Annotated in this window: 56 protein-coding genes; 8 read left to right on the top strand and 48 right to left on the bottom strand. The window is 42.2% G+C overall.

Annotation, left to right across the window (positions count from 1 at the left end; translation table 11 throughout):
• Window positions 1–60: 60 nt before the first annotated feature.
• The 7 genes from A5886_RS06370 to ykzS all read right to left on the bottom strand — a co-directional run bounded on the left by A5886_RS06370 (window position 61) and on the right by ykzS (window position 5,725).
• Window positions 61–453: a type II toxin-antitoxin system death-on-curing family toxin gene (locus A5886_RS06370; RefSeq protein WP_086276007.1), complete on the bottom strand. Its 393-nt coding sequence runs from the start codon at window positions 451–453 to the stop codon at window positions 61–63.
• Window positions 454–477: 24 nt separating this feature from the next.
• Entirely contained in the window at window positions 478–753 is a 276-nt protein-coding gene (locus A5886_RS06365; RefSeq protein ID WP_086274174.1) for an AbrB/MazE/SpoVT family DNA-binding domain-containing protein, read from the bottom strand.
• Between the two features lie 123 nt (window positions 754–876).
• The gene (locus A5886_RS06360) at window positions 877–2,109 is read right to left on the bottom strand and encodes a glycosyltransferase family 4 protein (protein ID WP_086274173.1); all 1,233 of its coding nucleotides are present in this window, start codon (window positions 2,107–2,109) and stop codon (window positions 877–879) included.
• Window positions 2,110–2,137: 28 nt separating this feature from the next.
• Window positions 2,138–3,148, bottom strand: coding sequence for an LTA glycolipid anchor biosynthesis glycosyltransferase, IagA/BgsA family (locus A5886_RS06355; protein WP_086274172.1), 1,011 nt, complete (start codon window positions 3,146–3,148; stop codon window positions 2,138–2,140).
• Window positions 3,149–3,379: 231 nt separating this feature from the next.
• Window positions 3,380–5,107, bottom strand: coding sequence for a phosphoenolpyruvate--protein phosphotransferase (gene ptsP, locus A5886_RS06350; protein ID WP_086274171.1), 1,728 nt, complete (start codon window positions 5,105–5,107; stop codon window positions 3,380–3,382).
• On the bottom strand, window positions 5,107–5,373 hold the full coding sequence (locus A5886_RS06345; RefSeq protein ID WP_003126335.1) for a phosphocarrier protein HPr: 267 nt from the start codon (window positions 5,371–5,373) through the stop codon (window positions 5,107–5,109). The genes ptsP and A5886_RS06345 overlap by 1 nt, the downstream gene beginning before the upstream one ends.
• 160 nt (window positions 5,374–5,533) lie before the next feature.
• On the bottom strand, window positions 5,534–5,725 hold the full coding sequence (gene ykzS / locus A5886_RS06340) for a protein YkzS (RefSeq protein WP_086274170.1): 192 nt from the start codon (window positions 5,723–5,725) through the stop codon (window positions 5,534–5,536).
• A 246-nt stretch (window positions 5,726–5,971) separates the two neighbouring features.
• Here ykzS and A5886_RS06335 point away from each other — a divergent pair, with 246 nt between their 5' ends.
• Entirely contained in the window at window positions 5,972–8,212 is a 2,241-nt protein-coding gene (locus A5886_RS06335) for an ATP-dependent Clp protease ATP-binding subunit (protein ID WP_086274169.1), read from the top strand.
• A gap of 156 nt (window positions 8,213–8,368) precedes the next feature.
• Window positions 8,369–8,680 (top strand): DUF1827 family protein, encoded by a 312-nt coding sequence (locus A5886_RS06330; RefSeq protein WP_086274168.1) that lies wholly within the window; start codon window positions 8,369–8,371, stop codon window positions 8,678–8,680.
• 88 nt (window positions 8,681–8,768) lie between these two features.
• On the opposite strand, the gene A5886_RS06325 is transcribed toward A5886_RS06330, so the two are convergent.
• The 7 genes from A5886_RS06325 to A5886_RS06295 form a co-directional block, all read right to left on the bottom strand.
• On the bottom strand, window positions 8,769–10,349 hold the full coding sequence (locus A5886_RS06325) for a peptide chain release factor 3 (RefSeq protein ID WP_086274167.1): 1,581 nt from the start codon (window positions 10,347–10,349) through the stop codon (window positions 8,769–8,771).
• Between the two features lie 172 nt (window positions 10,350–10,521).
• Complete coding sequence (locus A5886_RS06320) at window positions 10,522–11,334, bottom strand: MetQ/NlpA family ABC transporter substrate-binding protein (protein WP_086274166.1); 813 nt, start codon at window positions 11,332–11,334, stop codon at window positions 10,522–10,524.
• 13 nt (window positions 11,335–11,347) lie between these two features.
• A complete protein-coding gene (emtB, locus tag A5886_RS06315) occupies window positions 11,348–12,010 on the bottom strand; it encodes a metal ABC transporter permease EmtB (RefSeq protein ID WP_086274165.1) in 663 nt (220 codons plus the stop codon).
• On the bottom strand, window positions 11,997–12,722 hold the full coding sequence (locus tag A5886_RS06310) for a methionine ABC transporter ATP-binding protein (protein ID WP_086274164.1): 726 nt from the start codon (window positions 12,720–12,722) through the stop codon (window positions 11,997–11,999). The genes emtB and A5886_RS06310 overlap by 14 nt, the downstream gene beginning before the upstream one ends.
• A 10-nt stretch (window positions 12,723–12,732) precedes the next feature.
• Window positions 12,733–13,749: a lipoate--protein ligase gene (gene lplA / locus A5886_RS06305; protein WP_086274163.1), complete on the bottom strand. Its 1,017-nt coding sequence runs from the start codon at window positions 13,747–13,749 to the stop codon at window positions 12,733–12,735.
• A gap of 223 nt (window positions 13,750–13,972) precedes the next feature.
• The gene (locus tag A5886_RS06300) at window positions 13,973–15,349 is read right to left on the bottom strand and encodes a hemolysin family protein (protein WP_086274162.1); all 1,377 of its coding nucleotides are present in this window, start codon (window positions 15,347–15,349) and stop codon (window positions 13,973–13,975) included.
• Between the two features lie 106 nt (window positions 15,350–15,455).
• The gene (locus A5886_RS06295; protein ID WP_086274161.1) at window positions 15,456–16,577 is read right to left on the bottom strand and encodes an AI-2E family transporter; all 1,122 of its coding nucleotides are present in this window, start codon (window positions 16,575–16,577) and stop codon (window positions 15,456–15,458) included.
• Between the two features lie 138 nt (window positions 16,578–16,715).
• Here A5886_RS06295 and A5886_RS06290 point away from each other — a divergent pair, with 138 nt between their 5' ends.
• The gene (locus A5886_RS06290) at window positions 16,716–17,150 is read left to right on the top strand and encodes a GNAT family N-acetyltransferase (protein WP_086274160.1); all 435 of its coding nucleotides are present in this window, start codon (window positions 16,716–16,718) and stop codon (window positions 17,148–17,150) included.
• A 49-nt stretch (window positions 17,151–17,199) separates the two neighbouring features.
• On the opposite strand, the gene A5886_RS06285 is transcribed toward A5886_RS06290, so the two are convergent.
• The 4 genes from A5886_RS06285 to recX all read right to left on the bottom strand — a co-directional run bounded on the left by A5886_RS06285 (window position 17,200) and on the right by recX (window position 20,903).
• Window positions 17,200–18,183, bottom strand: a complete 984-nt coding sequence (locus A5886_RS06285) for an N-acetylmuramoyl-L-alanine amidase family protein (RefSeq protein WP_256926161.1) — start codon at window positions 18,181–18,183, stop codon at window positions 17,200–17,202.
• A 151-nt stretch (window positions 18,184–18,334) separates the two neighbouring features.
• Window positions 18,335–18,868: a nucleoside tri-diphosphate phosphatase gene (ntdP, locus tag A5886_RS06280; RefSeq protein WP_086274159.1), complete on the bottom strand. Its 534-nt coding sequence runs from the start codon at window positions 18,866–18,868 to the stop codon at window positions 18,335–18,337.
• 93 nt (window positions 18,869–18,961) lie between these two features.
• Complete coding sequence (mutY, locus tag A5886_RS06275) at window positions 18,962–20,116, bottom strand: A/G-specific adenine glycosylase (protein WP_086274158.1); 1,155 nt, start codon at window positions 20,114–20,116, stop codon at window positions 18,962–18,964.
• Window positions 20,109–20,903, bottom strand: coding sequence for a recombination regulator RecX (gene recX / locus A5886_RS06270; RefSeq protein ID WP_086274157.1), 795 nt, complete (start codon window positions 20,901–20,903; stop codon window positions 20,109–20,111). The genes mutY and recX overlap by 8 nt, the downstream gene beginning before the upstream one ends.
• Before the next feature lie 113 nt (window positions 20,904–21,016).
• Between recX and rlmD the strand changes: the two genes are divergently transcribed.
• On the top strand, window positions 21,017–22,393 hold the full coding sequence (gene rlmD / locus A5886_RS06265; protein WP_086274156.1) for a 23S rRNA (uracil(1939)-C(5))-methyltransferase RlmD: 1,377 nt from the start codon (window positions 21,017–21,019) through the stop codon (window positions 22,391–22,393).
• A 76-nt stretch (window positions 22,394–22,469) separates the two neighbouring features.
• On the opposite strand, the gene hisIE is transcribed toward rlmD, so the two are convergent.
• From hisIE to A5886_RS06200, 13 genes are all read right to left on the bottom strand, one after another.
• Window positions 22,470–23,108, bottom strand: coding sequence for a bifunctional phosphoribosyl-AMP cyclohydrolase/phosphoribosyl-ATP diphosphatase HisIE (hisIE, locus tag A5886_RS06260; protein WP_086274155.1), 639 nt, complete (start codon window positions 23,106–23,108; stop codon window positions 22,470–22,472).
• Window positions 23,109–23,130: 22 nt separating this feature from the next.
• Window positions 23,131–23,886 carry an imidazole glycerol phosphate synthase subunit HisF gene (gene hisF / locus A5886_RS06255; RefSeq protein ID WP_086274154.1) on the bottom strand — a complete coding sequence of 252 codons (756 nt, stop codon included), beginning with the start codon at window positions 23,884–23,886 and terminating at the stop codon, window positions 23,131–23,133.
• A complete protein-coding gene (gene hisA / locus A5886_RS06250) occupies window positions 23,883–24,620 on the bottom strand; it encodes a 1-(5-phosphoribosyl)-5-[(5-phosphoribosylamino)methylideneamino]imidazole-4-carboxamide isomerase (protein ID WP_086274153.1) in 738 nt (245 codons plus the stop codon). The genes hisF and hisA overlap by 4 nt, the downstream gene beginning before the upstream one ends.
• Complete coding sequence (gene hisH / locus A5886_RS06245) at window positions 24,617–25,243, bottom strand: imidazole glycerol phosphate synthase subunit HisH (RefSeq protein ID WP_086274152.1); 627 nt, start codon at window positions 25,241–25,243, stop codon at window positions 24,617–24,619. Before hisH ends, hisA begins: the two co-directional genes overlap by 4 nt.
• Window positions 25,244–25,267: 24 nt before the next feature.
• Window positions 25,268–25,858 carry an imidazoleglycerol-phosphate dehydratase HisB gene (gene hisB / locus A5886_RS06240; protein ID WP_086274151.1) on the bottom strand — a complete coding sequence of 197 codons (591 nt, stop codon included), beginning with the start codon at window positions 25,856–25,858 and terminating at the stop codon, window positions 25,268–25,270.
• Window positions 25,855–26,913, bottom strand: a complete 1,059-nt coding sequence (gene hisC / locus A5886_RS06235) for a histidinol-phosphate transaminase (RefSeq protein WP_086274150.1) — start codon at window positions 26,911–26,913, stop codon at window positions 25,855–25,857. Before hisC ends, hisB begins: the two co-directional genes overlap by 4 nt.
• On the bottom strand, window positions 26,910–28,190 hold the full coding sequence (gene hisD / locus A5886_RS06230; protein WP_086274149.1) for a histidinol dehydrogenase: 1,281 nt from the start codon (window positions 28,188–28,190) through the stop codon (window positions 26,910–26,912). The genes hisC and hisD overlap by 4 nt, the downstream gene beginning before the upstream one ends.
• Window positions 28,187–29,755 carry an ATP phosphoribosyltransferase gene (gene hisG, locus A5886_RS06225; RefSeq protein WP_086274148.1) on the bottom strand — a complete coding sequence of 523 codons (1,569 nt, stop codon included), beginning with the start codon at window positions 29,753–29,755 and terminating at the stop codon, window positions 28,187–28,189. The genes hisD and hisG overlap by 4 nt, the downstream gene beginning before the upstream one ends.
• A gap of 210 nt (window positions 29,756–29,965) precedes the next feature.
• Window positions 29,966–32,035 (bottom strand): glycine--tRNA ligase subunit beta, encoded by a 2,070-nt coding sequence (glyS, locus tag A5886_RS06220; protein ID WP_086274147.1) that lies wholly within the window; start codon window positions 32,033–32,035, stop codon window positions 29,966–29,968.
• 1 nt (window position 32,036) lies between these two features.
• Window positions 32,037–32,951, bottom strand: coding sequence for a glycine--tRNA ligase subunit alpha (glyQ, locus tag A5886_RS06215; protein ID WP_179190076.1), 915 nt, complete (start codon window positions 32,949–32,951; stop codon window positions 32,037–32,039).
• A gap of 14 nt (window positions 32,952–32,965) precedes the next feature.
• Window positions 32,966–33,205 (bottom strand): hypothetical protein, encoded by a 240-nt coding sequence (locus tag A5886_RS06210; RefSeq protein WP_086274145.1) that lies wholly within the window; start codon window positions 33,203–33,205, stop codon window positions 32,966–32,968.
• 313 nt (window positions 33,206–33,518) lie between these two features.
• Window positions 33,519–35,285, bottom strand: a complete 1,767-nt coding sequence (locus A5886_RS06205) for a glycoside hydrolase family 35 protein (protein WP_086274144.1) — start codon at window positions 35,283–35,285, stop codon at window positions 33,519–33,521.
• A complete protein-coding gene (locus tag A5886_RS06200) occupies window positions 35,282–37,294 on the bottom strand; it encodes a beta-galactosidase (RefSeq protein WP_086274143.1) in 2,013 nt (670 codons plus the stop codon). The genes A5886_RS06205 and A5886_RS06200 overlap by 4 nt, the downstream gene beginning before the upstream one ends.
• A 115-nt stretch (window positions 37,295–37,409) precedes the next feature.
• Between A5886_RS06200 and A5886_RS06195 the strand changes: the two genes are divergently transcribed.
• A complete protein-coding gene (locus tag A5886_RS06195) occupies window positions 37,410–38,219 on the top strand; it encodes an AraC family transcriptional regulator (RefSeq protein ID WP_086274142.1) in 810 nt (269 codons plus the stop codon).
• Here A5886_RS06195 and recO read toward each other — a convergent pair.
• The 10 genes from recO to A5886_RS06145 form a co-directional block, all read right to left on the bottom strand.
• Window positions 38,213–38,986, bottom strand: coding sequence for a DNA repair protein RecO (gene recO / locus A5886_RS06190; protein WP_086274141.1), 774 nt, complete (start codon window positions 38,984–38,986; stop codon window positions 38,213–38,215). The genes A5886_RS06195 and recO overlap by 7 nt on opposite strands.
• 99 nt (window positions 38,987–39,085) lie before the next feature.
• Entirely contained in the window at window positions 39,086–39,313 is a 228-nt protein-coding gene (locus A5886_RS06185) for a type II toxin-antitoxin system RelB/DinJ family antitoxin (protein WP_086274140.1), read from the bottom strand.
• 172 nt (window positions 39,314–39,485) lie between these two features.
• Window positions 39,486–40,391 (bottom strand): GTPase Era, encoded by a 906-nt coding sequence (gene era / locus A5886_RS06180; protein ID WP_086274139.1) that lies wholly within the window; start codon window positions 40,389–40,391, stop codon window positions 39,486–39,488.
• Between the two features lie 21 nt (window positions 40,392–40,412).
• Entirely contained in the window at window positions 40,413–40,832 is a 420-nt protein-coding gene (locus A5886_RS06175) for a diacylglycerol kinase family protein (protein WP_086274138.1), read from the bottom strand.
• Window positions 40,810–41,283 (bottom strand): rRNA maturation RNase YbeY, encoded by a 474-nt coding sequence (gene ybeY / locus A5886_RS06170; protein WP_086274137.1) that lies wholly within the window; start codon window positions 41,281–41,283, stop codon window positions 40,810–40,812. The genes A5886_RS06175 and ybeY overlap by 23 nt, the downstream gene beginning before the upstream one ends.
• Window positions 41,283–43,484, bottom strand: a complete 2,202-nt coding sequence (locus A5886_RS06165; RefSeq protein ID WP_086274136.1) for an HD family phosphohydrolase — start codon at window positions 43,482–43,484, stop codon at window positions 41,283–41,285. The genes ybeY and A5886_RS06165 overlap by 1 nt, the downstream gene beginning before the upstream one ends.
• A gap of 24 nt (window positions 43,485–43,508) precedes the next feature.
• Window positions 43,509–44,483 carry a PhoH family protein gene (locus A5886_RS06160; RefSeq protein ID WP_086274135.1) on the bottom strand — a complete coding sequence of 325 codons (975 nt, stop codon included), beginning with the start codon at window positions 44,481–44,483 and terminating at the stop codon, window positions 43,509–43,511.
• A gap of 181 nt (window positions 44,484–44,664) precedes the next feature.
• On the bottom strand, window positions 44,665–45,114 hold the full coding sequence (locus tag A5886_RS06155; RefSeq protein ID WP_086274134.1) for a GatB/YqeY domain-containing protein: 450 nt from the start codon (window positions 45,112–45,114) through the stop codon (window positions 44,665–44,667).
• A gap of 33 nt (window positions 45,115–45,147) precedes the next feature.
• Window positions 45,148–45,324 carry a 30S ribosomal protein S21 gene (gene rpsU / locus A5886_RS06150; RefSeq protein ID WP_002356740.1) on the bottom strand — a complete coding sequence of 59 codons (177 nt, stop codon included), beginning with the start codon at window positions 45,322–45,324 and terminating at the stop codon, window positions 45,148–45,150.
• 160 nt (window positions 45,325–45,484) lie between these two features.
• Window positions 45,485–45,916 carry a Fur family transcriptional regulator gene (locus tag A5886_RS06145; protein WP_086274133.1) on the bottom strand — a complete coding sequence of 144 codons (432 nt, stop codon included), beginning with the start codon at window positions 45,914–45,916 and terminating at the stop codon, window positions 45,485–45,487.
• A 136-nt stretch (window positions 45,917–46,052) separates the two neighbouring features.
• Between A5886_RS06145 and A5886_RS06140 the strand changes: the two genes are divergently transcribed.
• Window positions 46,053–46,901 carry a pyruvate, water dikinase regulatory protein gene (locus tag A5886_RS06140; RefSeq protein ID WP_086276005.1) on the top strand — a complete coding sequence of 283 codons (849 nt, stop codon included), beginning with the start codon at window positions 46,053–46,055 and terminating at the stop codon, window positions 46,899–46,901.
• 98 nt (window positions 46,902–46,999) lie between these two features.
• Here the strand turns inward: A5886_RS06140 and thrB are convergent, their stop codons facing one another.
• From thrB to trxB, 6 genes are all read right to left on the bottom strand, one after another.
• Complete coding sequence (gene thrB, locus A5886_RS06135; protein ID WP_086274132.1) at window positions 47,000–47,869, bottom strand: homoserine kinase; 870 nt, start codon at window positions 47,867–47,869, stop codon at window positions 47,000–47,002.
• Window positions 47,866–48,924 carry a threonine synthase gene (gene thrC / locus A5886_RS06130; RefSeq protein WP_086274131.1) on the bottom strand — a complete coding sequence of 353 codons (1,059 nt, stop codon included), beginning with the start codon at window positions 48,922–48,924 and terminating at the stop codon, window positions 47,866–47,868. Before thrC ends, thrB begins: the two co-directional genes overlap by 4 nt.
• Window positions 48,924–50,168 carry a homoserine dehydrogenase gene (locus A5886_RS06125; RefSeq protein WP_086274130.1) on the bottom strand — a complete coding sequence of 415 codons (1,245 nt, stop codon included), beginning with the start codon at window positions 50,166–50,168 and terminating at the stop codon, window positions 48,924–48,926. The genes thrC and A5886_RS06125 overlap by 1 nt, the downstream gene beginning before the upstream one ends.
• A 116-nt stretch (window positions 50,169–50,284) precedes the next feature.
• Complete coding sequence (locus tag A5886_RS06120) at window positions 50,285–50,578, bottom strand: ArsR/SmtB family transcription factor (RefSeq protein WP_086274129.1); 294 nt, start codon at window positions 50,576–50,578, stop codon at window positions 50,285–50,287.
• 102 nt (window positions 50,579–50,680) lie between these two features.
• Window positions 50,681–52,408 (bottom strand): phospho-sugar mutase, encoded by a 1,728-nt coding sequence (locus A5886_RS06115; RefSeq protein WP_086274128.1) that lies wholly within the window; start codon window positions 52,406–52,408, stop codon window positions 50,681–50,683.
• Between the two features lie 144 nt (window positions 52,409–52,552).
• Window positions 52,553–53,485, bottom strand: coding sequence for a thioredoxin-disulfide reductase (gene trxB, locus A5886_RS06110; RefSeq protein WP_086274127.1), 933 nt, complete (start codon window positions 53,483–53,485; stop codon window positions 52,553–52,555).
• 186 nt (window positions 53,486–53,671) lie between these two features.
• Between trxB and A5886_RS06105 the strand changes: the two genes are divergently transcribed.
• Both A5886_RS06105 and A5886_RS06100 read left to right on the top strand, forming a co-directional pair.
• Window positions 53,672–55,057 (top strand): MATE family efflux transporter, encoded by a 1,386-nt coding sequence (locus A5886_RS06105; protein ID WP_179189984.1) that lies wholly within the window; start codon window positions 53,672–53,674, stop codon window positions 55,055–55,057.
• A 147-nt stretch (window positions 55,058–55,204) separates the two neighbouring features.
• A complete protein-coding gene (locus A5886_RS06100) occupies window positions 55,205–55,675 on the top strand; it encodes a glutathione peroxidase (protein ID WP_086274126.1) in 471 nt (156 codons plus the stop codon).
• 1,060 nt (window positions 55,676–56,735) lie between these two features.
• Here the strand turns inward: A5886_RS06100 and A5886_RS06090 are convergent.
• Entirely contained in the window at window positions 56,736–57,161 is a 426-nt protein-coding gene (locus A5886_RS06090; protein WP_086274125.1) for a thioredoxin family protein, read from the bottom strand.
• Between the last annotated feature and the right edge of the window lie 510 nt (window positions 57,162–57,671).

The raw sequence follows: 57,671 nt of genomic DNA, 5'->3' as shown, positions 1-57,671 counted from the left end.
AGCTGTATTTTACTTCTATTGAAGGTATTCTAACGCTCCTGATCTATCCATACCAATCCATTACTTCATATTTTTAGCATCGATTTTCGTTGAATGATTTTTTAATCTATCAGCTGTTATCTCTTTTAAATCATTAAAATCACCCAGATATGTAGCAATGTTAACCACAAATTCTACAACTTCCTGATTTTCCATTCTTAGAAAGTAGCCGTTTAGCTTAAGAAAAACATATACAGCTAGAAATGCTGTACGTTTATTCGCATTATGAAATGGATGCTTTTTAATCAAATTGATCAATAGAACAGCTGCTTTACTGAAATGATCAGGATAAAGATCTTTTCCAAAAATATGCTTTTTAGGTTGATTTACAGCCATGCTCAAAACGTTTTTATCAATAATACCAATTGTTTCCTTTGGTGAATAATTTTTTATTTGAATCACATTTAATTTCATTATATCTTTTTTCACTTAAATAGATCATCTATCAACTAATTCCTTCAATGCTGTATCATATTCAGATAACGCTTGATTTATGTACATATCAATTTCAAGATCTACATTGCTTTCTTCTTTCACAATTGCATCCATCATTTTGTCTTCATCAATAAAAATAGTGTCGCCTGGTTTCAATCCTTTTTTCAATAAACTCTCTTTTGATAAAGTAACTACTATTGAATTTTCTACTTCTCTAGTTTTTCTTTTTTTATATTCACAAAAATCATCTTCTACAGCAAGTTTACACCGTATATCCATAGTGGACAATATATCTTATTTTCAATATACCATTGCTTTATGCAAAATAAAACAAGACAAAAAATAGCATCATTTCTGATAATACTTTTTGTCTTGTTTAATTGTAGGCGAGAAAAGTTTTCCTTACTCACTTGTACGACGGAAAGCTTTCAATTTCACTTTGAATTTTTCCAACGTTTGCTCCGTTTCTTTTTCCAATTCAGTCGTTTCGTAATAAGCGACCATATCATGATAAAAAGAAAGCATTGTTTCGCCAAACCGCAGCGCAGAGATTTCATACATCTTGCGTCTCAAGACTTCAGGGTCTGCTGGAATTTGCTTTTGGACATAATCAATAAACGTACGGGCAAAGTCTTGGTCTGTTTGATAGGTCACTCCTAGGGAAGGATCATCAATCAATGTATTCAAGTAATCATTGCCTTCCACCACTAAAGGTGTGCCAGCAGCCATGGCCTCCGTATAAGTCAACCCTTGGGTTTCCGAGGTGGATGCACTGACGAAATAATCCGCAGCATGATAATAAATGGCCACTTCATCATTGGGTACTTCACCGACAAAATAAATATGATCAGATAATTGCATATCGGCTACTTTTTCTTCGAGTTTTTCTTTATGGGGACCTTTACCAACGATCACTAGTTTCGCCTCTGGGATCGAAGCGAGGATTTCCGGCATGCCATCTATAATTGCTTGAATATTTTTTTCATATGAAATACGGCTTAAAGATAAGAGCATCGGTTGATCGTCTGCGATCGCTAATTGTTGGCGCAGTGTTTTTTTCATTTCTGCCGTAATATCCGGACGCCTGAATTTATCCACTTCTATTCCGGTCGGGATGATACGCATTGGCGAAACCACACCATAGCCTCTCAAAGTGTCGATGACCCGTTCACTTGGACAGACCACGCCGGTACTGTGATTGGCAAAAATACGAGACAAATATTTCACATGTGCCGGCCGCAACACTTTGCCATTGGCGATATAATGAAGATAGTCTTCGTACATCGTATGATACGTGTGGATCACCGGAATCTGCATTTTTTTACCGACCATTTTCCCTAACATACCTGCACCGAACTCCGTATGGGTATGAATCAGCTCCAACTCCAACTCTTTGGCGATCAAATACGCATACACCATTCCTCGAACGACGATTCTTCGGTCTTTGAATGACACGAAGGGAACACTCGGCATGCGAATGATATCTTCTTCATCTAACGCTGCATTTGGGTCTGTTGTCGTAAAAATATAGACTTTATGCCCTTTTTTCTCTAATTCTTCTTTTAACGTTTTGATTGATGTTGCTACACCACTGACCTGTGGAAAGTAAGTGTCTGTGAAAAATCCGATTTTCAAAACGGTACCTCCAAACTTCGCATAATTGCTACTTCTTTGTCAACACTTGCTGATAGACAGTTTGTAACTCTTTTCCAATTGCATCAATACTTTTTGACTGCGCCGTACGATAGCCAGCCTCGGTTAAGTCTGGCATTTCACCTTCCACGATTGCTTTGATTTTTGCAGCAAAGTGGTTATTGTCTTTGGCCATATAGGCATTTTCGTTCTCTTTGAGCCAGCCTTTATAAACTGGGATGTCTCGCACCAAAATGTGTTGTCTGCTGGCCAAGGCTTCTAATACCACGATACCTTCCGTTTCTTCATAAGATGGGAAAAAGAACAAATCAGCGGCCGAATAGGCACCTTCAATAATATCTCCTTTAATATAGCCTGGGAATAAGACATTGGCGGGATGATTTTCATTGACCAAATCACGGATCTTTTTGGGAATGGTCATCATCGGTGTATGGCCAAACCAGATAAATGTGTATTCAGGTAATTGTTTAGCAATCTCGACAAAATCAAGAATACCTTTGCGTTCAAAAAACAACCCAACTGAGATAATGACTTTTTGATTCGGATCTAATTGAAAATAATCGCGAAAGGCTTGTTCTTTTTCCGCCTTTGGTTGATATTTTGCTAAATCGATCCCATTGGAAATTGCCTTGATCGGCAGGTTCAGCCCATAACTTTCTAACAATTCTTTCGAATAAGGTGTCGGCGTGATCAATTGATCGGCTCTTTCATATAGATTGATCAGATATTTTTTATATAATGGCGATAGCTGGTTCGAACCGATAAATGAATTCCGAAAATCCTCTTCTGTAGAATGGGCATGATAAATGACTTTTTTCCCTTGTCGCTTGGCTTTGTTAACCATATGCAGACTATTTATGCCATAGGTATTGATATGCAATATATCATAATCTTCAGCATGTCGGTCTAATGTAAAAGGAATACCCACATCAGTCAACGCTCTTTGTTGATGGGCCAACGCTCTGCCAATCCCTGATTTGGCCAATAACTTTTCTCCTTCAAAGTAAAGCAGTACTTTCAAAAACAATTCCTCCTTGGTACTGAATATGTCTACCTATAGTATAGCATAGTCAGTTGTAGACACACTCCTACCATGGTCCTAGTAATGGCTTATCCTTAGTCTCCATGATACTGGAATCACTAGAAATAGCAATGATTTAACGTAGAATATGACAAAACTGTTCGTTACGTCAATTATATGTGTATACGCAAAAAAGGCAGTAAGCGGATGCTTACTGCCTTAACTGTTTGCTTACTTCACATACTCGTCGATCAATGCTACAACATCTTCCATTGTATCACAATCTTCTAAAGCACGTTTCGCCAATTCTTGCATATCAGTAGTTGATAAGCGTTTCATTAGGCTGCGTGTTTTTAGAACAGAAGTTGCACTCATTGAAAACTCGTCTAAGCCCATACCTACTAACAACGGTACAGCTGTTTGATCCCCAGCCATTTCGCCGCACATACCAGCCCATTTACCTTCAGCGTGCGCTGCATCGATGACGTTTTTGATCAAACGTAAGATGGATGGGTTATATGGTTGGTATAAGTAAGATACGCGTTCATTCATCCGATCGGCAGCCATTGTGTATTGGATCAAATCATTGGTACCAATACTGAAGAAGTCAACTTCTTTGGCAAATTTATCTGCCAAAACAGCTGCAGCTGGAATTTCGATCATGATACCTACTTGGATATCATTTGAAATTTCAACACCTTCATCAATCAATTTTTGACGTTCTTCATCGTACATTTTTTTCGCTGTCCGGAATTCTTTCAATGTTGCCACCATTGGGAACATAATACGAAGATTTCCATGAGCTGATGCACGAAGCAAGGCACGTAATTGCGTACGGAACATATCGTCCCCTAATTCAGACAAGCTGATGCGCAATGCACGATAGCCTAAGAATGGATTCATTTCATGAGGTAATTTTAGATAAGGAAGCTCTTTGTCCCCACCGATGTCCATCGTACGGACAACAACTGGTTTGCCAGCCATTCCTTCTAAAACTGCTTTGTATGCTTTATATTGGTCTTCTTCTGTTGGGAAATCAGGAGAATCCATGTACAAGAATTCAGTACGGTATAAACCAACTGCTTCTGCACCATTGTTGTGAACACCATCTAAATCTTTAGGTGTTCCGATATTCGCAGCCAATTCAAAGTGCTTGCCATCAGCGGTCACTGTTTCAGCATCTTTCAATTTTTCCCATTCTGCTTTTTGGTCAGCGTAAGCTTCTCCTGCTTTGATAAATTCAGCTGCTTGATCATCAGTTGGATTCACGATCACATCGCCGATGATTCCATTTACAGCTAAAATATCGCCTGCATTCACTTTTGCGGTAATTTCCATCGTTCCTACGATTGCAGGAATTTCTAATGACCGTGCCATGATTGCAGAGTGAGATGTACGTCCACCGATATCTGTAACAAAAGCTTTTACGAAGTTGCGGTCTAATTGTGCTGTATCACTTGGTGTCAAGTCATGAGCAACAACAACGACTTCTTCGTTGATCATTGAAGGATTTGGCAAGGTTACATTCAACAAATGCGCCAAGATACGTTTTGCGACATCTTTGATATCCGCTGCCCGTTCTTGCATGTAAGCATTGTCATCCATTGCTTCAAACATACCAATATACATGTCAGTCACTTCTTTCAATGCTGCTTCAGCATTGACTTTGTTGTCTGTCACGTTTTGTTTGATTTGACCGATCATTTCTGGATCTGAAAGAACCATTAGATGCGCGTCAAATACTTGTGCTTCTGCTTCGCCTAGTGTTTGCGCAGCTTTGTCGCGGATTTGTTGTAATTCCGCAGTTGACTTCGCCAACGCTTCATCTAAACGTGCTTCCTCTGCTGCCGTATCTTCAACTGTTACTTTTGAAAAAGATAAATCAGGTTGTACTAACAGGTAGGCTTTCGCAACGGCAACGCCATCACTAGCAGCAATTCCTTTTAGCATCTCAACCATTATTCAGACAAACCTTCTTTTTTCATTGTTTCAACGATTGCAGCAATTGCATCTGCTTCGTCAGCGCCTTCAGCTGTGATTGTAACGTCAGAACCTTGGCCAACGCCTAATGACATAACGCCCATGATTGATTTAAGGTTTACTGATTTGCCTTTGTATTCTAAGTTGATATCAGAATTGAATTTGCTTGCTGTTTGTACTAATAATGTAGCTGGACGTGCGTGGATACCTGTCTCAGCAACTACGTGAAAATCTTTCTTTTCCATATTGATCAATCTCCCTTATGAACCATTTTTTTGTGTGAAGGCATCATTTTAAAGGCGCACAAAGCACCATAAAAAAATTACCCTTTCAACTGTTAAGATTACCATTTTTTTCTTAGTTAGACAACCGTTTTCTCTCAAATATCCGATCGAAATAGATCAGCTATTTATTTTCTGACTGATATCGATAAATAATAGTACCATTCAAACCGGCTTCTCCGACGAAATTGACACGATCATCAAGTTGCAGCCATACATCGCGAAAAACTAAAAATTGCGTTTGAGTGACCAACAACTCTTTGATTTCTCCGCTTCTCAGCTGGTTGATACTGGTATTGAAATCAATGTTATCCATTTTCTGCTGTTCACCTCTTTGTTCCTATTATAAGGGAAATTTCTAGACTTGAAAAGCATTCAAAAAGCCAGTCAAATTTCTAAAATGATCAAGTTAAAATGGTTGCAGTCTGATCAAAAGTCAGTATAATAGAATTATGGTCAGTAAAGGTCAATAGAACCTTGATAAATGACTGCCCTTTTTTAATCATCCTTTTGATTAAATAATAGGATAAAAAAGGATAACTATCAGAAAGGTCGTGTATCTATGCTTTGTCAAAATTGTGGCAAAAATGAAGCATCGATTCATTTATATGCCAATGTCAATGGTCAACGAAAACAATTGGATTATTGTCAAAGTTGTTATCAAAAATTAAAAACACAATCAGGAAACGCTGCCGCCGCTATGGCGCAAGACCCATTTGGTTTTGGAAATTTGGATGATCTATTCCGTCAAATGTCCCGTCAAATGCAGCAAGGAAATCCTGCTGATCAAACGCCACCTACCCAAACTGGCGGCAATGGATTCATCGGTGGTCAACCACCGCGGAACAACCAAGCGACCAATGGTCTTTTAGGAGAATACGGGATCAATATTACTCAAATGGCACGGGATGGCGAAGTCGATCCTGTTGTTGGACGTGATAGTGAAATCAAACGCGTCATTGAAATCTTGAATCGCCGTACCAAAAATAATCCTGTTTTGATTGGTGAGCCCGGTGTCGGTAAAACGGCAGTTGTCGAAGGATTAGCCCAAAAAATCGTGGATGGCGATGTACCGCAAAAGCTGATGGACAAAGAAGTCATTCGCTTAGACGTTGCCTCCCTTGTTCAAGGCACAGGCATTCGTGGTCAATTTGAAGAACGAATCCAAAAACTGATCGAAGAAATCAAGCAAGCTGAGAACGTGATTTTATTTATCGATGAAGTCCACGAAATTGTCGGGGCCGGTGCTGCTGGCGATGGCAATATGGATGCGGGAAATATCTTGAAACCCGCACTTGCTCGTGGTGAATTGCAAATGGTCGGAGCGACGACATTGAATGAATACCGCATCATTGAAAAGGATGCGGCCTTAGAACGTCGCTTGCAACCAGTCCGTGTCGATGAACCAACTGTCGAAGAAACGATTCGTATTTTACAAGGTCTGCAACCACGCTACGAAGACTACCATCATGTTCGGTATACTGACGAAGCGATTCAAGCAGCTGCTACTTTATCAAACCGTTATATTCAGGATCGTTTCTTGCCAGATAAAGCCATCGATTTATTGGATGAAACTGGCTCAAAGAAAAACTTAACGATCCAAATCGTTGATCCAAAAATGATCGATAAAAAATTGCAAGAAGCTGAAGCACAAAAACAAGCCGCTTCCCAAGAAGAAGACTTTGAGAAAGCCGCTTACTACCGTGATCAGATCAATAAACTGCAAAAAATGAAAGAACGACAAATCAGCGATGAAGAAACGCCAGTCATCACCGAAAAAGATATGGAACAAATCGTTGAAGAACGGACCAACATTCCTGTCGGTGATTTAAAGGAAAAAGAACAAACTCAATTAAAAAACCTTGCTGATGATTTGAAAGCCAAAGTGATTGGTCAACAAGAAGCCATCGACAAAGTAGCCAAAGCGATCCGCCGCAACCGCGTTGGTTTAGGCAAACAAAATCGCCCAATCGGTTCTTTCCTTTTTGTTGGACCAACAGGTGTTGGGAAGACTGAATTGGCAAAACAATTGGCCTTTGAACTATTTGGTTCAGCAGACGCCATGATTCGCTTTGATATGTCAGAATACATGGAAAAACACAGTGTAGCAAAATTGATTGGTTCTCCTCCAGGCTATGTTGGTTATGAAGAAGCCGGCCAATTAACTGAAAAAGTGCGTCGGAATCCTTATAGTTTGATTTTGTTGGATGAAGTCGAAAAAGCTCACCCAGATGTTCTACACATGTTCTTGCAAATTTTAGATGACGGACGTTTGACAGATGCACAAGGCAGAACTGTCAGCTTTAAAGATACCTTGATCATCATGACAAGTAATGCTGGAACAGGTAAAGTCGAAGCAAATGTTGGCTTTGGCGCAGCCAGAGAAGGCATTACACGCTCTGTACTCAATCAATTGAACAATTATTTTACACCTGAATTCTTGAACCGTTTTGACGGCATCGTTGAATTCCAATCTCTAAGCAAAGAAAACTTGTTATCGATCGTTTCATTGATGCTGGATGAAGTCAATCAAACACTGCGTCAACAAAAATTATCGATCGAAGTGCCGCAAAATGTACAAGAAAAATTAGTCGATTTGGGCTATAGTGCCACCATGGGTGCACGACCATTGCGTCGAACCATTCAAGATCAGATCGAAGACGGCATCGCGGAATACTATCTGGAACATCCAGAAGTCCGTGCATTACAAGCTGAAATCGATGATTCAGACAAAATTATCGTGACCGCAAAAACACCCGAAGCAGACATACAACAAGTCAGCGATTCTGAAGAACACGAATAAAAAGAGTGAGGTGAGACATTACTGCGTGTAGTGATCACCATGCCAGACAACCATGTTACCCCAAAAAATTGGATTTTCTGAGTTGTCTGGCTTTTATTTTGAAAAAAAACGCTCTATAATGTTATTAATAAATACATAGAATGTGAGGTGAGTCTGGTGAAATTAATAAATGTGACCAACAGCCATTCTCGACTAGTGATGAATCAGTTAGAAAATACGGATGCGGAACTTGTAAAGGTTTACACCGCTGGTGATACAACAGTGATCTTTACCTCTGCCCCCTATCATAACGAAATCTTACTGATCAACAAAAAACGCAACATCCGACCGACAGAAGTAGAAGAGATCCAAGAATACTTTTTGAAGAAACTACCTAACGGCTCGTATGACCCTAACAGTATATCTGTTATTCAAATGCCAGAAGTGGTAGAGATCTCGATTCAAAAAAACCTTTCCCCATCCAGTTGATAAAGAAAAAAATATCTATAAAAGGTGACTGTCGCAGCCCTCTTTTATAGATATATTTTTTTGCAACTCATGCTAAACACGTCGTTTCCTACATCAAACTCTTCAATTCAACATCCGGATATTTATCCGCAAACCAACGCATCGCAAATTGATTTTCGAACAAGAACAAGGGTTGGTCAAAACGGTCTTTGGCCAAAATGTTTCGACTTGAACTCATCCGTTCATCAAGGTCTTTCGGGTCGATCCAACGCGCAATCTTATTGCCCATCGGTGTCATAATGACTTCTGCATTATATTCATTCAGCATGCGGTATTGGAAGACTTCAAACTGCAATTGTCCAACGGCACCAATAATATATTCATCGCTTAAGTAAGTTTTGTACAACTGAATGGCCCCTTCTTGGACCAATTGATAGATACCTTTATGGAAAGATTTTTGTTTCATCACATTCTTGGCTGTGACTTTCATAAACAATTCCGGTGTAAACGAAGGCAATTCTTCATAAGCTACTTTTAACTTACCTTCGTAAATCGTATCACCAATTTGATAATTCCCAGTATCGTAGACACCAATAATATCACCTGCAACTGCTTCTTCGATATTTTCGCGGGTATCCGCCATAAATTGTGTCACATTGCTTAATTTCATTTTCTTGCCCGTCCGCTCTAATGTAACGTCCATCCCCCGTTCAAAGGTCCCAGAACAGATACGTACGAAAGCGATCCGATCACGGTGTGCAGGATTCATGTTGGCTTGGATTTTAAAGACGAATCCTGACATTTCAGGTTCATAAGGACTCACTTCTGTATCAGCCAATGTTTTGTGCCCATAAGGTGACGGCGCAAATTGCAAGAATGTTTCCAAGAATGTTTGCACCCCAAAGTTGGTCAAAGCCGAACCAAAGAATACCGGCGTTTGCTCCCCGCGTGCGATTTTCTCAGTATCAAAGGAATCACCTGCTTCTTGTAGTAACTCCACTTCTTCCATCACTTGTTGGAACAAACCGTCTTGGCTAAAAGGATGATCCGCTGGCAGATGCCCAGCATCATCAAGAGGTACTAAACGTTCGCCGCCATGATTGTCTGGACGATAAAACTCGACCCGTTGATTATGAATATCATACAATCCTTCAAGACCTTTTCCCATACCGATAGGCCAATTCATCGGAAATGATTCGATTGCCAATAGATCTTCTAACTCTTCTAACAGATCCAAAGGCTCACGGCCATCACGATCCAATTTATTAATAAAGGTAAAGATCGGGATACCACGTTTTTTGACTACTTGAAATAATTTTTTGGTTTGTGCTTCAATCCCTTTGGCGCTATCGATGACCATGACTGCACTATCGACAGCCATTAATGTTCGATACGTATCTTCCGAAAAATCTTCGTGTCCAGGTGTATCCAAGATATTGACGCGTTTTCCTTGGTAATCAAATTGCATCACGGAACTGGTTACAGAGATCCCCCGTTGTTTTTCGATATCCATCCAGTCAGATTTCGCGAAATTGCCTGTCTTTTTCCCTTTAACGGTTCCAGCTTGACGAATCGCGCCGCCAAATAAGAGCAATTGTTCAGTGATCGTTGTTTTCCCGGCATCCGGGTGAGAGATGATCGCAAATGTTCGGCGACTATCTACTTGTTGTTTTAATTTTGGGTTATCCATTGGTTATGTAACTCCATTTCTATATTTACGTATGTACAGAGTCTCCCCTGCAAGATTTCCGACCAAATCAGTATATCATGGAAATAGATCAGAAAAAAGAAAAAAACGCAACAATGACCATTCCCACCTTACATTATCGGCCTGAGGAATGGCATTGTTGCATGCATGTTGATTAAAAGGCTGGGACCAAGGTATCACTATGGTCTTTTTCTAAAAATTCTTTGACTTTGTCACTTGTCATCGCTTTGCGCAAGACCTTGATTTTTTCAGAATCTTGATTGTCTTCTCGCGCCACTAATGAAATCGCAAATCGATCGTCGATCGTTTTCTCAAGGAATAGTGCATCCTCAGGTTTTAAGCCTATTTTCGCGATATAGGTTGGATAGTTGTAGACTAGCGAAACGTTCGGTTCTTCATAAGCTTCCGCTAAATTCAGCAAATCCACCGATAACCACTCAAAATTTTTCGGGTTTTCTGTGATGTCTTTCAACGTACCATTGACTCCAACACCATCTTTCAAGGTGATCAATCCTTGTTCTGCTAAAATAGCCAATGCACGTCCTTCATTCGATACATCATTTGGCAATGCCACTTTTGTGCCGTCTGGAATATCCGCGATATCTGTATAATCTTTAGAATAAAAACCAACCTTTGCATTGTAGATTTTATCCAAAGCAACTAAATGCGCATCCTTTTCTTCGTTGAATTTCTCCATATATGGTTGGTGTTGGGCAAAATTGGCATCTACTTCTTCATTATTCAACAATTCATTATACTGAATATTGTCATTGACTTGGACCAATTCGATCGTCCAACCATCTTCAACCGCTTCTGCCGCCACTTTAACGACATCCGTCATCGGTGTCGTTTGCGAGGCCACCTTGATCACTTTGTCTTCGCTGCCTTCATTATTTGTTGTCGAACCGCAGGCTGCCAATAACCCCAGTGTCAAAACACCTAAACCTAATACCAATCCTTTTTTCATGTACCTTTTCCTCCTATTTACGTTTATCTACTCTTTTTGCAACGGCATTGCCAAGCCATTGCAATATAAAAACCAAAACAATCATGATCAAAATGGCAAAGTACATCACTCCATACTCATAGCGTTGGTACCCATAGCGAATCGCGAAATCACCAATTCCGCCGCCGCCTACGATTCCCATAACCGTGGAATATGAAACCATACTGACGATTGTCGTTGTCAAAGCAAGGACCAATCCGCTTCTGGCCTCAAGCAACAAAAAAGACCGAATATATTGCCAGCGCGTCACCCCAAGTGATTTGGCCAGCAGCGTCACATCTTCCGGCACATCTAACAAGACTTGTTCAGTTAAGCGGGCATAGACACTGATTGCTACGATACTTAGGGGCAAGCTCGCTGGAATTGGACCAAAAGAACTGCCTAAAAGCATTCTCGTCACAGGAATCAAGGCTACGACGAAGAGCAAGAAGGGAAATGAACGGATGATCGTCACCAGCAGATTCAAGCCTTCATAGGCCAGAGAAAAAGACTGTCTCCTCGTTAGATACAGCAGTACGCCCATTGGCAAACCGAGCATGATTGCTGCCCCAATGGATATCCCCATCATGATCCCTGTTTCTCGCAACGCTTGCCATAATTCTGGCAAATAATAGTCAATACTTTCAAGAACCGACATGCAGCAAACTCCTCTCTACCTGTTCAACGTAGCTAAGACCAGATACGTCGATCAGTTGCGGTTGATGTGTAAATTCAGCCGTGAAGCGTCCTTGCTCCAGCACATAGACCCGCTGGCATAGTTGACGAACAACTGACAGCTCGTGACTGACAAAGACCACCGCCGGCTTAAAGGTCTGCTGCACCTGCTGCAACAAGCGCATGATGTCTTTTTTTGTATCCTCATCTAAAGCACTTGTCGGCTCATCACAGAGCAAGATTTTCGGCTCTCTTATCAATGCTCTAGCAATCGCTACTCGCTGTTTCTCACCACCGCTCAGTTTTGCTGGATAAGCATTGGCTTTGTCCGCCATGCCGACAAATGACAGCATCTCAGCAACTGTTTCCCCAGATTTACCCAATAATTTAAGCGGCAAATAAACATTGTCATACACCGTCAAATTGCTTAATAGGTTATACTGTTGAAAAACCATGCCAATCTCTCGCTGAAGAGTCAAATGTTGTTTCTGATTCAAATGACCGATCACTTGATTGTCGATCTTTATTTCACCTTGGTCTGGTTGCTCGATCAGATTCAACACCCGCAATAAAGTTGATTTGCCAGACCCGCTTTTTCCAACGACGCCCACGATTTCTCCAGCGGCTACTTCAAAAGAGAGCTGCTTTAGAACCGGTTGATCATAGCTTTTTGATACATCCTTTATGGTTAACATGAAAGCCTCCTTAATGAAACAACAACGCTAGAAATTCATCATTGGTCATTTGGTGGATATAGTGGTCCACTGGGTGCTGAGACAAGATTTCTTTGATTGATTGAGCTTCAAAAGGCTTGCCTATCAAATGATCTTGCAACGATTCGATGCCTTTTTGACCAAAAAAGTCACCATGTATCTGTAACGCCGTAATCAAACCCTTAGCAACCGAAAAATTGATCTCTACGATCCCCACTCGCTCAAACCGTTTTCTCTTTTGCCAATCAAAAGCAGGGGCTTCAGCAAAAATCCATTGCGGATTTGCGTAACGGTCATGAAACAACTGTTCGATTGCTTGATGATCCTCACCCGTCAATTGCAATTCTTGATCGGCGATCTCCTCCATCGATGACACACCATATATGTGACAGAGCAATGCATCACGAAAGGCATAGGTATCCAGATCACGATACGCTTCTGCTAGATAAGGTTTGATATTGGTGACACTTTTGCGCACAGATTTCGTGGCCTTCGACGCAATCTTTTCTTCCGCAACATGCAAAACATGTGTGAGTGCATCAAGGTCGACATCAAACATCAAGGTTCCATGTGCATAGGTCCGATCTTTTTTGGTATACATTGCATTTCCCGAAAACTTTTTGTCATCGATATAAAGATCATTTCGGCCATGAACGGTAATCCCCGTTGCCCCCATCGCTGCCAATCCTTTCATGATCGGTTGCGCGGCTGACTGATAATCGCCGAAAAGGGCAGCATCCTTTTTGGTCACGAAGCTAAAACTCATATTGCCCAAGTCATCGTAGACTGCGCCACCTCCTGAAGTTCGACGGGTCAATACGATCGATTCAGATTCCAGATATGAGACATTGATCTCTTGATAGGCGTTTTGATTTCTCCCGATTATAACACAGGGTTTTTGAATGTATAACAGCAAGCAAGGCTCTTGAATAACTACGTTATCCATTAAATATTCTTCAGTTGCCAAATTCATGCGGATATCATCACTAGGCATGCGGAAAAATTTCATTTGAAGCAACCTCCATTCAATTTATTTCATCACTTATAATCTCTTTATCAGAATAAAATTGCAACTAAAACGCTCTTATTAAAATGATAGTTGTTCTTTAATCTGTTTTTTCGCTGTATCAATCTTTTCTTCTATCCTACCTGTTTATCCTTCGCAAAGCAAGGGCATTCATACAAAATATGCAAATAAAAAAACCAGCGTATCAATCGCTGGTTTTTTGTGGTTATCTTCTAGGTTCATCCTCTTCAAAATCTTTGCGGAAATAGCGTCGTTCTTCTTCTGGTTCAATGTCCCGATCTTCTGGGTCATGGAATTTCACACGAATTTTCAAGACCCGCGATCCTTCCATCTCCTCAGAGATCAATGTTACATTGTCGACTTCAAAGGACAGTTTTTCGTCATCATCGGGAATCTGACCTAATGCTGTGATCAAGTACCCTGCCATTGTATCGACATCACTCATATGCAAGCTCATATTGAAGGCTTCATTAAAGTCATCGATCAACATTCTGCCTTGGATCACATATTCTTGATCAGAGATTTTTTCATATAATTCTTCGACTTCATCTGATTCATCATCGATCTCACCGACAATTTCTTCCAACAAGTCTTCCAATGTCACGAGTCCGACGACTCCACCGTATTCATCAAGTAAAATGGCCATTTGGTTTTGGGTTTTCTTCAATTCATACAATAAATCATCAATAAAGACTGTTTCTGGAACAAATAAAGGTTCTTGCAAGATTTGTTGAATATCCATCGTTTCAAATCCATGCTTGTAGGCGCTCTTCAAAAGATTCTTGGTGTGCAAGACACCTACAACTTTATCTTTGTCCTCATTATATACAGGAATACGAGAATAGTTTTCTGCTAAAATTTCAGTCAAAATTTCTTCTACTGAATCATTGATATCCACCATGAAAGCTGAGGTACGCGGTACCATTACTTCACGGGCAACTTTGGTATCCAAAGAGAAGATCCCTTGCAACATTTCCAATTCATCTTCTTCGAACACACCTTCAGTTTCCAACATATACCGCATTTCATCTCTGGTCATTTTGGTATCTTCATCGTCAAACTCCATCGGCGTGATCCGTGCCAACAAACTTGTTGAAGCAGATAATAACCAAACAAATGGTTTTGCAATCGTCCCGATCGTGCGAATCACACCAGAAGTAAATTGCGCCACTTCTTCTGATTTGTTCATAGCAATTCGCTTAGGATACAATTCACCAAAAACGATCGACACATAGGTCAATATCGCCAATACAATGATATTGGCTAAACTTTTAGCAGCGGAACCACCACCTAAATATGGTGCCAGTTTCGTGGAAAGTGTATCTGCCAGAGAAGCCCCTGATAAGATATTGACTAAAGTGATCCCAACTTGGATCGTTGACAAGAAATTCGTTGGATTTTCAATGACTTTCAATAATTTTTGTGATTTGACATTTCCTTCTTCCGCCTTTTGTTCGATACGGTTTTTGTTGACTGAAACAACCGCAATTTCAGAAGCCGCTAAAAAGGCATTGATTAATGTCAAAACGATCAACAATAAAATTTGCGCTAAAAGCGACTGACTCTCGGGGTCAGCATTCATAGTAGCATTCTCTCCTTATTTTCCATTTATTCTAAAAAAAATCGTGGGCTATGCCCACGATAAAATCGTATCACAAACCATTTTCCTTTGCAATAAAAAACATCAGTCACCCATTCTCAAAAAGACGCTCTTGATTCTTTTTACTCTTGTCATCTCTAACCAAGTGCACGATGAAGACCACGATCGTGCGGCAAATGGCATAAAATGGCACACCTAAGAAAATACCCAAGAGACCTGCGATATTGCCTGCTACTAGTAAAACCAAGATGATTGTCAGTGGATGGATAGCCAAGGATTTGCCAATGACATTCGGATAAATAATGTTGCCGTCAAGCTGCTGCACGATCAAAACAACTATACAGCATAATAAAGCCCGAAATGGTTCGTCAAAAATAGTGACCAACACAGCAGGAATCAGACCAAGGTATGGCCCAAGGTACGGAATCAAGTTGGTGATCCCAGCAATCACGCCAAAAAGAAATGCATAATTGACACCTAAGATCCAATAGCCGATAAACGTAAAAGTGCCTACGAAAATACACTCGATTGCTTGGCCACTGATATAATTCGACAAGGTTTTATTCAAATCGTTCAGCAATTCAACAATTTGTTCCCGTCTTTTTTCAGGAAAAACACTTTTGATATTCGGTACCAACTTTTCGCCATCTTTTAGCATATAAAACAAGATAAACGGCACTGTTACAATGATCATCGCCGCCGAAGCAATTGTACTGACGATCGATCCCAAGCTTGTTGATAGACCACTCAAAAATTGTTGGATGATCGTGCCGTAGGAAAGGTTTAAATTTTCCAACTGCTGCGCAATATCGATTTGTTTAAAGAATGGATCGTCTGCCATCGAGTAGATCCAGTTTTCCATATTACGGGCAAAACTAGGAATATTTTCCGCCAATTGCGAAATCTGACTGATCAGATTCGGAATCACACTGAAAAACATCAAAACGATTGCCCCCAACAACAGCAGCAAAACAATGATTACCGCAAATACCCGTTTCATTTTGGTCGTTTTCATTAGGAAAACGACGATTGGGTTTAAGAGATAGTATAGAAAGCCCGCAATCAAGACTGGCGCAAATAAAGTTGAAAAAAATGTTCCGACTGGCGCAAACAAGAAATTGATTTTACTTAGGACAAATACTAGTGTCACTATAACCAAGGACTCTAACGACCAAAAGAACAGTTTTGATTGTTTGATTTTATCGAACAAGAAATTCCCTCCTTTTTTCTACATTATAGAATACTTCGAAAAAAAAAGCTTGCGACTTAAGAAGGAAAAAGTTTTTTTCCAAAAAAAAATGCTATACTAATAAAAATAACCAAGAAAAACTTGTTGAGGTGAACTGACATGCATGTTGCACAAACCAAAGATACGTTAAGTGACATCTACTTAGCATCCCTAAAAATCAGAAATACCGTATTCGTCAAAGAACAAGGTGTCCCACTCGCACTAGAGGTAGATGAAAACGAAGCCTTGGCGGTTCATTTTGTCTTATATGATGACCAAAACCAGTCGGTGGCCACCCTGCGCTTCTTGCCAATCGATGCCAAAACCATGAAATTACAACGAATGGCGGTACCAAAAGACTATCGCGGCCACGGCTGTGGCCGGATATTGATCGAAGGTGCCGAAGCCTTCGCGAAAGCTCATCACATCGAGAAAATTACATTAGGCGCGCAGTTGACCGCACAAGATTTTTATCAAAAATTAGGTTATCAAGCAGAAGGCGAAGTGTTCTTAGACGCAGATATGCCCCATATCAAAATGACCAAAACCTTATGAGCCAAAACAGGCGCTTCTCTCGTTGATCAACGAGAAAAGCGTCTGTTTTTTAGTCACTGGTTGCTTGATTCGCGGCAACAATGGTCTTTAGTGCATCTAGTAAACCAGCAGAAACACGCTGGGCGTAATCCTCCGCTGTGATCACCCCTAAATCATAATCACTATTCAAATAGCCCAATTCAATCAAAATGGCAGGGACATACTGTTCTCGAATCACATAATAATTACCAAAACGGGCACCATTATTGACCAAATCCAGCTGATCCGCTAAACTGCCACCAATCGTTGTAGCGGTCGTTTCATAGCTGGGGTAATAATAATAGACTGTGTACCCTTGATTGCCATTAGGATAGCTATAATTATCATAGTGAACACTCAAAAACAGATCTGGCTCTTGCGCCAATGAAAGTGAGGCGATATCGGCCAATGCAATATATTCGTCTTCAGTCCGGGTATAACTGACTTGCACACCAGCCTCGCTTAATGTTTGACCAATCGTTAAGACTGTCGAAAGAGTTAAATTCTTCTCCATGATCGTGCCATCCGTTGATAAGGCGCCTGAGTCTTCCCCGCCATGCCCTGCATCTAAGACGATCTTGAAATCGGCTAATGATTGTGGCAAATCGTTTTCCTTCATCTCGGCTATTTCGCCATTGGCTTGCGGAATATAGCCTGTAATTCCATCATCTGTTGTGATTTGGATCAACGTATCTGTTTCCGATACATAATCTGCCCAAGAGCCGCGATGCACTTTTCCTACGACATTTGTCAAATCAGTGCCTTCATAGATTTGTACATAATCACTTTCACTTTCGACAGTTGCGTCATAAAGAGCTGGATCAACATAGATTTGCACTTTTTTGACGGTTTGCTGGGTTCTAGTACTAGCTGTTTCAGCAGCAGACGACGCTTGTGTTTCTGTTGTTTTTCCGCTATTCGACGAATCATCTGCCACTTGATTTGTCTTGATCACCACACAGACCATAACCAATAAAATACTGATGAGCGAGAGGAACAAAATTGCTTTCTTCATTTTTCAGACATCCTTCATTCATTGCTGTTTTTCAGACTAACAATGACACCTTAAATCAAACTTAATCAGCTTTCGAAAGAACAAAAAACTCCAACCATTACATTATGGTTGAAGTCTTGCGGATAAATGAGTGTACATGCACCCATTTGCCTTATTTTTGAGACAACTGCTTGTAGCGATCATACCAAATGTCCACATACCCTGGTGAAAAGGGGCCTTTGCCATTATTGATCCAATCTACTAAGATTTTGACATTTTCTTTTAAGATAAAGTCTGTGTCTTGCGGATAATGCATGATTTTACTATGTAATTCATACTCATCCACATCCAGTAAACGTTTCTCGCCATCGGGAAATACTTTAATATCAAGGTCATAATCGATATATTTCAACGCCTCTTCATCAAGTAAATACGGTGAAGCAAGATTACAATAATAGGAAACCCCCTTTTCTCTAATCATTGCGATTACATTAAACCAGTATTTTTTATGAAAATATACAATTGCTGGTTCACGGGTAACCCAACGTCTTCCATCTGATTCGGTCACCAATGTATGATCATTGACCCCAATCACTGAAAATTCGCTGGTCTTTAAGACCATCGTATCCCGCCACGTTCGATGCAAATTGCCATCATGTTTGTAACTTTGAATGCTTACAAACTCTCCTTCTTTTGGAACTCGCATAGCAACCCTTCCCTCAGCAAGTGACCTTGCGTTTTGTTTGGGTGTTCATTACACCGACATCGGTATAATTATAGCAATAAATGACTCCTTTGCCTAGAAATCTTTATCGAGTTTCTGATATTTCTTTAATTGCGCAACCATTTTTTGCTGCGGCTTTGGAAAAACATATCCCTCAAAATCATCCTCTGCTGCCCATTCCCCTATTTCAACAGGAAATTGTTGGCCTTTGCGCCCATAAAACAACAAGATATGCCATTTCAAATGGGTAAATAAATGGGTCACTTCGCCGAAATGGCGTTTTTGCCAAATCACTGGCAGTTCAGGAAAAATAGTGGGCGTAGACTCTTCCGCGATCAAATCGAGTTGACCTGGCTGTTCCTCTTTTTGCCATAGCGTTGCCAACTGCTGATACTCTGATTTGGAAACTTCCGCTAAAGGAAAATGCCACATAGAGGCCAACAAACCACTAGCACTGCGTTGCGTCAACAAGAAATGCCCAGCATCTTCGATCGCCGCAGCCACAAAGTAGACATCCTTGGCTTTGGCTTTCTTTGATTTGACTGGAAAATCCGTTTGTTTCTGTTCTACATAAGCCAAACAATACTGACTGATCGGGCATTCCTGACAGTTTGGCGATGTCGGGGTACAGATTCTGGAACCTAAATCCATAAATGCTTGATTGAAAGCCCCGGGGTCATTTTCGGGCATCATCTGGCGCATCTTTTGGTCAAAGACAACTCGGCTGCTGGCTTTGGCGATATCAGACTCAATACAAAACAAGCGACTCACTACACGCATCACGTTGCCATCGATCGCAGGTTCCGGCAACCCAAAGGCAATACTGCCGATGGCCCCTGCTGTATACGGACCGATTCCCTTTAATGAACGAATGTCATTTACAGTATCAGGCATTTGCCCATTAAAAGTATGGACAATCTGTTCAGCCGCCGCCTTTAGATTACGGGCACGGGAATAGTACCCCAAGCCTTCCCAGACTTTTAAAAGTTTTTGCTCTTCTGCATTTGCTAACGCCTCGATCGTCGGGAATGTTTCCATGAAACGGTAATAATACCCAATGACAGTTTCAACTCGCGTTTGCTGCAGCATGATTTCTGAAATCCAGATTGCGTACGGATCATTGGTAGCCCGCCATGGTAAATTCCGCTTTTCTAAATGGTACCACTCTAAAAAGTCTTCTTGAAATTGCTTGATCATATCGTGATCCCAGTCTGTTTCTTGTTTACTCATCCATGACTTCCTCATCTAAAAATTGTTGGATATCTTCAATCGAAAAGCCTTTTTGGTAAAGGGCTTGTTTGATTTTCATTTTACGTTTCATTAAGGGCAAACGCTGATGGCGACGCAGCAACCGTGCACCTTCTTTTTGCAAAGCATCATTTTCCTGTTCTTGGTCTTTCTCCATTGGCAATTCATCAAGGATCATTTGGATAACTTGCTGCTGAAAGCCTTTTTGCATCAAATGTAATTTGAGTTTTTGCAACGTTTCTTTATGGCTTTTATTTTGAAATCGTCGCAAGGCTTTTTCTGCTGTATGATAGCCTACTTCAAATTGCAGCTCTTCGGTATAAAGCGGCAAGACTTCTTGGATCACCGGATCTTTTAAGCCTTTCTTTTTTAGCTGTTGTCCAATGACCACCGGCCCTTTATCACTGATTCTGATTTGCGTCCGCACGTAACTTTCACCGTAGATTTTGTCATCAATCAGTTTCAAGTCCTTTAAACGATCGATGACGAGTTGTCGATCATGACTGTCAATCTCTTTGTCTTTCAGATACATACGGACTTCCATTTCAGAGCGCAGCTGGTAACTGATATAGTTCATTGCCTGCTGCAAGCCAACATCGAAGCCAGCACTCTTCTTGATTGCTTTGATATCTGCTTCGGTAATTTCTTTGCCTTTTAACAGTCTGAAACGAACCAGCAGATCTTCTGAGACCCGCAACATTTCACCTTCAGATGTTTCCACTTCATAAAAAGGCCCTTTGCCTTTGTTGATTCGAATGATTGTAATCATTTTTTCCACCTCGCGAACGTACATTCTATTTTAACATAAGTTTAGAGATATTCCCGCAAAAAGAACTGAACTTTTGTGGTAGAATAGGTTGAATACTTATTGAAGGAGCTATCATGGCAAATATACAAGTTGAACTAGGACAAAAACTGCAATTAACGATCAAGCGATTGGGTATCAATGGTGAAGGGATCGGTTATTATAAAAAACTGATCGTCTTTGTTCCCCGCGTGCTCCCCGGAGAACAGGTCATCGCTGAAGTGACGAAAGCCTCTCCCCGTTTTGCTGAAGCCAAAATGACCAAGATCGTCAAAAAAAGCCCAGACCGCATCCAACCTCCATGTAAATTTTATGACCGCTGCGGCGGCTGTCAATTACAGCATTTAGTCTATGACAAGCAATTAGACTTTAAAAAGGACCTGCTGAAGCAAGCCCTCGAAAAATTCAAACCACAAGGCTACCGCCAATTTGAATTGCGGGATACATTAGGGATGGATGAACCTTGGCACTATCGAAATAAAGCCCAATTCCAACTACGCTATAATGCCCAGACAAAGCGAGTGGAAGCTGGTCTTTACGAAATGGAATCACATCGGTTAGTGGCCATCGACGACTGCTTAGTGCAAGAACAAGATACGCAAATAGTCATCAATCGAATTGTCCAACTGTTGAATAAATACCAAATTCCGATTTATGATGAACGAAAAAATAGTGGCATCCTTAGAACCTTAATGGTGCGGGTGGGCATCGCCACCGGCGAGATCCAATTGGTCTTTATTACCAATTCACCAAAATTGCCGCAAAAAAATGCGCTGATCCGTGAAATCAATCAGCGTTTGCCGCAAGTTGTCTCGATCATGCAAAACGTGCAAAGCAAAAAAACATCTCTTGTTATGGGGGATGACACGATTCATCTGTGGGGCAAAGAAGCCATCGAGGAACGGTTGAATGAATTAACATTTGATTTATCTGCGCGGGCCTTTTTCCAATTAAATCCGCAACAAACCAGCATTCTATATCAAGAAGGCATCAAAGCCCTTGATTTGACGAAAGACGAAACGGTTGTCGATGCTTATTGCGGTGTAGGTACGATTGGTTTAAGCGTGGCCAAACAAGCCAAGGAAGTCCGTGGCATGGACATCATCCCTCAAGCCATCGAGAATGCCAAAGAAAACGCCAAAAGAATCGGTGCAACCAATACGCATTACGAGACAGGTACTGCCGAAGATTTGCTGCCAAAATGGTTCCAACAAGGCTTCAAACCTGACAGCATCATTGTTGATCCACCTCGAACAGGCTTGGATGATCAGCTGTTACAAGCGATCGTCCAACAACCACCGAAAAAAATGGTTTATATCTCATGCAATGTATCGACCCTTGCCCGTGATCTTGTCAAGCTGACAAAAGTCTTTCGAGTCGATTACTTGCAATCTGTTGATATGTTTCCCCAAACTGCAAGATGTGAGGTCGTCGTCAAATTAACTAGAATTTGATCGTCTAATCAACAGGCGAAGCATGCGTAACTATGCGCATCCTTCGCCTGTTTGATTTTGTAAGTTGAAATAGCTGTTATTCCTGTCCTAATCGTTCCTGCTTCACTTTATGATCGACAACATGGCGCTTGGACAGCTCTGATTGGATCTCAGTGAAGGGAATTTCCAGTTCAGTCAATAAAACCAACAAATGGTAGATCAAATCCGCACTTTCATAGACCGTTTCTTCTCGGTCTTTTTTCAATCCTGCGATAATGACTTCTGCGCTTTCTTCGCCAACTTTTTTCAATATCTTTTCAAGACCTTTATCGAAAAGATAGCTGGTGTAACTACCAGATTGCGGGCTTCTTTTCCGTTCTCCAATCAATTCAAATAAACTATTCAACGATAGCGGGTCTCCTTGTTTCTTATATACTACCTCATTGAAACAACTTTCAGTACCTTGATGACAAGCTGGGCCATCTTTGATAACTTTAGCCACCAATGCATCTTGGTCACAATCAGCAGTTAACGAAATCAACTGTTGATAATTGCCACTGGTTTCACCTTTGCGCCACAATTTTTGGCGACTGCGGGAATAAAATGTCATTTTCCCTTCATTTAGGGTTATTTGCAGACTTTCTTCATTCATATAAGCCAAGGTCAGCACCTGATTCGTATCATAATCTTGAACGATCACTGGTACCAAACCTTGTGCATCAAATTTGATGTCCATCACTGCACCTCACTTTCTATTCTTACAAACGTATCGGCACATCATTGGCTGCCAAATACTGCTTCAGTTCGCCAATCGCCACTTCTTGATAATGAAAAATCGATGCGGCTAACCCAGCATCGATGCTGGACAATGCAAACAGTTCAAGAAAATCCTGCATGCCGCCTGCACCACCAGAAGCGATGATCGGCAATGAGATACTTTCTGTTACGCGCCGCAGCAATGGCAAATCAAAGCCTTTTTTCACCCCATCTGCATCCATACTGTTGATAACAACTTCACCAGCGCCATATGCCTCTCCCATTTTGAGCCATTCAAGGGCATCGATACCCGTATCTTGCCGTCCGCCATGGGTAAAGACGTGATAGGCATCTCCTACTCTTTTGACATCGACACTCAGCACCACACACTGGCTGCCATAACGTTTGGCTGCTTCTTTGATCAACAGCGGATTGTTGACGGCGCCAGAATTGACACTGACTTTATCCGCCCCGCATTGCAAGACACGCTCGAAATCTTCAACCTGATTGATGCCACCGCCAACCGTCAATGGAATGAACACTTCCGCCGCGGTCCGTTTCAATACATCGGTAAACAGCTTGCGCCCTTGTGCTGATGCCGTGATATCATAAAAGACCAGCTCATCAGCACCTTGCTGATTATAATACGCAGCTAAAGCTACGGGATCATGGACATCTTTTACATCAGCAAAATTGATCCCTTTGACTACCCGTCCATCTCGAACATCTAAACAGGGAATGATTCGTTTTGTGATCATCGTCTGCCTCCCTCTGAAACACGATTGGCTTGATGAAGCACCTCTGGTAATGAAAGGGTGCCATTATAAAGCGCCTTGCCGACAATGACCCCTTCCACACCGATCGCTGTTAAAGCGTCAATATCCGCGACACGCGCCACTCCCCCAGATGCTGTGACAGACAATCCGGTTATTTGTTGCAAATCTTGATACAATGGGGCATTGATTCCTCGCCCTGTACCATCTCTTTCGATTTCTGTGAAGATGATCCGTTGACAGCCCCATGCGACCAACTCTTGGCAAAAATCTCGCGCAGTGCGTTCCGTACTGGTTTCCCACCCATCAACCGCAACTTTTCCCCGCTTGGCATCAACCCCGATCACGATTTTGTCACCATACACCCGAAGTAAGTGTTGGGTCAATTGCGGATCTTTGACCGCGATCGTGCCTAAAATCACTTGACTGACACCGCATGATAGATACGCTTCAACTGCTGCTTGCGAACGGATTCCACCACCAACTTCAACTTGTAGGGATGTCGCAGACACAATGGATTTGATCATATCAAACTGTGCTTGCTGTCCATTTCGGGCACCATTCAAATCTACTACATGGAGATGCGTTGCCCCTTGTTCGTAAAAGGTTTGCGCAAATACCAACGGATCTGTTCCAAAAATTTCTTTTTGCTGATAATCTCCTTGGGTCAAGCGCACCACTTGGTTATCCAATAAATCAATCGCCGGATAAATATTCATCGTTTTTCCACCTCCGCAAAAGCCTTCAAAATACCCAATCCCGTTTCACCACTCTTTTCAGGGTGAAATTGCGTGCCATACACGTTTCCTTGCTGAACGATCCCAGGGACAGAAACCCCATATTGGCTATCTGCAACCAACGCGGCTTCACAGTCAGTCGCATAGAAGCTATGCACATAATAAACAAAGGGCTCCGGTGTCAGATACTTGGTGATAGGGGAGGTCCTCTGTTGTTGCAAGGCATTCCAACCGATATGAGGGACTTTCAAATCAATGGCTAGCGCTTGAAATTGATGTGTCAATGGTTTGATTTTTCCTTTGATCAACCCTAACCCTTGATGCAGACCGAACTCTTCACTTTCTTCAAATAACAACTGCATACCTAAGCAAATACCTAATAGCGGGGTACCTTGCCTAACTTGTTCTAGAATTACCGGAATCAACCCGCTACGATCCAACATGTTTTTGGCATCGCCGAAAGCACCAACGCCAGGCAGGATCAAATGATCCGCTGCAGCGACAGTACCAGCATCATTGGAAATACAAGAAGCAATGCCTTCATGTTTGAGTGAACTCTGGATACTGAATAGATTGCCGACACCATAATCAACGATCACCAACATAGAGGCCACCTCTTTTCTTTTTGATCATAAAATCGTGCCTTTCGTGGAAGGAATCGCATCAGGAGCTGTTGGATCAATGGCTACAGCTTGCGCCAATGCGCGACCAAATCCTTTGAAACAGGCTTCGACGATGTGATGACTATTTTTGCCGGCAATTTGATGGACATGGATCGAAGCGCCTAATTCTCTAGCAAAGGCTACAAAAAATTCTTCTACTAATTCCGTCGCAAAGGAACCAATCTGCTCAGCAGGAATCGTTAGATCAACCACTGCCATCCCTCGTCCACTAATATCGATGGCACAGACGACCAACGCTTCATCCATCGGCAAATGAAAGGAGCCGTAACGGAAAATCCCCCTGCGTTCACCCAGTGCTTCTGAAAAACCTCTAGCAATCACGATTGCCGCATCTTCTACAGTATGGTGGGCATCGACATGGACATCACCATCCACCGTCAAATCTAAGTCAAAACGACCGTGGCGCACGAACAATTCCAACATATGGTCAAAAAAACCAACTTTTGTGTCAATCGTCTGTTGGCCGCTGCCATCAATTTGCAGCTGCATATCGATCTTCGTTTCAGTTGTATTTCTAGTGATTTGGGCTTTTCTCATTGAGGGACCTCCTTCAATATCTTCTGGACAGTGTGGACAAAGATGTCCATTTGCGCTTTCGTTCCGATCGTTACCCGCAAATAGTTCGCGATCGCTGGCTGATCAAACCACCTGACATAGATATGATCTGCTTTTAATTGTTCAAGTATCACGTTGGCGCTGACCTTAGGATGCGAGATGAACACAAAATTGGTGTGACTGTCTGTCACTTGAAAACCCAGTGTCGTCAACTTATCTTTCGTCCATTCTCTTACTTGAATGATTTTATTTACTTGCGACTGAAAATAGCGATCATCTGCAAGAGAAGCTGCACCGGCGGCGAGGGTCAGTGTATTGACATTATATGGATTGACTGAAAATTTCAAACGATTCAAATCAGCAATCAAGTTGGGATTCCCCACCGCATATCCCAAGCGTGCGCCAGCTAATTGGCGTGATTTAGAAAAGGTGCCAATCACCAATAAATTGGCATATTGTTTTGTATAAGGCACCATCGATTCCCCGCCAAAATCAACATAGGCCTCATCAATGATCACCAATCGGTCAGGCTGCTGTTTCACCAATTCCTCTAAAGAAGCAGCTGACAGCTTTAACCCCGTGGGTGCATTTGGATTGGCGATTACGATCGTTTGCATCAATCGTCGATATGGAGCCAAATCGATGGTCAAATCCTCTTTCAAAGCAATGACTTGCGCGTCGATTTGATACATATCGGCAAATACTTGATAAAACCCATAAGTGATCGTGGGATAGGCAACTCCTTTGGCCATAAATGCTTGAAAAGCCAATGACAACACTTCATCGCTCCCATTGCCGACAAATACCGAATCTACTGATACATCTAAATAGTCAGCTAAAGGAACACGCACTTGCAAGCAAGCAGCATCAGAGTATTTCGCCAAGTCTTGGGCTGCTAAACGAACAGCTTCTTCGACACCTGGGGCTGGCGGATAGGGGTTTTCATTGGTATTTAACTTGATGACATCACGTTGTTGCGGCTGTTCTCCTGGAACATATGGAACCAGCTGTTGATACTTCGGATCTAAAAAAGTCAAAACTTCGTCTCCTCTCTGATTGCCATTGATCGCGCATGTCCATCTAAGCCTTCCGCTTCTGCGAATTGGATCACTGAATCTCGGGCGTCTTTCGCCGCCTCCGGACTGAAATACAGGTAACTGCAGCGTTTCACGAAATCTTGGACCGAAAGGCCCGAAGAAAAGCGGGCGGTCCCTTCTGTTGGCAAAGTATGGTTCGGTCCGGCCAGATAATCGCCTAGTACTTCCGGTGTATGATGCCCCAAGAAGGTGCTGCCGGCATTGCGAACGACACCTAATAAAGCAAAAGGATCCGCAACCGCCAGTTCTAAATGCTCCGGTGCGATTTGATTGGCGATAGTCATTGCTTCATTCAAATCACGTACCAAAATCAATTTACCATGGACAGCCAAGGAACTTTCAGCGATCCTGCGTCGCGGCAAGGCTGCGACCTGCTTGTCCAAAGCAGCTGCGACCCGCTCGATCAAATCTGCTTCTGGCGTGATCAAAATTGCTTGGGCATCTACATCGTGTTCCGCTTGCGCCAATAAATCTGCAGCGATCCAATGTGGATTGGCTGTTTGATCTGCAACAATCAAAACATCACTAGGCCCTGCGATCGTATCGATACCCACGAGACCATTAACCAATTTTTTTGCAGTGGCAACATAGATATTGCCGGGACCTACGATTTTATCCACTGGCCGAATGCTTTCAGTGCCATAAGCCAATGCTGCTATCGCTTGCGCACCGCCAATCGGATAGAGTTCAGTTATTCCCGCCAAATGCGCAGCAGCCAAGACAGCCGCAGCGATCTCTCCTTTTTCGTTCGCTGGTGTCACCATGACGATCTCTTCCACTCCCGCAATCAGCGCCGGCAAGACTGTCATCAATACAGTACTCGGATAAGCAGCGGTGCCACCAGGGACATACACGCCAACTCGGTTTAATGGAATTATCTGCTGACCCATGACCTGTCCCGGCTGAGACTGGATGAACCCCTGTTGGACTTGTCGTTGATGAAACGTGCTGATATTTTCTTTGGCTTGCGCCAGCACAGCAGCCAATTCCGGAGAAATCTCATCGATTGCAGCAGCGATTTTCGCTGGTGGATACGCCAATTCAGTTAGGAGATGCCCGTCAAAACGTTTTGTATACTCCCGCAGCGCTTGATCCCCTTCCCTTTGGACAGCTTCTAATATCGCTTGTGTTTCTGTCACCACATTTTTTGTCTCATTGCTTTGCCGCTGCACGATTTCTTGCAGTGAATGTTGTCTGCTATCAAAACGTTTGATCATAAGTCATTCCCTACCTTTTGAATAAATTCTTGAATCGCCACCTCTTTGAAACGCCAAGAAACCGGATTGACGATCAAACGGGCAGAAGATTCCAAAAATTCTTGCAATATAATCAGATGGTTTTCCTTTAATGTCGTGCCCGTCTCTACAATATCCACGATCACATCAGATAAATCCAACAAAGGGGCCAATTCAATTGAACCGTGAAGTTCGATCAATTCGATCGGTTGGCGAATATCGTTGTAGTAATGTCTCGTGATTTGCGGATATTTCGTTGCCACCCGCAAAGGTCTTGTCGAGTCTGGCTGAAAATCTGACTTACCAGCAACCACCATCTTGCATTTGCCAATCTTTAAATCCAAGACTTCCAAAACATTGGTCTCCCCTTCAAGTAATACATCTAAACCAACGACACCAATATCTGCCGCTCCTCGATCCACATATTGATCGACATCACTTGGTTTGACCAAAAAGAAACGAATACGGTGGACATCATCTTGAAAAATCAGCTTGCGGCTATCATCAAATAAACCAGCGCTGACTAAACCAGCCTTGACCAGTTTTTGATAAATGGCATTGCCCATTCGACCTTTTGGCAATGCAATATCCAAATAGCTCTTTGTTGGCACTGTTGATTGTTGGGTTTTCCGATCAATCCCATTTAAATACATGCCAAACCCAATCGCACCTTGCTGGGCGCCGTGGGCTTTGAGCAAGTGATCATAGCGACCGCCGAACAAGACTGCATGAGGAATTCCCTCAAGAAACCCTTGAAACAACAAACCACTGTAATAATCGGTATCATTGACGAAAGAAAAATCTAAGCGAACATCGATCGTTGCTGTTGCAGAACAGTGATTTTGAAGCTGGTCATACAATGCATTCAATTCCACCATTGCTTGTGCGGCTTTTGGTAACGGTGCAACCAACAATTCGACTTCAGTCGCAACTTCTTGAAACGGCCCAGAAACAGCTGTCAAACGGGTCAGTGCTTGTGTTAGTGGTTCACTCAGCCCTGCTTGCTGGCAAACGGCTTGCATAGTATGCGGACTTTTGGTTTGTAATGCCATAAGCGCCTTCTTTTGCAAACCATACGGTGCAAACTGTTCAACGATATCTTCAACCAAACCAATATGAGAGATATCCAGTGCGCCTTTACCTGCAACTGCCAAACTTTCCATCGCAAGTTGGACAACTTCCGCTTCACTTTCAGAGTCGATTTTGCCGATCAATTCCAAGCCAATTTGATTGATGCGTTTATATTCTCCATCTTTACGGTCATGGCGATAAACATCTTCATTGTAATAAACTCTGCGGGCTTCACCAATTGGTGTATTTTTGACGATCGACAATGTCACATCAGGATTCAATGCCATCAAGCGGCCATTATTCCCAGTAAATGTAATAGGGTCAACATTCGTTAAAAATGCTTTATTTTGCAAATACAAATCATATTCCTCAAAGCTACTCAATCGAAATAAATGGAAGTGGCGATGCTCGTATAACTCCCTTAACTGAAGTGCAATGCGTTCTTCTGGACGTAAAATAGTCAATAATTCTTCCATCAAATGCTCCTTTCGATTGGGTGCAAACTGTTCATTTGCAAAAATGTATTAAAAACATCTTAGTTTTCTTTAAGGAAATAGTCAATATCAAATTTTAAATATCTCATTTTGCATCACTCATTCATCTTCATTCCCATGAAAAAAAACCTCTGACACGCGCTTTTATGCGTCGCATCAAAGGTTTTTACACTGATACTCATGTATCACACATTACTTTGTGATCAAAGCGTCTAAACTTGCTACAGCCAAACTCATTTTGGCAATTTTATTCAATAAAGCAAAGCGATTACGTCTGATGGTTTCATCTTCTACCATGACCATAGTTTGATTAAAGTAGGTATCGATCAATGGACGTAATGCTACTAAGTTTTGATAGTTTTCTTCCATCGTTTGTTGGGCGAATTGTGCTTCTAAAGCAGTTACTGCTTCATACAAATCGCGTTCGGCATCGTTTTCGAACAATGAAGGATCAATGGTTTCTTCATCAAGTTCCGCTTTTTTGGCCAAATTGATCACTCGAGTCAAAGCTTCCATCGACGGTTTGAAATCTGTATCATTCAAATGGTCCCGTAATAATTGTGCCGCTTCAAATAATCTGCTGATATCCCCTTGACGAGAACCTAAAACCGCTTCGATCACATCATGACGGGTGTTTTTGCTTAACAAGAATTGACGCAGACGACCTTTTAAGAAATCCGTTACTTGCTCTTGACCAGAGGCCAATTCAATGCCATAGATTGTCAAGTCCGCATTGACTAGCCCACGAATTTGTTCTTGGATTTGCGCAAATGGGAAGTACCAGCGTTTTTCTGCCAAGATCCGGATGATACCATAGCTTTGACGACGGAGTGCATACGGATCGTTTGAACCGCTTGGCACCATATCCACAGCAAAGAAGGACAATAAGCTGTCTAATTTATCGGCAATCGCCAAGACAGCACCAACTGCTGATTCTGGTAAAGCACCTTCTGCTGAGATTGGCATATAGTGTTCGCGAATCGCTTGCGCAACTGCTGGTTTTTCGCCTTGCAGCAGGGCATATTTTTCACCCATGATCCCTTGTAATTCCGGGAATTCGCCAACCATATTGGTAACTAAATCAAATTTGTAGATTTCGGCTGCCCGTTGCAAATCAGCTAGTTCTTCTGTTGTTAAACCAACTGTTTCTCCAATGATTTGTGCAGCAACAGCTGTACGTTGCATTTTTTCATAGAGGCTGCCGATTTTTTCGTGGAAAGTCACATGTTTTAATTTTTCGACACATTGGTCGATCGTTAACTTTTTGTCTTCATTATAGAAAAATTCCGCATCTTCTAAACGAGCAGTCAACACTTTTTGGTTCCCTTTGATGACATTCTCGATTTTTACAGCATTCCCATTTCGAGCCGAAATAAAGTGAGGCAGCAATCTGCCATCCGCATCTCGCACATCGAAGTAACGTTGGTGTTCTTTCATCGACGTAACCAAGATTTCTTCTGGGATCGATAGATATTTTTCTTCAAAATCACCAACAAAAGCAGTTGGGTATTCAACCAGATTGTTGACTTCTTCCAATAAATCTTCATCTAGATCGATACGCCAGTCATTGTCTTTGGCGATCGTGTCGATTTGATCGATGATCATGTTTTTGCGTTTTTCAGGGTCTGCGATCACAAATTGATCCGCCAATTTCGACAGGTACTCATCTGCATGATCAATGCTGACAGTTTCCCCTAAGAAGCGATGACCTCGTGATTGACGGCCTGTTTGCACATCTAAAACTTCAAAAGGAATCACTTCACGATCGTATAAGGCAACGATCCAATGAATCGGACGAATGTACGCAAAGTCATGATTGGCCCAATGCATCGTCACAGGGAACGTTAGACTGGTGATCACCTCTTTTAAACCAGCCAAAACCGCTTTGGTTTCTTGTCCTTTGGTTTCTTTTGTGACATAGACATATTCGACCCCTTTGACTTCTTTGAAGGTGATGTCGTCTGTAGTAAGTCCTTGCCCCCGCACAAAGCCTTGAGCCGCTTTTGACCAATTGCCGTTTTCATCTAAGGCGATTTTTTTGGCAGGTCCTTTGACTTCTTCTTTTGTATCGGCTTGTTTTTCTGGCAGATCTGTGACATAGACCGCTAAGCGACGAGGTGTCGAGTAGGCAGCAATTGATGCATATGGCAAAGCATGGGCCGTTAAAAATGCGGCTGTTTTGTCCGCTAATTGTGTCATACTTGGGGTAACGATATGTGCGGGTACTTCTTCTAATCCGATTTCTACTAATACATTCGCCATCTTATTTTTCCTCCTCAATCAATGTTTGGGCAATTGCAGGATCCAATAATGGATAGCCGAGATTTTTTCGTTCAGCCACAAACAATTTTGCAACTTGTCTGGCCATGTTTCGGATACGCGCAAGATAACCAGCCCGTTCAGTGACCGACACCGCACCTCTTGCATCCAACAAGTTGAAGGTATGGCTGCATTTCAAAATATAATCATAGGCTGGATGCACCAAACGCGCATCAATACAGCGGGTTGCTTCTTTTTCAAAACGATCAAAATTACCGAGCAATAAATCTTGATCACTGATTTCAAAAGAATATTTTGAGTGCTCAAACTCAGGTTGACGGAAAATTTCGCCGTATTTAACACCAGCTGACCATTCTAAGTCATAGACACTTTCGACTTCTTGGATATAAGAAGCCAACCGTTCCAAGCCATAAGTGATTTCTGATGTAACTGGTTTACAAGCCAAGCCTCCCACTTGTTGGAAGTAAGTGAATTGGGTGATTTCCATACCGTCTAACCACACTTCCCAGCCGAGACCAGCACAACCCATTGATGGGTTCTCCCAGTTGTCTTCAACAAAGCGGATATCATGGGCCAATGGATCGATCCCTAACAAACGTAAACTTTCAAGGTATAGCTCTTGAATGTTCTCTGGTGAAGGTTTCATCACTACTTGGAATTGGTGATGTTGGTACAACCGATTGGGATTTTCACCGTAACGTCCATCCGCCGGACGACGGGAAGGTTCTACATAAGCCGCATTCCAAGGTTCAGGACCAATCGCTCTTAAGAAGGTATAGGGACTCATGGTGCCGGCCCCTTTTTCTGTATCATAGGCTTGCATCAGCATACAACCGTTGTCTGACCAAAATTTTTGTAATGTCAAAATCATCTCTTGTACCGTTAATTTACTCATTATTTTCTTCCTCTCTTTTAAAGGGCATTGACAACTGGATAAAATTCTACCACTGAGCCAGGAATCAATTTTACTTCGACTACGCTGTTTTCTAATAAGTGATCTGCCAGATCATAGATCATCTGTGCAGGCTCTGTTGTGAATTGATGGATCACTTGGTCCGCTTCTTTGATAAACACCTGTAAAGGAATACTTGCCAAGACCTTTAGTTGCTTTTCTTGAAACGCACTTACGGGAATCGTCATATCGAATAACATGCTACGCCTCCTTCACTTTGATTGTTGAATCATCTTTATTGACCTTACATAAACAAAAAAGTCCCTATACCTATACGTTTCGTATAGATATAGGGACGATAACATTCGCGGTTCCACCCTACTTCCGTTCACACGGCAGCTTCATTTGCTTGTGCTCACGGACGCCTGCGAAAATAAGGTTCCTACTTGGCTCTCACTATTCCAAGTTCGCTGAGTGGAAGGGTCTTATTTCTTTTTTTCCGATCATGGCACTGATTCAATTACCCTTATCATAGTAGGTAACAGGGGTATTTGTCAATGATAAATGTGTTTCTTATTGATTTGATTGAATTGGACCTAAATCTGCTTGGTCATGGAAAATGATCGTATCACCTACGATGCCATCACTTTCAAAAACAATGATTTCATTTGCTCCTTCTTTCAGGAACGGTGCTGGCACATAGCCTCGTTTTTGCGGTCCTTCTTGCCAAAAACGACCGATGTTGTGCCCATTGACAGTGACAAACCCTTTTCCCCATCCGGGTAATTCGATAAAAGTATCTGCTGTTTCTTCAATCGTTAACGCAAAACGAGAAAAACTCGGCTGACCAGCCTGCCAGTCACCAGAAAAATCAACGTCAGCTACATTGTCCATTGGCAAAGGATAGATCATCCATTCACTTTGGAAAGCACCATTGACGATCACGCCGTCTTTAATGCCCTTGTATTGATGATTCATATGAACCGAATAATTGACCCGCCCCATATTTTCTACTAGAATGCCTAATTCGTTCTCTGCTGCCGTTAAATCGATTTGATTGGTTTTGCCGAGGTCATGATCGTAATCGATTCGAATCAGTTCGTCATTGATAAAGGTATGAGCACGATCCATGCAATGGATCAAGCGATAATCTTCGATCTTGCGAGCAGGTCCAATCGCCGAGTGGTAATAAATATAACCCGTAGCTTGATTGACTTGCTCCATAGATAATGGATAGTTGCTTGCGATCGGTTGGCTGATCGTATCGATCGTTGCAAACAAAGAGACGCGATCTTGTACTGTCACAGTGCCGTATCCTTTTCGTTTGATGGTTGTACTTAAAGGAAAATCGGGCAGCGGTACGATCTGACCGATTACATCACGGAAAGCCTGATATTTTTCGGTTGGTTCCCCCCATTCAGTCAATAAAGCATCATAATCATAACTGGTGACATCCGGTGCCAGTCGTTCATAGTAATTGGCGCCATTCATAAAGCCGAAATTGGTGCCACCATGGAACATATAGATGTTGACTGACCCTTGTGCCAAGCAATCTGTTAGCTCTTTGACCGCATCTGTTGTCGAAGTGGTGTGATGATGGTCATCTCCCCACGCATCGAACCAACCAATCCAAAATTCCATGACCATCAACGGTTTTTTCACGCCATGAAATGCTTTCAACCGTTCAAAATGCCCATTGATGTTTGACCCGCAATTAATCGTTGCCAACGCGAGATCTTGGATACTGCCATTTTCCAGCATATCGTGCCAAGGCCCATCTGAAGTAACCAACGGGGTTTTTACACCGGCAGTCCGCATCGCAGCAGTCATTTTTCTGAGATAGTCTTTGTCGTTGGCATATCCGCCATATTCATTCTCGACTTGCATCATTAAAATCGGTCCGCCTTGCGTGTATTGCAGATCATTGACTTGCAGAAATAAGTGACTGAAATAACGATCGATCTTCTCCATAAACGGTGGGTAATCAAAGCGTAACTTCATCTGCGGATCTTGCAACAGCCAGTATGGCAACCCGCCAAACTCCCACTCTGCGCAGATATATGGTGCTGGGCGCAAGATTACATATAAGCCGACTTCTTGCGCAGTCTGAATAAAGCGGCGCAGATCTAACCCACCGTCAAAACAGTATGTTCCTTCCTGCGGTTCATGCATATTCCAAGGCACATAGGTCTCGACTGTATTGCAGCCCATTAACCGCAGTTTTTCTAAACGATCCCGCCAATACTCAGGTACTACCCGAAAATAGTGGATCGATCCGGAAATGAATTTGAAGGGTGCTTCATCCAGATAGAAATCATCGGTAATTGAAAAAGTCGTCATTTGTGTCGCTCCTCTTTAATGATATACGTGGTATATTGCGATAATGTTTGGTTTTTTTCGAGGATCGCCCCAGACAATAGATCTGTTTTGCCAACAAAATAAGCCGGTAAAGGTTGTGCCTCTGCTTCAAAGTTGATCAAGAAATAATAGTCATGACTTTCGCTTTGACGGCGAGTGATCTCGATTGCTGTTTGCGCTGCGATGATTGGTTCGATCGCGGCCGTTTCTTTGACCGCTGTCATCAGAAGGTCGAAAGCATCCTGATCCAACTGCGTCCCGAAATAAAAGACTGTGCCTTTCCCATAGGTATGTTTGGTGACAGCAGGCATCCCCGCATAAAAATTGCTTGTATAAACAGCCAGTGCTTCAGCGCCTTCTAGATGAATCAAATCACTGACTAAGCGACTGCTGCCCTTTAGGCGTTCATTGATTTGGACTTGATTGGTTTGCTCTGGTGCCAGCGCATCTATTTCTTCCACCCAGATACCAGCTAGTTGCCGCAATGGACCAGGATAGCCGCCTAAGTGGACATTGTCAGATTGATCCACAATGCCGCTCATATAAGTAGTGACCAAGGTACCGCCCGTTTCAACAAAGTCCGTCAACTGCTCTGCGACACCTTCTTTGACCATATACAATACAGGTGCAATCACTAAGTCATAATCTGTCAGATCTGCCGTCACTGACACCATATCCACAGGAATATTCTGGTCATAGAAATAGCGGTAATATTGGTGGATCTGATCCACATAAGTCAAATCGATCGTCGGTCCGCTGGTATATTCCAAGGCCCAGTAATTATCCCAGTCAAAAATGATCGCTGTTTTGCCATGATTGCCTGTACCCATGATTTCCCACAATTGCGTCAATTCCTTGCCCAAGTCAGCTGTCTCACGAAAAACCCGTGTCTCTTCATGGCCAACATGTTCAATGACTGCACCATGGAACTTTTCACAGGCGCCAATCGAACGACGTAATTGGAAAAACTGGATCGTATCTGCACCGTGGGCGATCGTTTGATAGCTTTGCGCCCGCATCTGCCCGGGCTTTTTCAAAGAATTATATGGTTGCCAATTTTGTTGCGAAGGTGTCTGCTCCATCAGCATAAAAGGTTGCTGCTTTAGTCCCCGCATCAAATCATGGGTCATAGATACCAAGCTCCAAGGAGTGTTATACGCAGGATAATTATCCCAAGAAACAATATCCATTTCCTTGGCCCACTTGAAGTAATCCAATCCTTTGAAAGTCCCCATCAAATTGGTGGTCACTGGTGTTGTGGGATCAAATCTTCGAATCGCATCTCTTTCCATTTTAAAGTTTTCTAACAGACTATCGGAACTAAAACGGCGATAATCGATCGATATGCCAGCAAAAGCCGTTTTGTCATGGCTAATCCCTTCGGATAACGCATTTGGCAAGACAATTTCATCCCACTCATAGACAGTATGGCCCCAGAAGGACATATTCCAAGCTTTATTTAAAGCATCGATCGTCTGGTATTTATCTTTCAGCCACACCCGAAAGGCTTTTTCGCATTGCTCGCAATAACAATCCCCTTGGTATTCATTGTTGATATGCCAACACGTCACATGGGGGTTGTCACCATAGCGCTCAGCCAGTTTGCCGGCAATCGCAGCCGCATATTTTTGATAGACCAAACTATTGGGACACGCGTTATGTCTTTGACCAAATTTATGATGTCGTCCTTGATAATCCGTCCGACCAACTTCAGGGTATTTTTTGAACATCCATGCTGGCAGCGCACCGGTGGCTGTAGCCAACACAATGTCTTTGTCTTCCTTGCTAAGCATCTCAACGATCTGATCGAGCTCAGAAAAATCATAGACATGTTCAGAAGGTTGGATCTGTGCCCAAGAAAACACGTTGATCGTTGCGCTGTTGATATTGGCCTTCTTAAACATCTGCATATCCTCTTGCCAAATATCTTGTGGCCATTGATTCGGATTGTAGTCACCGCCAAATAAGATTCTGTTGAATACAGGTTTCATTTGTTGTATTGCCTCCTTTAAAATGATTACTTGTTCCCATTGTAAGGCTTTACATTTTTGTGTAATATAAGACTTATAACAGTATTTTATTATTATTCGAAACAAGGAGGCGCTTATGCCAATCTACTTTTATCCATCTGGACACCATCTGCCCCTCAACATTGAGAGTATTGGCAATCATTGGAACCAAGACACCGTGCATAGACCCCAAGGCTATCCTTACTATCATTGGCTGCAGAGCAATCAAGGACAAGGAAAGATCCAGATCGGTGACCAGACATTCATGTTGCCTGAAGGCGCAGGTATCTTGATTTTCCCTTTCACCCCCCACAGCTATGCACCGATGTATCATCAGTGGGAAACTTCATTCGCGACGTTTTACGGTTCTCTAGCAAGTGACCTGCTGCAGTCCTTTAGCCAAGAAGGATATGTGCTAATTGAAAACAAACAGCATTTGATGTCCAGTGATTGGATCGATACCTTGATTGCTGCTGATCAGCAAGGCAGTTCTGATCCATTGCGCACATCTAGCCATTGCTATCATTTTTTGCTGTCACTCATGCAAGAAAAACAAGGGATCTTGACCGAACAGCATCCTCTTTATCAACAAATACTGGCTCCTGTGATAAAAGAAATCGAAACGAACTATGATCAGAATCTGACGGTCAAGCAGTTGGCAGGGATGATGTATGTTTCCCCCCAATATCTTGCCCGCTTGTTCAATCGCTTTCTGGGTCAATCCACATCGCAATATTTGCTGAATTACCGCATCAATCGTGCCAAAGAATATCTCGTCGCTCAGAAACATTTGCCAATCCAACAAGTGGCATTTGCTGCTGGCTTTCAAGATGCCAGTCATTTTACCGCATTATTCAAAAAAAAAGTCGGCATCACTCCAATGAAGTTTCGCCGACTCTATCATTGATCTTTGGGTTTTAACACATCTTGCCAGGCACCCATTTGATCGATAAACTTTTTACTTTTTAAATGAATACCAACATATTCATCATATAGTGCATCCAAAAATATACGTATCGCTTGTTTGGTACCCGCCTTTAATTGGATCGAGGCAATTTGGTCATAAGAGATTTGGGCAAACAATCGTGCAAAATGAATGGCTTTCGGGTCTGCATGGTAGCGACGATCATCTTGTGACCAGTGCTGCTCACAGAGCACCCCATTATATTTTGACGAATAATCGAAACGCCCTTCCGTCTTCCCACAAACAGCACAGTGATGCCAATTAGGTGACACCCCAAAACGCTGCAGCAATTGGATTTCAAAGATATTGGTAATGATCTCAGGATCATTGCCTTGGTCCAATAACGTTAACGCTTCATGCAAAAATTGATACAGATGCGGATCATACACCCGATCTTCGATAGCGACATCCGCCAAACTCAGCAAATAAGAGGCATAGCCAGCAATAAAGATGTCTGCTTGGATGTTTCTGAAAGGATGAATATCCTTGGCATTGTTCAAAAACGACAACCCCTCACCGCGAATCGTTCCGATATATACGGCCTCCGTATATGAAATCAAGGCCGGCGCCAAGGGGTTGTTTTTGCGATGCGCCCCTTTCACGTAAAACATTTGTTTCCCCGCTGATTCAGTAAAAATTTTGACCAATTTGTCTTTTTCCTTATGGTCACGGGAAAACAGGAGAATTCCTTTGGTTTCTGCTAGGTTCATGTTAATCCCTTCTTTTAATGATATGCATCTATAATCATTTTCTTAAAATCACGTCTAAAACTTGGCGTATACTCAATCGTCAGCATGCGACTGTTCCATTCATTCTTCGATAGAATCTGCTTTCGTGACAATTCCATGTTCAGCTTCATATCGAGCCACTACATCATCTAATGTTTCAGCTCCTGGCTGAAACGGCAATTTACGTTCTCTCACACTTTGCTTCAAAAATACGGTAACGGCAGTCGTCAAGTCCATGCCTAGCTCTGCGTATAATTCTTTCGCTTGTTCTTTCAAATCATCGTCGATTCGAATACTGAGTCTTGACATCTTCTCACTCCCTTTCATCTATTTATTATACCACTTTGTACATCCATCGGATGTACACAAAGCAGTTTATAACATATTTATTCGTAAAGGGTCAAAAAAACTGACGCAGTTCATCACTGGTCAGTTTCTTTGTTCTTCCTCTGTCCTATCAAGTTGACGCTGATTGATCGACTTAATATTCGTCTTGACGATAGCCATAATCCGTCAAGAAGGTTTGTTTGTCGCGCCAATCTTTTTGGACTTTGACCCATAATTCTAGATAGACCTTATCATCAAGCAGATGTTCGATGTCTAAACGGGCTTTCGTGCCGATTTGTTTCAGCATTTTGCCACCCTTGCCAATGATGATCCCTTTTTGACTGTCTCGTTCAACCACGATCGTGGCTTGGATATGCACTTTGTCATTGTCATTGTCATCACGTTTCATGGAATCAACGACTACCGCCACAGAGTGGGGTACTTCATCCCTAGTCAGCAACAAGACTTTTTCGCGAACCAATTCCGAAACGATAAAATATTCCGGGTGATCTGTGATTTGATCATCAGGGAAGTACTGCGGACCTTCTGGCATGATATCCGTCAACAATGACATCAATTTTTCGAAGTTGTTGCCTTCTGTAGCAGAAATCGGCACGACTTCCGCAAAGTCCATTTGTGCCGTGTAGTCTTCGATAATCGCCAATAATTGATCAGGATGCACTTTATCGATCTTGTTGATGACAAGAAAAACCGGTGTCTGGTTTTGACGTAAACGTTCGATAATAAAGTCATCACCTTTGCCCCGTTTTTGGTCGGCACTGATCATAAACAATGTCACATCAACTTCTCTAAGGGCACTATAGGCAGTTTCCACCATAAAGTCGCCTAAGCGATGTTTGGGTTTATGAATGCCTGGCGTATCAATAAAGATCAATTGGGCTTCGTCTGTTGTGTAGACCCCTTGGATCTTGTTTCTGGTGGTTTGTGCTTTGTCGCTCATAATTGCAATTTTTTGTCCTACTACGCGATTCAATAGTGTAGATTTGCCGACATTTGGTCGACCAACGATCGCAATAAAGCCTGATTTGTGAGTTGTCATTTGTGTTCCCCTTTATATGGTTTATAACCAATTTGTAAGTAAAGTATAGATTCTAGGTATAAAGATGATCGCAGCAACCACTAAAGCGAAAATAGCGGTCATGAGTACAGCGCCTGCTGCCATATCTTTGATTTTTTTGCCAATCGGATGAAAGTGAAAATCAGTGAACATATCGACCACATTTTCAAATACCGTATTGATGATCTCGACGATCCAGACCAAAAAGACCGCCAGTAAGAGCCAAAGCCACTCCATTTGGTGCAAACGGAATACAAATCCAGCAATAATGGCCAAAACACCTAATAAAACATGTTTGCGCATATTGCGTTCTTCTTGAAAAACCGTTTTGATGCCAGTTGCAGCAAACCCAAAGGAAGCGATGAATTGTTTGTTCTTCTCAATATTCTTATCTTTATTCTTATCTTTTGAGTCCATAGGCATCCAATATTTCCTTTTGCAGACCGAACATTTCCTTTTCATCGTCTGGTGTCATATGGTCATAGCCGTTGATATGCAAGAAACCATGCAAAGCCAAAAAGCCTAATTCACGATCGTAGCTATGCCCGTATTCCTCAGCTTGTTCTCGGGCACGCTCGATAGAGATCATAATATCGCCTAGATCCCTTGGCATAGCCTCCATTTCTTCGTCAAAAATGATCGGCATTTCATCGGTTTCTTCTTCAAATGCAAAACTGATCACATCGGTTGGCATATCTTTGTCACGGTATTCGCGATTGATGATTTGGATTGCGGCATTATCCATGAACGTAACGGACATTTCGGTATCTTCTGGCAACTTGAGATAACTTGCTGCAAATTGTAGCAATGCATCGATTTCTTGCGTTTTGTTTTCTCCTACTGAATTGGTTTCATCTATAAAGGTAATCTCCATTAGCGCTCTCTTCTTTCTTGTTCTTCTTTCATTTTTTCAGCTTCTGACTTCATTTTAGGATATTTGATCCGTGAATGGAACGTACTGCATAAGCCATTGACCAATGATTTTTCGATCATGCGTATTTCTTTCAAGGTCAGACCAGTTTCATCAAGTTGACCATCTAAAATTCGATCATTGATCAAATTGGCCACAAACTCTTGAATCTTCTGGTTGGTTGGATTGTCCATTGCCCGAACTGCTGCTTCGCAACTATCAGCAATGCTGACAACCCCGGCTTCTCTCGTTTGCGGTTTCGGTCCAGGATAACGGAAATCAGCTTCGGTTATCTCCGGATTGCGCTCTTTGGCTTTGACATAAAAGTAGCGCATCAGTGTCGTACCATGATGCTGGCGACAAATGTCCACCACCATCCGCGGCATATGTGCTTCTTCTAAAATGACTGCACCATCGATCACGTGACCGAAAATAATTTGCTTGCTGTCTTCCGGCAACAAAAAGTTGTGGGGATTTTCAGCACCTGCAGGTAAGTTCTCCACAAAAAAATTGGCATGCTTGACTTTGCCGATGTCATGGTAATAACAAGCCACACGAGTCAATAAGCTTTGACCACCAATTTCAGCAACGGCATTTGCACTCAAATTCGCCACCATCATACTGTGGTGATAGGTGCCAGGTGCTTCTTCCAAAAGTTGTTTCAACAATGGATGATTGGGATTGCTCAATTCATTGAGGACGATCATACTTTCGTCAGAGACTAGTAATTCGATATATGGATGCAAGCCCATCGTCAACAAATAACTTAACAGCGAACCCGCCAATCCACAAACGATCGTTGTCCACGTATTGCCGCGGGCAAAGTCCATCCCTTGGAAAATCACCAACATCGTGCTGAGTAACAGCGGAAACAAAATCACCCAGACGATTGCCGTTTTCCCTTGACTGGCAATCCGCGCTCGTTTGACCATCGTCCCCATCAGTCCACTAAACAGATAGGTCACTAAAACGGTCGTCAGCAAGTTGGTACCGCTGGAATCAAAGTAAATAAATAAAGCAGCGATCACTTGAAATGCAGCTGACAAAATCCCTAAACGCCGACTCGAGAAAATACTCAGAATCAACGGAGTAAATGCCGCTGGGAAAAACAGTGGAATAAAGGTCACCAATTCTGATTGGAACAATTGGAAAAACTTCATTAGTAAAACGCTAAAGACCATGGCGATCACGTAAAAAGTGACAGCATTCAAGCGCTTCTCATTGCCTTTGGTCTGACGCGTGTAGTAAAAGACCATCAACATCTGCAAGACCATAGCCAAGAGCAACGCAATCAATGGAAAGACCGAAAACGTCTGATTGGTCATCCCAAGCAGCTGCAGTTTCTCTAAAGAGTTCGCATCGATTTGAGATCCTTCTCGAACAATGATCTCCCCTTGATAGATCATTACCGGCTGCACCGCATCCATTGCTGTTTGTCTTGCCTCTTCTGTCCGCTTTTCGTTCGGGAAGTCATTGACAACGATCCCTTGATTGACGATAAAGCGCAAGACACTGCCCATATCAGAGGTAACATCCAAAAACTGGACTTTATCGACTGCCTCTGAGCGAAAAGTGCTTAACTCCGATTGACGGATTTGTTTGGCCATTTGTTCATCGACCAATTGCAAGGCATACGTCCGAACCGTATTGAGTTCATCGTCACTTAGAGAAAACAATGTCGTCAAAAAGTTGGTCGTCAACGCTTGATAAAAATCGAGCTCATCATCACTTAATTTCTCAAATTCTTTTTTGAGCGCAGCGATATACTCATCCGTATCCGGTTTCGGTACATTTTCATCTTCATCGGCATCGGCGACTTGCTTGTCATAATCCGCTTTGATTTCAGCGTTGACTGTAGTAACCAGCTCAAAAAGATAATCCACCCGATCATGCTGGGTTTGTGCCAAGCCATCTTGATAAGTATATTCTGGAGAAACAGCCTCGGCCGCTAGGGTCCGCTTTTGCTCCGTCGCCGTTGTGTTTTCAATGGTTTTGTTGGCACGAATATTCTCTTCTGCCACTTGGCCTTCACTGTAATCGACATTGTTTTGTTGGACACTGCTGTACATGATGCCTACAGAAAAAACAAAAAAGAATAAAAGCAGCACGGGCAAGTAGAACTTCCCTAGCCGTTCACGAAATTTCTTTAATGATTGAATGATCATAATTTCCCTCCCAAAAGACAAATTTTATCGTTTGTCTTTAAGATCTGCTTCATCATATGCTTTGATGATATCTGCAACAACTGGATGCCGTACAACATCCCCAGCATCAAAATGAGCAAAGGCAATCTTTGGTATTCCTTTTAAGGTTTTTTCGGCATGGATCAAGCCGCTGAGCGTGCCCTTGGGCAAATCAATCTGGCTCGTGTCGCCATTGACGATCATCTTGGAATTAAAGCCCAATCGGGTCAGAAACATTTTCATTTGTGCAATGGTGGTATTTTGCGCTTCATCAAGAATCACGAATGCATCTTCCAATGTCCGCCCCCGCATATAAGCCAATGGCGCAATTTCGATCACGCCTCTTTCCATTAAGCGATTGGTATGATCCATCCCGAATATTTGATACAACGCATCGTAGACAGGACGTAAATACGGATCGACTTTTTCCTTTAGATCCCCTGGCAAAAAGCCAAGGTTTTCGCCAGCTTCAACAGCAGGACGGGTCAAAATGATTTTTTGGACTTGACCTTTTTTCAGTGCGGCGATCGCCATAACAACGGCCAAGAAGGTTTTCCCAGTTCCGGCTGGTCCGATGCCAAAGACGACATCATGGGTATTGACAGCATCAATGTATTTTTTCTGTCCCGCATTTTTGACACGAATCGGTTTTCCGGTCCGATCTTTCACTAGCTCTTCTTCATACATATCTTTAAAATAATCCAAACTGCCTTTGTTGACCATATTCAAAGCCGTAATGACATCTGGTGTACTGATATTGATGCCCCGCTTGATCAATTCTTGCAATGCATGAATGACGGACTGGGCTTTATTCGCGGCCGTTTCTTCACCGACGATCTGAATCAATTCTCCTCTGGTGTGAATCAACGTACCTGTCGAATCTTCGATGACTTGGATATGTTTATCATGGGCACCGAGCAATAAACGAACATCATCATTCTCGGTTAATTTGATATCGATTGTTATTGTTTTGTCAGTCAAATAGTGTACAGCTCCTTTTTAGGCATTCTCACTTATCATACCATATCTTGATAAAAAGCAAAATTACTTCTATTGTATGAAGGCGTTTCCGAGACGGTTTATTCTTTTTTTAAGAAATACGCAATTGGTGCGAAAGACAACAAAAAAGCCGCAAGTATAGAATCATACTTACGGCGTGATCTCACATTTGATCTAATAATTCTTTGACGATCGCATTGACTTGATTGCCATCTGCTTTGCCCTTGACTTGAGGCATGACAGCACCCATGACTTTACCAAATTCTTTGGCGGAAGTCGCGCCTGTTTTTTCGATCGCACCGGCAACGATTTGACGAATTTCTGCTTCATCTAATTGTGCTGGCAAATATTTTTCAACAATTGTAATTTCAACTTTGACTTTTTCAGCAAGATCTTGACGGTCTGCTTTTTCGAATTCGTGTAAAGAATCGCGACGCTGTTTCATTTCACGCGCCAATACGGTCAATTCTTCTTCATCATTCAATTCAGCGCCTTTTTTGATCTGCTCATTTTGAATCGATGCCTTCAACATGCGAATCACCTGCAACGTGTCTTTGTCTTTGGCTTTCATCGCTGTCTTCATGTCATCATTCAGTGTACTTAGTAGTGTCACACTACCAGCTCCAATTCTCAAAACAGTAGAAAATTAGAATTTTTTGCGTTTTCTAGCTGCTTCAGATTTTTTCTTACGCTTTACGCTAGGTTTTTCGTAAAATTCACGTTTACGAGATTCCTGTAAAGTACCCGCTTTTGACACGGAACGTTTGAAGCGACGAAGAGCATCGTCAAGTGATTCGTTTTTGCGAACGACTGTTTTTGACATGTAAATTCCCTCCCTCCGAGCTTAAAAAGTAACCGTAGTTGTTATTGAAATTAAATCCCAAAAAACACGACTGTCCTTTAAAAATTATAGCTAACCCCTGAAAAAGTGTCAAGGCATTCTCGCAAAAAAAACGCACTTGTTACAAATAATGTTCAGGTTTTCATTGGCAATCTTCACAACGCCCTAATATTTCAAAGCGATGGCTTTCAATTGTACAACCTGGAATCTGTTGTTGGAAAAAATCCATCGGGCAAATATTCAATTCTTTGGTCTTGCCGCAAACGGTACAGATAAAGTGGTGATGGTGATGATCTTCAAGTTCTGCACAACAATTGTAGCGAAATTTCTTCTCACCGTTCAATTCTGTTTCTTCCAAAATACCGATCTCGGAAAAATCATGCAGATTTCGATAGATCGTATCATAACTCAAGCCAGGATATTTTTCTGACATAAATTCGTGGATCTCTTTTGCCGGCAGATAACGGTTACGTTTTACCATATACGTAATAATCGCTTCCCGCTTTTTGGTATACTTAAAGCCATTTTCTTTCAATATCGTCATGGCATGTTCGATCATTGGTTTGTTTTGCATAGCAACCTCCTGTTAAATCAAAATCGTTCCGATTTTTATTGGTCTTATGTATGGTATAATGAAATCATCAAAAAAGCAAGAAAGGAATGTCACTATGACCTCAAATGACCAACCCGTACAACCTTTATCTGAAAAAATGACCGAAAATGCAACAGTTGTTACGATTTTTGTTTTATCTGATTCTGCTGGAGAAACAGCATCCAAGCTGGCGCAAGCCACGATGGCCCAATATCCAGGTGTCGAATTCAACTTATTCCGCCGGACCTTTATCCACACCAAAGAATTATTGATCAAAGCTTTGTCTGACGCAAAAAAACACAATGCCATCATCTTACACACCTTGATCAATGGTGATTTAGTTGACTTGACCAATCACTTTTGCGAAGAAGCCGCTCTTTACCATTTTGATGTGCTGACCCCTCCTGTAACAGAAGTTGAACGCCGCACAGGCATTGCACCATCCAGAGAACCCGGTGCGCTGCATCATCTCAATGAAAATTATTTCAAACGGATCAAAGCCATGGAATTTGCGGTGATGTACGACGACGGCAAAGACCCTCGAGGATTTTTGGAAGCAGATGTCGTTTTGCTCGGCGTTTCCCGTACGTCGAAAACACCGTTAAGTTTGTTTCTGGCAAATAAAAACTTGAAAGTAGCCAATTTGCCTTTGGTACCGCAAGCCCATATTCCCAAACAATTATGGGAAATCGATCCGCAAAAAATCGTTGGCCTGACCAATGATCCCAACGTCTTGAACAGTATCCGTAAAGAACGGATGCGCTCCTATGGCTTAAACCCTGATTCTGCCTATTCTGATATTGAAAAAATCAAGGCAGAACTAGCCTTTGCCGGTGATCTCTATGAAAAACTGGGATGCGTGGTGATCAACGTTGCGTCACTATCAATCGAAGAAACCGCCTCAATGATTCTCAATGCCCTGAATTTAGAAGACCACAGTTATTATAGTTCTGAACCAAGAGATTGATCCATTGCAGCAAAAATGCATAATGAAAAACCAATCGCGTTTGTCAACAGAAGCCGTTGCTTCTGCTACAAACGCGATTGGTTTTATTTGTGATATGATCAAAAGACTTGGACGCCTTCTCGTTCGATCTGCAACAGCTCGATCGATGCCTCAGGTTCTAAAGCCCGAAGCAAACGTAAGATGCGTTCTGAATGGTCTTCTGGGACGATGGCCAATACCGTAGGGCCCGCACCACTCAAGAAACAGCCATAGCCGCCTTCTTCTTCACAGATTTGGCGAATCGTAGACAGATGCGGCACCATTTTTTCACGATAACTTTCATGGAAACGGTCTTGCTGCATCAATTGCCCCGCCAAAGGCAAATTGCCATTGATCAAAGCAGCAATCATCACATTGGCGATTGCGCTGGCTTCGACGGCTTGCTGAAATGATAGTTCTTTCGGCAAGACATGTCGACTTGTTTCCGTCAACAACTCATGATCTGGAATGTAGGCAATGATATCACACTCTGGAAAGTGATGCTTGACCAAGTACGTATGTTTGCTTTGGTGGTCATAGGCAGTCACAGCAAAGTCGCCATAGATTGCTGGACCAACATTGTCCGGATGCCCTTCGATCGCCGTAGCGATCTCCAATTTTTGCGCAGCACTTAAATTCATGTTGCCCAAACGATTGGCCAGCTCAATGCCTGCCACGATCACAGAAGAACTGCTGCCCAACCCTCTTGCCAAGGGGATATCAGAGGTCATTCTGATTTGATGAGGCTTCATCGACGGTGCCAATTTCAAAGCCACACGTAACAATAGATTGGATCGGTCTGTCGGTACTTCTTTGCCAAGTTCATGAATGATTTCCCACTCTGAACTTTCTTTTAGCACTTCAATCACCAAATATTTGGAGAGAGCTATCCCGCAGGAATCAAAACCAGGCCCTAAATTGGCGCTAGTTGCAGGAACGCGGATCTTCATAGTTGGGCAACTCCTTCACGTAAATGTTGACGCATTTCTTCTAAATCACTCATTTTGTTGATCGTTACTTCGGTTGCTGAAATAGCAGTATCTGGATCTTTCAAGCCGTTTCCAGTGAAGACAGCCACCACTGTTTCGCCTGCTTTGATTTTTCCGTCTTTCACATGTTGGATGACGCCAGCCAATGATGCAGCTGAGCCCGGTTCGATGAAGACACCGTCTTGCGCTGCGATTTTCCGATAGGCGTTCAAGATTTCTTCATCCGTCACTGCATCGATGTGTCCATTTGACTCATCTCGCGCAGCTTCTGCTAAATGCCAGCTTGCTGGATTACCGATGCGAATTGCAGTCGCAATCGTTTCGGGCTGCTCGATCACTTCACCACGAACGATGGCTGCTGCACCTTCAGCTTCAAAGCCATGCATTCTTGGCAATGCTGTCCCTTGTTTCTCATGCCATTCCTTGAATCCTTTCCAATAAGCGGAAATATTGCCGGCATTTCCCACAGGGATCGCCAAGACATCAGGTGCTTGCCCTAATTGTTCGCAGACTTCGAAGGCCGCTGTTTTTTGTCCTTCCAAACGATAAGGATTGACGGAGTTGACCAAGGCAACCGCTTCTGTTTCGGCAATATCTCGGACTGCTTTCAACGCTTCATCAAAATTGCCTGGGATCGAAATGATATCTGCTCCATAGACTATGGCTTGTGCCAATTTACCCATTGCGATCTTGCCATCAGGAATCACGACGTAGGCTTTGATGCCCGCTCTTGTTGCATAGGCAGCAGCTGCCGCACTTGTATTCCCAGTAGACGCACAAACGATGGCTTTCGCCCCTTCTTCCACTGCTTTCGCTACGGCCATCACCATGCCGCGGTCTTTAAATGAGCCAGTTGGGTTCAAGCCTTCATACTTGCCGTATAAAGTGATACCCAGCTCTTTAGATAAACTAGGCAACGGGATCAATGGTGTATTGCCTTCTGCCAATGACAATTGCGGTGTTTTTTCTGTTACAGGTAAATAGTCTTTATATTGATGTAATAGTCCTTGATACATTAGAATTCCTCCATTACTTTCATCATTTGGATCCCAGCGCTGTTGCCAAATCGTTCTTCTACAAACTGCTGAGTGATTGGTTTTGTCAGGTAGGCACTGCTGCCATTGCTGTTTTGTTGAGGTGGTACTGTTGGATCGATCACCTCTGCGATCGTTTCTGACAGATCAATGTCTGATGAACACGACAGATAATAGCGATCGACTCTTTCTGTTGCTGCTGCCAAATGAGCGGGCGCATCAAATTGAATGAAGGGTGCAACGATGCCATCAGCTCTGTGCTTGGCTAATTCCGTTAAGTCAGCGACCACACTGGTTGCTGTTGGTCTAGAACCAGCCCCCGGTCCGTAGACCATTGATTGACCGATGCCCGTACTCTTGATAAAGACACCATTGAATTCAGATTTGATGGAAGCCAAGGCGTGGCTTTGCGGTACCAAAACTGGACCTACCGAAACAGCAACAGCGCCAGCGGTATTCTTTTGTGCAGCGCCGATCAACTTAACATCGTAGCCAAAGGCCGCGGCTTGCTGGATATCTTCGATCGACAGCCCACGGATGCCTTTGATATCGATGTCCGCTAAATCAATCGTCATACCAAAAGCAAATTTGGTCAAAATCACCATTTTATAGGCCGCATCGATCCCGTCGACATCATTGGTGGGGTCAGATTCGGCAAAGCCCTTTTCTTGTGCTTCGGACAAAGCTTCTTCATAGGTCAACCCTTCAGCGACCATCTTCGTCAACATATAATTCGTGGTACCATTGACGATTCCGAAAATATCGGTGATCGTATCTGGCAGATAATGGGTACTCAGTGTACGTAGGATAGGAATACCGCCACCAACACTGGCTTCAAAATACAAGGATACCCCTGCTTTCTCTGCTGCGGCCAATAGCTCTGGGCCATGGGTGGCAATCAGATCTTTGTTGGCAGTCACCACATGTTTCTTGTGTGCCAATGCCGCCAGGATAAATTCTTTCGCCGGGTTGATCTTGCCAATCAGCTCAACGATGACATCGATCTCAGGATCGGCAAAGATTTCTTCCACCGTGGCGGTCAAAGAAAAACCATATTTATCAGCAATCGCTGACTTATCTTCGTAAGGTGAAGCCAATGCTCTGGTGATGGTGATCTCCACCCCTGTACGTGCTTTGATCGCTGCTCGCTGCTCTGAAAGCACCTGACAAACCCCGCTGCCGACAACACCCATTCCTAATAATCCGACATTTAATTGCTTACCCATAATGCCCCCTAACTGAAAACGTTATTAAAAACCGTTCATCTGATTTTAATTTTTCTACTAGCATACCAAAAAGAATAGGAAAAAACTAGGACTTTCGAGAAATTCTCGTCCTAGTTTTAACGGTGATGGATATGTTCGAATGTTTTCTGCAAAATATCGACAACATGTTTGTCATCTAGACTATAAAGGATGGTTTTTCCTTGCCGTTCCGATTTAATGATCCGATTGTCTTTCAGCAATTTCAGCTGATGAGAAACCGCTGATTGCTCCATATGTACTTCTCCTGCAATTGAGGTGACATTTCTTTCACCCTCTTGCAAGGACAACAAAATTTTTAAGCGTGTGGGGTCACTTAGCATCTTGAACATTTGTGTCACTTGCTGGATTTCTTCTGGCTGTGGTGTGGACATAGGCTTGAGCCTCACTTTCTTGTAGCATTTTAGCGCGGTAAAGCTGCACTTGTCAAATTGAATCAAAAGCACTCAGAAAAAAACATTCTGAGTGCTTCCCGATTATTCGCCGGTGATTTCTTCGATCGCTGCTTGTAAATCAGCAATTTTTTGTTCAGCATCTGCAGCTGATTCACCTTTGACACCAATATAAAACTTGATCTTCGGTTCAGTACCAGACGGCCGAACAGCGATCCAACTTTCATCTTCTAAGGTATATTTCAATACATCAGAAGGTGGTGTCGTCATTTTTTGCATATGGCCATCTAAGCCCACACGTGTCAATAATTTGAAATCTTCTGTTTGTACGACAGGTGTGCCGGCAAAAACAGATGGTGCTTTCTCACGGAATGTTTTCATCAAGGCCGCAATCTTGGTTGCACCTTCCATACCACTCATGGTTACGGAGATTGTTTTTTCAGCATAGAAGCCATATTCTGCAAAGATGTCTTGCAAGCCATCATACAATGTTTTGTCAAATTGTTTATAGAATGCCGCCACTTCTGCTAACAGAACCAATGCTTGAATGGCATCTTTGTCCCGGACAAAAGGTTTCACTAAATAGCCATAGCTTTCTTCAAAGCCGAACATAAAGGTTTGAGCGTGATCTTCTTCATATTGTTGGATTTTTTCCGCAATGAATTTGAAGCCAGTCAACACATTGAACATATCAACATCATATGATTTGGCAATCGCTGTCGGTAGTTCACTTGAAACGATCGATTTCAACACAGCCGCATTCTCTGGTAACGAGCCGGCTTGTTTGTGGGCTTCTAAAATGTAGCGAATCATTAAAGCGCCGATTTGGTTTCCAGTCAATACTTGATATTTGCCATTTGGCATTTTGACAGCTGCCCCTAAGCGGTCCGCATCCGGGTCAGTGGCGATCAACAGATCTGCCCCTTCTTTTTCCCCTAAGGCGATGGCATATTCGAAGGCTGAATGCTCTTCAGGATTCGGTGATTGAACAGTACTGAAATCTGGATCAGGCTTCCCTTGAGAGGGCTCGATCACAAACTGTTCAAAGCCGGCTTGAGTCAATGCTCTTTCACCCAACATGCGGCCGGTTCCATGTAATGGTGTATAGACTAATTTCAGATCTTTGCCGGTTGCGGCAATCAAATCATGATCGATAGTCACGCTTTTGATTTCTTCTAAATAAGCATCATCGATTTCAGCGCCAACGATATGGATCAAATCGCTGGTTTTCGCTGCTTCTTCAGACAACACTGGAATAGCTAATGGATTGTCGATTTCGCGAACAAACGCTGTCAACGCATCCGCATCAGCAGGCGGCATTTGTCCACCGTCTTCACCATAGACTTTATAGCCATTGTAGGCTGCTGGATTATGAGAAGCTGTGATCATGATTCCAGTAAAGGTTTTCAAATAACGCACTGCAAAAGATAATTCAGGCGTCGGACGCAAGCTTTCAAACACATACGAGGGAATATCATGTTGCGCCAATGTGCGCGCTGCTTCCATCGCAAATTCTGGTGAGAAGTGACGAGAATCATAAGCGATCGCTACACCTCTTGCTTTGGTTTCTGGATCTTGGGTATCCATAAAGCGTGCTAACCCTTCAGTCGCTTGACGAATCGTGTAGATGTTCATTCGATTGATTCCAGGTCCTAAGATGCCCCGCATCCCTGCTGTACCAAATTCTAAAGGCATATAGAACGCATCTTCCAGCATCGCAGGATCTTCTGCTAATTCTGTTAATTGCCCTTTCAAGGTATCATCTAAATGTTGACTAGATGTCCATTGCTCATAGGTTTCTTTCCATGACATAAAACAACCGCTCCTTTTTCTTTCATTCACTTTAAAAATAGTATAACACTACTTTAAACATTCGCAAAGAATAACCATACGCAAAATAAAACAAGCTGTTATTAAACCTGTGTCGGTTTTAAAAATAACAGCTTGTTCAAATTTCTATTGTACGATCTCGATATCTTTTTGGGTTTCGATGAAATCAAAGACTTGTTGTCCAGCGATACTGCCATCACCGACAGCAGTCGTGATTTGACGCAACCCTTTTTCTCTAACGTCGCCAACCGCATAGACACCAGGAATGGCTGTTTCCATTTGATCGTTGGTCAAGATCCAACCAGCATCATTGGTGATACCGCTCGCTTTGAAAGGTTCAGTCAACGGATCCAAGCCGACATAGATGAAGACACCGCCTGCCGCTTCTTCCGTCACTTCACCGGTCTTCACATTTTTGATTTGCACACCAGTTACGACCATATCATTGCCTACGATTTCTTCTACGACTGAATCCCAAATGAATGAGACTTTTTCATTGGCAAAAGCGCGGTCTTGAATGATTTTTTGCGCCCGCAGTTCATCACGACGGTGAACGATCGTTACTTCTGAAGCAAATTGCGTCAGATAGATGGCTTCTTCAACAGCAGAATCCCCACCGCCAACAACGATTAGACGTTTGTTGCGGAAAAATGCACCGTCACAGACAGCACAATAAGACACGCCGCGGCCAGCGAATTCTTCCTCGCCTTTGACACCCAGTTTTCTATGTACACAACCAGTTGCAATGATCACAGTTTTGCCTTGATAGGTCTTATCTTCTGTTACAACTTCTTTGTATGTACCTTGATCAGTGATTGTTTGAACGATCCCATAGGCATTTTCCACACCAAATTTAATGGCACCTTCATACATTTTAAAGGCCAATTCCGGTCCCATGATTGATTCGAACCCAGGATAATTTTCTACTTCTGCCGTATTGTTCATTTGGCCGCCAGGGGCACCTCTTTCGATCATCAAGACCGATAGATTCGAACGTGACGCATACAGTGCTGCAGTCATCCCTGCAGGACCTGCGCCGATGATAATTACATCATACATACTATTCCCTCCATTTTTGGACTATCCATACTTTACTTTCAAACGCAGTTTCTTTCAACTGTTTTGCTTACAAAAAATAATAAGATAGTCCGGTATTTTCTTTTGAAAATTACATTGACTTTATTTTCAAATTTTGTAAAATTTTCACGATACATCTATTATATAGAAAATAAGGAGTCCTTACAATTGAATAAGAAAAAACTTTTAGGTATGTCTGATCGCGAGCTGCTCTTCCTTAGTTGGCCGATTTTCGTGGAATTATTTTTGCGGGTAGTCATCGGGAATGTCAACGTCTGGATGATCTCGCATTATTCTGAGCCAGCTGTTGCTGCTGTCAGTGCCGCCAATCAACTATTGAATTTAACTGTCTTTATTTATGGCTTTATAACGGTCGGTACCCAAATCATCATCGCTCAATTGATCGGTGCCAAGCAACGAAACAAAATCCCCGCTGTGATCAACACCGCATTATTCGGTTCATTGTTCCTTGGTGTACTGATCAGCTTGATGTTTATCTTTGGTTCGACGTACTTATTGCGCTTTATGGGTCTGGATACAGAGTTGGTCGATTTAGGCCGAGGCTATCTGCAAGTATATGGCGGCAGTTTGTTTGTCTCTTCGCTAACAGCAGTGATCATTGCTGTGATGCGTAGCCATAGCTTTACCAAACCAGCCTTGTTGGTACCGATGTTTGCCAGTATTCTAGCAGTTATCGGCAACTACTTCGTCTTGTACAGTCCATTTGGTCTGCCAAATTTTGGCGTTACTGGCTTGGCTTTCTCCAGCGTTTTCGGCAACACGATTGGCTTGATCGTAGCAGCCTATCTATTGAAGAAACATGTCAATTTCTCGGTGCTGTCCGCTCGTTGGAAGCACGTCTCTTGGCCGATGATGAAAAACATCTTGACCTATGGCCTGCCTTCATCTGGTGAATCCTTGTCCTATCAAGGCGCCCAAGTCGTTGTCACAATGATCGTTGCCCAATTGGGTTCCAGTGTATTGATTGCCAAATCCTATGTGACTGCCATCACCCAATTCGTGTATTTGATTGCCTCTGCCTTGAGCCAAGGGAACCAAATCATGATTGGACGTAATGTCGGCGCCGGAGAATTCGATCGTGCCCACAAACGCGGCATGCGCACCATGGTGATCGGCATCATCGCTTCTGTCGTAATCTGTCTATTGACGTATCTTTTCATTGAACCAATCATGGGTATCTTCACTACCAACCAAGATGTGATCGAGATTGCCAAAGGCGTCTTCTTGGTGGAGATTGTTTTAGAGACTGCCCGTGCCGTCAACATGATCTTGGTCGGCTCACTGAATGCCAGCGGCGATGTGAAGTTCCCTTTGATCTGCAGCCTTGTCGTCCTTTGGGTCATCAGTTTGCCTTTCTCCTATTCATTAGCCATCGTCTTCAAATTTGGGCTGATTGGCGTGTGGATCGCTTATGCCATTGATGAAGCCTTACGCAGTATCTTGATGATCTATCGGTGGCATTCAGGCGTGTGGAAGACAAAATCCGTGGTTCATCCCCAAGAACCAGAAACAGAAGTCATTTCAGAAGTCTAAAGATATGTACTGCAGCGTGAATTTCAGCTGCAGTTTTTTTATCGTCTTCACAAAAGCACATTATCTGCAAAAGAACTATCTTTGGTTATTTTTGTTCTTTTGCCGTATACTTGTGTCAACGACAGCTATACAAAGGAGATTATTTCGATGTCCATCTATGATTTTACAGTAACCAATGAACAAGGAGAATCTTATCCCCTATCTCGTTATCAAGGGCAACCAATGATTATCGTCAATACGGCAACAAAGTGCGGACTCAGTCCTCAATTCAAAGATTTGCAAGCACTGTATGATACTTATAAAGACCAAGGCTTGATGATCCTCGGCTTTCCTTCCGATCAGTTCAAGCAAGAAGTCGCATCTGCCGGCGAAGCAGCTGAAGCCTGCCGCACCACCTATGGCGTTGACTTCCCAATGCACCAACTGACAATCATCAATGGCAAACAAGCCGATCCACTGTTTCAATATCTGGAAGAAGAAGCGCCCGGCACATTAGGCAAAGCCATCAAATGGAACTTTACAAAGTTTTTGGTTGACCGCCAAGGCCAAGTCGTCGAACGCTTTGCACCTAAAACCAATCCAATGAAAATGACAGAGAGCATAGAGAAAGTTCTTTAAAAGTTTTTAAAAAGACTCGTGATAAACATCCCCGACCGATAGAAATAGGTTGGGGATGTTTTATGGTTTTGTATAGTATTCTCTTATTCAATCTAATACGTTTAACTTAACACATACAATGTTTTAATAATAATGATAGTCGAGAACCACTACCTTCAGTCAAAGAATTAGTAATTGACTCAGAAATTGAAGAGTGGCTCAATGAAGACTAACGAAATCCTAACAGTACATGTGGCGTTTATGCATAAAGACGGTGGTAAGCGCAGGCCAATATTGGTTGTAAGAGATAAAAAATAGAATTGAATTTTTTAGCATTACAAGGCAATACGACAATAAGTCTGATTCAATCATACGCGTCTATTTTCCAATTTTAGACTGGGAAAAGCTGGTTTACAGAAACATTCTTGGATAGATGTTGGGACGATAAGAGCCTTGAATAAAGATAAGAAGAACATTACTTATAGAAAAGTTGGTCAATTAACGAATTCTGACATGATAAGACTGAATCAATTTTAACTGAATTATATGGAACAAAAGAGTAACCAATATGAATTTAAAAAAAGTGAGGTTTCTGATATGCTGATACTATCGATCGAAAAATGGGAAGATAGTCATATTCTGAGATTACCTGAATGCTTGATGGACTTTGTTGATTACATACAAATGATACAGTCAAATAAAAAAAGAAGAAGTCGATACAAAAACGATTGTTCACTGAACTTATCATGGAAGTTTAGTTAACCATTGGAACATTATTTGCAGAAATATTTGGGGGGAAATTTAAAGTAAATCTACAATACATAGGCGAAACAGTAGATGATTCAAAATAGTATGTATTTTGAATTTCAGCCTTTTCATAAATAAAGTTTTAGAAAATAATTGATAAAAATCAGTATGTTTTTCGGATATTCAAACAAACAACGGCAGTTAAGATGATTCTTAAGCAATCAAAGATTATCGGAACTGCCGTTGTTTTTATAATTATTAGATAAATCTTTGCCGTTTGACAATAACTTGCTTATATCAATCAAAGGATTTACATAATCAATTTAATCAAATTTTAATTATCGCTGTAAGTTTCAAAAAAATCTATAACCTCAACCTGAGTATGTAAGCCATTAAGTTGACTGATTACTTCACCATATTCTACATAGATAATTGTTGGAACAGCAACAATTTCTAAAGATTCTATTAATGCTAACATTTTTTCTTCATCTTCATCTCTAGCTTTATCTGTATTGAAATAGTACAAATTATTATCAAGTTCTTCTAAAGCATTTTCTAAAATACTCTCAAAATCTTCACATATAGGACATGTTGGTCTACCTATATATATGAAAAATTTAGAATCACTTTCCAAAGCTTGTGCTAATTCCTGATTTCTTACTTCAATGAGAGAACTATTTGTTATTGAACAACCACTGACTATTAGGAAAACAGATAAAAAAAGTACTCTCCCAAAAATTTTAAACAAGAATCGTTTCATTATAACCACCTTTTAAAATGAAAAATTTAACACTACAGTAAAAAATGTAACTTCCTTACAGTGCTGAAAATTCTCTTACATGCTGTTTGAGAGGATTTAGCATTTATCGAGAAATAGAACAAACTTAAAGGATCAGTGTTTGTGTAAGAAGTAGGTATCGATTCTGTGTGTTACAGCTCACTATCTTGTCAGTCATCTGAAATCAATCAAGAAAAATTGATTCTCTAACAATTCCACTGAAACTACTCGCTTACTTTACTTACCTACTTGATATTTGAACCAGCAGAGAACTGGTTGACTAGACATCTTCCTAATGACTGTTTCGATAAAAAAGTTGATGTAGTATTCATTTTCATTTTAAATCTACTATTGCTGGACTAAAAGTCATCCATTGAGTAAGTATTCGTCATTTTTACAATTTTAAAAAATTAATTCCGGAATTTTATGATAGATCATTCGCGACATTAATATCATATAATCTAACAAACAAGCGTAAATATTGTAATAGCT

The organism is Candidatus Enterococcus testudinis (assembly GCF_002140915.1).
Classification (GTDB): Bacteria; Bacillota; Bacilli; order Lactobacillales; family Enterococcaceae; genus Enterococcus_D; species Enterococcus_D testudinis.
Note: the sequence above shows the minus strand (reverse complement) of the source record. Positions and strands in the feature narration are given on the sequence as shown.

Coding starts and splice junctions, on each gene's coding strand:
- A5886_RS06370 (WP_086276007.1), bottom strand. CDS start 453: ATGAAATTAAATGTGATTCAAATAAAAAATTATTCACCAAAGGAAACA.
- A5886_RS06365 (WP_086274174.1), bottom strand. CDS start 753: ATGGATATACGGTGTAAACTTGCTGTAGAAGATGATTTTTGTGAATAT.
- ptsP (WP_086274171.1), bottom strand. CDS start 5,107: ATGGTTGAGATGCTAAAAGGAATTGCTGCTAGTGATGGCGTTGCCGTT.
- A5886_RS06345 (WP_003126335.1), bottom strand. CDS start 5,373: ATGGAAAAGAAAGATTTTCACGTAGTTGCTGAGACAGGTATCCACGCA.
- ykzS (WP_086274170.1), bottom strand. CDS start 5,725: ATGGATAACATTGATTTCAATACCAGTATCAACCAGCTGAGAAGCGGA.
- A5886_RS06335 (WP_086274169.1), top strand. CDS start 5,972: ATGCTTTGTCAAAATTGTGGCAAAAATGAAGCATCGATTCATTTATAT.
- A5886_RS06325 (WP_086274167.1), bottom strand. CDS start 10,349: ATGGATAACCCAAAATTAAAACAACAAGTAGATAGTCGCCGAACATTT.
- A5886_RS06320 (WP_086274166.1), bottom strand. CDS start 11,334: ATGAAAAAAGGATTGGTATTAGGTTTAGGTGTTTTGACACTGGGGTTA.
- emtB (WP_086274165.1), bottom strand. CDS start 12,010: ATGTCGGTTCTTGAAAGTATTGACTATTATTTGCCAGAATTATGGCAA.
- A5886_RS06310 (WP_086274164.1), bottom strand. CDS start 12,722: ATGTTAACCATAAAGGATGTATCAAAAAGCTATGATCAACCGGTTCTA.
- lplA (WP_086274163.1), bottom strand. CDS start 13,749: ATGAAATTTTTCCGCATGCCTAGTGATGATATCCGCATGAATTTGGCA.
- A5886_RS06300 (WP_086274162.1), bottom strand. CDS start 15,349: ATGAATGCTGACCCCGAGAGTCAGTCGCTTTTAGCGCAAATTTTATTG.
- A5886_RS06290 (WP_086274160.1), top strand. CDS start 16,716: ATGCATGTTGCACAAACCAAAGATACGTTAAGTGACATCTACTTAGCA.
- A5886_RS06285 (WP_256926161.1), bottom strand. CDS start 18,183: ATGAAGAAAGCAATTTTGTTCCTCTCGCTCATCAGTATTTTATTGGTT.
- ntdP (WP_086274159.1), bottom strand. CDS start 18,868: ATGCGAGTTCCAAAAGAAGGAGAGTTTGTAAGCATTCAAAGTTACAAA.
- mutY (WP_086274158.1), bottom strand. CDS start 20,116: ATGAGTAAACAAGAAACAGACTGGGATCACGATATGATCAAGCAATTT.
- recX (WP_086274157.1), bottom strand. CDS start 20,903: ATGATTACAATCATTCGAATCAACAAAGGCAAAGGGCCTTTTTATGAA.
- rlmD (WP_086274156.1), top strand. CDS start 21,017: ATGGCAAATATACAAGTTGAACTAGGACAAAAACTGCAATTAACGATC.
- hisIE (WP_086274155.1), bottom strand. CDS start 23,108: ATGGACATCAAATTTGATGCACAAGGTTTGGTACCAGTGATCGTTCAA.
- hisF (WP_086274154.1), bottom strand. CDS start 23,886: ATGATCACAAAACGAATCATTCCCTGTTTAGATGTTCGAGATGGACGG.
- hisA (WP_086274153.1), bottom strand. CDS start 24,620: ATGAATATTTATCCGGCGATTGATTTATTGGATAACCAAGTGGTGCGC.
- hisH (WP_086274152.1), bottom strand. CDS start 25,243: ATGTTGGTGATCGTTGATTATGGTGTCGGCAATCTATTCAGTATCCAG.
- hisB (WP_086274151.1), bottom strand. CDS start 25,858: ATGAGAAAAGCCCAAATCACTAGAAATACAACTGAAACGAAGATCGAT.
- hisD (WP_086274149.1), bottom strand. CDS start 28,190: ATGATCAAACGTTTTGATAGCAGACAACATTCACTGCAAGAAATCGTG.
- hisG (WP_086274148.1), bottom strand. CDS start 29,755: ATGGAAGAATTATTGACTATTTTACGTCCAGAAGAACGCATTGCACTT.
- glyS (WP_086274147.1), bottom strand. CDS start 32,035: ATGGCGAATGTATTAGTAGAAATCGGATTAGAAGAAGTACCCGCACAT.
- A5886_RS06210 (WP_086274145.1), bottom strand. CDS start 33,205: ATGTTATTCGATATGACGATTCCCGTAAGTGCGTTTCAAGAAAAGCAA.
- A5886_RS06205 (WP_086274144.1), bottom strand. CDS start 35,285: ATGACGACTTTTTCAATTACCGATGATTTCTATCTGGATGAAGCACCC.
- A5886_RS06200 (WP_086274143.1), bottom strand. CDS start 37,294: ATGAAACCTGTATTCAACAGAATCTTATTTGGCGGTGACTACAATCCG.
- A5886_RS06195 (WP_086274142.1), top strand. CDS start 37,410: ATGCCAATCTACTTTTATCCATCTGGACACCATCTGCCCCTCAACATT.
- recO (WP_086274141.1), bottom strand. CDS start 38,986: ATGAACCTAGCAGAAACCAAAGGAATTCTCCTGTTTTCCCGTGACCAT.
- A5886_RS06185 (WP_086274140.1), bottom strand. CDS start 39,313: ATGTCAAGACTCAGTATTCGAATCGACGATGATTTGAAAGAACAAGCG.
- era (WP_086274139.1), bottom strand. CDS start 40,391: ATGACAACTCACAAATCAGGCTTTATTGCGATCGTTGGTCGACCAAAT.
- A5886_RS06175 (WP_086274138.1), bottom strand. CDS start 40,832: ATGCCTATGGACTCAAAAGATAAGAATAAAGATAAGAATATTGAGAAG.
- ybeY (WP_086274137.1), bottom strand. CDS start 41,283: ATGGAGATTACCTTTATAGATGAAACCAATTCAGTAGGAGAAAACAAA.
- A5886_RS06165 (WP_086274136.1), bottom strand. CDS start 43,484: ATGATCATTCAATCATTAAAGAAATTTCGTGAACGGCTAGGGAAGTTC.
- rpsU (WP_002356740.1), bottom strand. CDS start 45,324: ATGTCAAAAACAGTCGTTCGCAAAAACGAATCACTTGACGATGCTCTT.
- A5886_RS06145 (WP_086274133.1), bottom strand. CDS start 45,916: ATGCAAAACAAACCAATGATCGAACATGCCATGACGATATTGAAAGAA.
- A5886_RS06140 (WP_086276005.1), top strand. CDS start 46,053: ATGACCGAAAATGCAACAGTTGTTACGATTTTTGTTTTATCTGATTCT.
- thrB (WP_086274132.1), bottom strand. CDS start 47,869: ATGAAGATCCGCGTTCCTGCAACTAGCGCCAATTTAGGGCCTGGTTTT.
- thrC (WP_086274131.1), bottom strand. CDS start 48,924: ATGTATCAAGGACTATTACATCAATATAAAGACTATTTACCTGTAACA.
- A5886_RS06125 (WP_086274130.1), bottom strand. CDS start 50,168: ATGGGTAAGCAATTAAATGTCGGATTATTAGGAATGGGTGTTGTCGGC.
- A5886_RS06120 (WP_086274129.1), bottom strand. CDS start 50,578: ATGTCCACACCACAGCCAGAAGAAATCCAGCAAGTGACACAAATGTTC.
- A5886_RS06115 (WP_086274128.1), bottom strand. CDS start 52,408: ATGTCATGGAAAGAAACCTATGAGCAATGGACATCTAGTCAACATTTA.
- trxB (WP_086274127.1), bottom strand. CDS start 53,485: ATGTATGATGTAATTATCATCGGCGCAGGTCCTGCAGGGATGACTGCA.
- A5886_RS06100 (WP_086274126.1), top strand. CDS start 55,205: ATGTCCATCTATGATTTTACAGTAACCAATGAACAAGGAGAATCTTAT.
- A5886_RS06090 (WP_086274125.1), bottom strand. CDS start 57,161: ATGAAACGATTCTTGTTTAAAATTTTTGGGAGAGTACTTTTTTTATCT.